The sequence below is a fragment of the Bradyrhizobium sp. MI1.10 genome (genome assembly GCF_055811035.1).
The window spans coordinates 131,243-179,055 of the sequence record NZ_JBVVPN010000016.1; the positions used below are offsets into that span (position 1 = coordinate 131,243).

Sequence of the window (47,813 nt, forward strand, 5' to 3'; positions counted from 1 at the left end):
CGAGGCGGCTCAGGAGCCGAACTGCTCGCGCAAAATGCGCTCTTCCAGGCTGTGACCGGGGTCGAACAGCATGCGCATCGAGATGGTCCTGTCGGACAGCACCTCGACGCGGCGAACGTCGCGGACCTCGTCGTGGTCGGCGACCGCCGCCACGGGGCGCTTGTCGCCCTCCAGCACCTCGATCACGACATAAGCCGTGTTCGGCAGCAGCGCGCCGCGCCAGCGTCGCGGGCGGAAGGCGCTGATCGGCGTCAGCGCCAGGAGCGCGGCGTTGATCGGCAGGATCGGTCCCTGGGCGGACAGATTGTAGGCGGTCGAGCCGGCCGGCGTTGCCACCATGATGCCGTCGGCGATCAGCTCGGACATGCGCTCGCGCTCGTCGATCAGGATCCGCAGGCGCGCGGCCTGGTAGGTCTGCCGGAACAGGGCGACCTCGTTGATGGCGTGATGCAGGTGGACGCGGTCGTTGGCGTCGGTCGCGCGCATCAGGAGGGGGTGGATTTCGGATTCCTGCGCCGCCTCGAGACGGGCTCGAAGATCGACGGTCGAGTACTCGTTCATCAGGAAGCCGACGGTGCCGCGGTGCATGCCGTAGATCGGCTTGCCCGTATGCATGTGCTGATGAAGCGTCTGGAGCATGAGCCCGTCGCCGCCGAGTGCGACCACGATGTCGGCGTCCTTCGGATCGCAATTGCCGAAGTCCCTGGTGAGCTGGCCGAAGGCGGCTTGCGCCTCGCTGCTCGGGCTGGCGACGAAGGCGATCCGGTCGTATCGCGCTGGCTTGGTCATGGCTTCCGGGCAGGGCCGCTGGCTGGAGAAAGTTCCGCCGGGCTCGTCTAACGATCTCGCCCCCGATTGTCGAGGATGACCGCCCTTCACAGCAGACCGGCAACTGCCGATTCCGATTTGAGCACGAAACCGGGTCGGTTTGTGCCCAACCGGGCTCTTCAGGCACCACCGGAGCCATGATCCCCCAAACCGTCGCAATTCCGCGCTACCCTTACGGTCCGCACCGGCGGTCGTCGCCGGACAGGGAGAACGATCATGGCCACGAATATGCCGGCGCTCCGCCGCGCGACCCTGGTGCTGGCGGTGTCGGCCTTCGCGCTCGCAGGATTGGCGCGCGCCGACGATCCGCCGCAGCCGCGCGCCGAGGCGGCGGCACCAGCCGGACAGAAGGGCGGACGCGGCGGTGCACAAGGCGCATCGCAAAATTCATCGTCATCCGCCGAGCCGCACCGTCTTCCGTCGGATTCGACCACGAAGCAGACGCTCGATCTTCCCGGCCGCACCCTCAATTTCGCAGCGACCGCCGGATCGATCCGCGTGTTCGACGGCAAGGGCGAGCCTGTGGCCGACATCGCCTATACGTCCTATGAGCTCGACGGCGCCGACCGTGCGACGCGCCCCGTGACGTTCCTGTTCAACGGCGGGCCCGGTGCGTCCTCGGCATGGCTCCAGTTCGGCGCGGCCGGGCCTTGGCGGCTGCCGCTCGATGGCGAAGCGCTGTCGCCGTCCGCCTCGCCCGAGGTGAAGCCGAACGCGGAGACCTGGCTCGACTTCACCGATCTCGTCTTCATCGATCCCGTCAGCACTGGCTATAGCCGGTTCGTCGCGACCGGCGATGACGCGCGCAAATCGTTCTACTCCGTTGATGGTGACGTCAATTCGATCGCGCTCGTGATCCGCCGCTGGCTCGAGAAGCACGACCGGCTGACCTCGCCGAAATACGTCGCCGGCGAAAGCTATGGCGGCATTCGCGGGCCGAAGGTGGTGCGCCAGTTGCAGCTCCAGCACGGCGTCGGGGTCAGGGGATTGATTCTGGTGTCGCCGCTCCTGGACTTCCGTGAGTTCACCGGCACCAGCCTCCTGCAATATGTCGCGACGCTGCCGAGCTATGTCGCGGTGGCGCGTGAGGCGAAAGGTCCGGTCAAACGCGCCGATCTCGCCGACGCAGAGGCTTACGCGCGCGGCGAATTCCTGGCCGACCTCGTCAAGGGTGAGGCGGACAAGGAAGCGACCAATCGTCTTGCCGACAAGGTCGCCGAGCTCACCGGCATCGACCAGTCGGTGAGCCGTCGGCTTGCGGGCCGCTTCGACGTCGGCGAATTCCGCCGCGAATTCGACCGCAAGAACGGCAAGGTGACGGGGCGCTACGACGCCTCGGTGCGCGGCTTCGATCCCTATCCGGATTCCAGCAGCTCGCGGTTCGGTGATCCCTCCGGCGATGCGCTGCAGGCGCCGCTAACGAGTGCTGCGGTTGACCTGTTGACGCACAAGCTCAACTGGCGGCCCGATGGCTCCTACGAGGTGTTGAACGGCGCCATCGAAGGCCACTGGGATTTCGGCCGCGGCATCAACCCGCCGCAGTCGGTCTCCGAGCTGCGCCAGATCCTCGCCACGGATGCGAAGCTGAACGTGCTGGTCGCGCACGGCCTGTTCGATCTCGCCACGCCCTATTTCGGATCGAAGCGGGTGCTCGACCAGTTGCCGGCCTTCGCAACGCAGCGGGTCAAGTTCGTGGTCTATCCCGGCGGCCACATGTTCTATTCGCGCGACGGCTCGCGGCAGGCCCTTCGGAGCGAGGTCGAGACTCTCATTCGGGAGTAGGCGGGCGCTTGCGCGGCTTGTATCTCCGCGCGATCTCGCGGGCGACGGCGGCCGCAGGCTTGATGTTGGCGCCAGCGATCCAGACGTCACTAACCTTGCCGCGCTTGTCGCGGACGCGGCGCACCGGCTCGCTGTGGCTGGAGTAGCCGGCGGCCCAGGCGAGCTTGCCGGTATCGCGGCCGGTGACCTCGATCTCGCCGGCATCCATGAACGGGTTGTTGAACTGAGGATTGGCGACCAGCACGCGGTTGCCCACGGGTACCAGATCGGTCGCGCCCCAGATCGTCCACCAGCGGCCGGTCCAGTCGCTCACGCGGCGGTCGGGTGCGCCACGGGTCTGGAAAACGCGCAGGATCTGCATCGCGCCGTCCATCCAGAACGGCGCTGCGCCGTCGATGGAGTTGCTGATGATGCTGATCGCGAGTTCGCAGGCGGGAATGGCGCAGGTCCGCGAGATATAGCCCTGGAAATGGCCGCCGTGGCCAAACCAGTCCCAGCCGTCGAGCCTGCCGGCGCCGATACCCAAGCCGTAATAGGCCTCGAAACTCTGCGGTATGCGCCAATGATGTCGCGTCATCTCGCGGCGGCTTGCGACCGACAGCAGGCTCTTTCTTGCGTTGGGCGCGAGCTGCGCGAAGAAGCGGGCGGTGTCGGCGGCGGTAGCGGCAAAGCCCGTGGCGGAAGCCATCGCGTGGGTGGGATTGTCGCCGGGGATCACGCATCGCTCTCCGTAGGGCACCCTTCGTGTGTGGCCGCGCGCGAACGGCGCCCCCTTGGGAAGCGGCGCGTCCGGCTCGGTCTCGCGCAGGCCCGCAGGTTCGATGATCTCGCGCTTCATCCAAACCCGGTAGGGCTCCTTCGTCACGGCCTCGATGATGAGACCAATCAGCCCAAAGCCGTGATTGGAATATTTGAAGCGTGTGCCCGGCTCGATTACGGTCGGCAGCTTCAATTCCGCGAGCAGCTCGCTCGCGTCGAGATAGGGACGGCTGTCGATGAACTGACCGGAATCGGCGCCGTCGCGCGTCAGTCCCGCGCTGTGCGACAGCACTTGCGCAATCGTCGTTTCCGCGACGCGCGGATGCAGGCCTCCGACATATTGGCCAATGGGATCGTCGAGCCGGAGCTTGCGCTGCTCGCGCAGCTTCATGATGCCGGCCGAGGTAAAGCTCTTCGAGTGCGAGGCGATGCGGAAACGGTGGCGCGGGGTGAGCTTCTCGCCGGTGTCGAGATTGGCGAGGCCGAACGCGTGCTCGGCGACGATTTCGCCGCGATGGGCGAATGCGATGACGACGCCGGGCTGCTGGATTGTGGTGTGCTGGAATTCGATCCAGAAGCCGATGTAGTCGATCGCGGATCGCAGCCAATTGTCCATTGCGCACCGGTTTGCGAGGGGAGGTTTGGTGGGCAAGCTAGCCGAGAACGCAGAACGGGCACAACCCTGCGGTTGTGCCCGTTCGCCTCGTGCGAAGATGCGATGCGTTTAATAGACGAGGGTCGCCCCGGTCGGCTTGTCGAGCGCGGCGGCGAGCGAGCGATACTCGGAGCTGTCGGTGCCGGCGAGCGAGGCGAGCTTGTTCAGGTGATACTGCGCCTGCTCGCGATTGCCCTGTTCGAGCTGCCAGAGGCCGTAATACTGCCAGGTGCGGACGTGGTTCGGATCGTCCTTCAGCGCCAGCTCGTAATAGATCTTCGACGACTGGTAATCGCCGAGCTTACGATAGGAGTAGCCGATCAGATTGGCGACGTCGGCGACGTCGTCGCGCTTGAGCGACTTCAGCTGGCCGATCGCGCCGGTGTAGTCGTGATTGTCATAGATCGTGGTGTAGGCGGTGCGATAGGCAGCAAGGAATTTCGGATCGCTGATGGAGGAGCTCTTCTTCTTGCCCTTCTTGGTCGAGGTGTCCGACGATGGCGGCGACGAGGGGGTGTCGCCACCTGCGGCATAAGCGCTGGTCAGAGCCGGCCCGGCCGCCAATGTCATGGCGACAAGTCCCGGCACAAGAAGCGTTGAGAGTTTGCGCATCTAAGTTCTCCGGTATGGAACGTGGCGATCCTACACGATTGCCCAAAGACCGGAACACCCATCAGGCAAAAACATTCCCGGCATCCTGGCCTATTCGCCCTGCGGGCGGATGACAAACTTGTCATCCAGATGAACGGAAGCCTGCTGCGGGCTTCAGATTGGGTTCAGTGCGTGCCCCCTAGGCTCCAACCTACGATCAAAGGGTTGGCGAGAGGGCGCCCGCCTCAAGATCCTTCCAAGAGGAGACCAACCATGTTGAAGACCATTTCCGCAGCCTTGCTCGCAGCTTCCGTGATCGCAGCCCCGGCCTTCGCAGCCGAGGCCGGCAAGACCACCACGACCACGCCGGTGATCAAGGCAGACCAGAGCCAGACCAAGGTGTCGACCACCGCCGCGAAACCGGATGCCGGCCTCAAGGCCGGTGCCAAGGCTTCGGACGTCAAGACTTCAGACGTCAAGGCGGACGCCAAGGTGGACACCAAGTCGAAGGCGATGAACGCCAACGCCGCGGTCACTCCCGACGAGCACAAGACCGTGCGCACGCATCGCCACCACCACAAGCATCTCTCAGCGAAGAAGTCGCTGAAGACGCAGCCGGACGTGACCAAGCCGGCGACGATGGAGAAGCGCAGCTAACGACTGATCCTGCGCGGCGGCGTCCTAGAATTGCCCCAACCGCCGCGTGAGGAATTCAGGACCGGCCCGTTCGTCACGCCTTGGGCGAAAGCTCGAGGTGCTGGCGGCGGGCCGGTACGACCATGCTGAAGCCCGCAAGCAACGCCCCAGGTTTGGCGGCCGCAAACAAAACCTCGAAAAACAACCCCATGCACAGTAGCGGGTCGTAGATAAATCAATGGTTTGACGGGTGGCTCATCTGCGGATTTTACGAAGCCGTTTGACTCGTCGGGCAAAACACCTGTAGACATGCATCATTGCAACCTTGGGGCTGGAACGTCTTCGAGACTGATCGAGCGGAGAGCGTAAGCGGTGCGGCGACTAGCGGAACGCGCAGTGAGCTTGGCGTTGATGCTGGCACTGCCGCTGGCGCTCACGGGATGTTTCGGCAGCGATGGTGACCGTCCAACTCTGATGGACGGGACTCAGGCCGGAGGTCCACAACCGTTCCCGGATAATTTCCGTGGCGACACGCTGGCCTTGATGCGCAGCTATTTGAACAATCCTGTCGGCGTGCGTGACGCCAGCATGGCTGAGCCGGTGCAGCGCGAGGTCGGAGGCCGGCAGTTCTATGTCAGTTGCCTGCACTTCACCCCACGCGAGACCGACGGCACGTACAAGGCCATGAGGGAGCGCGCCGTGATCTTCGTCAACGGTCGGGCGGACCGCGTCGTTGATCGTGCCAGCGAGCTGTGCGCGGGCGCGGTTTACGTACCCTTTCCGGAACTTGAAAAGATGACGCGGTAGCGCAAAGCCCACCTTCATCGCTTGGTGATAGGACAGAGCCCGCCGGAGCTGCCGGATCACATTTCGGGGAGCTTTGAACGAAGTGGTTTTGCGTTGCGACTAATCGTTACGGCGGGTTCTGTTTCCGACGGAAAAAAAACCGTCGGCACGCGCCTGCGGGACGGAACAAAATCGCGTTGTTGCCGCTCCGTCACAGTCACGAACGATCAACGTTCCGGCATCGCCTCGAAGCAACCCAATTCACGCCACGTTGTTTCCTGAGTGTCGAATTTGAAAGAACGGGGATGATCATGAAAAGGATTTTGCTGGGTGCAGTTGCCCTGCTTGCGCTGGCCGCGCCGGCTGCAGCGGCCGACATGCAGGCGCGCACCTACACCAAGGCTCCGGCCTACACGCCGCCGCAGGTGATCTACAACTGGACCGGCTTCTACATCGGCGGCCATGTCGGCGGCGCCTTTGCCGGCGACAGCAGCTTCCAGTCGAGCGACGCGCGCTTCCTCGGCGGTGTTCAGGGCGGCTTCGACTACCAGTTCGCGCCCAATTGGGTCATGGGTGTCGAGGCCCAGTATTCCTGGCTGCCGACCAACAACGGCGGCGCTACGTTCCCGCTGGGCACGCAGGTGACCTCCAATACCGACCAGCTCGGCTCGGTGACCGGCCGCATCGGCTACACCTGGGGTCCGGCGCTGCTTTACGCCAAGGGCGGTTATGCCTGGCGCAATGGCGGCCTCGGCGTCAATATTGCCGGGGTGCCGCAGCCCTTCACCGCCACCGGCAACAGCAAGGATGGCTATACCGTTGGCGCTGGCCTCGAATACATGTTCGCGCCGAACTGGTCCGCCAAGGCCGAGTACCAGTATTACAACTTCGGCAGCACGACGATCACCTCCGGTCCGGTCGACGTTGTCGGCGTCCGCGGCCGGGAGGACGAGCATACCGTCAAGGTCGGCGTGAACTACCGCTTTGGCTGGGGCGGTCCGGCAGCCTCGCGCTACTGACGCGCCACCAACAACCACGATCTGACGAAAGGCCGGCTCCCGCCGGCCTTTCGTTTGCCGGGCTCCGGTTGCCACCTCCTGTCGTTTGCATTGCGTCAACCATCTGGCGCGTCATTTGCAAGCAAACGTTTTGGCGCGCGCTTTCTCACGCGCGTCATGGAGCTCGGGTAAAGCAAAAATAATTTTTGCAGCTTACGGAACTCGCGCGCCGGAACGCGTTATATGAGAATTACCGGGCTGGTGGGACGACGGACATGCGTATCTTGGTGTCGGCTGTGGTGCTCTCGTGCTTCGTCAGTTTGCCGTGCGCTGCCCAAACAATCCTCAAATCCGAGCCTCTGATGCTGGCACCCTATGAGGTGGCCTTCGTCAAGGACGCCTCGTGCTCCTCCGGCAAGGTGCTGAAGGTCACCGGCGCGATCCGCGGGCTGCATCGCCGGAAGGCCTGCGTGGCTCTGGCGGGCGAGCAGGCCTCGCTGGCCACCGCGACGCCCTGAGCTTTCCTGAGCTCCGGCTTCCCAGCTTCGATCCGTCTTTACGAATTCAGCTCGAGCTCCATCCTCGCCTGGCGATCGGCCTCCGCCTTGTTCCTCGCGGGGTCCTCGCCCTGTGCGGCCTGGCACGGCTTGATCTCGTAATCGTTGTCGAGCACCCGGCGTGGCCCGGGGCGGTCGTCATCCGCGGTTACGTCCACGACGAGGCCACTTCGCTGCGCGAGGCTCCAGACGTCGGACTCGTCAGGATAGGCCTTGCTGATCTGGGCGTCGTTGCAGAACAGGGCGTAGGGCATTCTTCCCGCTCCCGGAAAGCGCATTAACGACTTTGCGGGGGGGAGGGGTTCCGGTCGGACGGTCGATCACGCGGCCGTGATCGGGGTCGTCGGGTCCTGAGTCCTTAACGAGTCCTGAATCCCGAAAAAAAGAATCCCCGGGACTCGTTTGGCGGAATCAGCGGATGTTTTCGGCCATGACGACGGACCTGAAAACCTCTTGCGGGCGCATGCTGCTGCCCCTCACGCTGGCCCTGTTCGGCGCCTGCGCGGCCAATCTCTGGCTGGTGTGGTCCTGGCTTTAGGCCAGCGACGGGAGATCCGGCTTTACTTGTCAGCCGGTGGACGGGAGGAGGGGTCGCGGATGGCGGCGCGCAGTTTGGTCAAAGTGGCCGCGCAATATTCCTCGCGCTCGCGCTCGAACCGCTCCTGATGCTTGCGGAAATTGGCGATGCGGGCCTGCATCTCGGTGCGGACGTCGTGGCTCGCCACCCGCGGCGGCGGGAGAGGCAAGGGCTGCGGCGGAGCGGCCTGAAGTGGCTCGGTCTCGACGACGGTGTTGGCGGGGACGATCTGCACCGACGCGGCCACTGTCGCCATCGGGATCTCCGGTGGATGCAAGTCATCCTTTTTGCCGGTGACCGATTGGACGAAGGCCATTGTCTGCGCGATCAGCGCGTCGCGTTCCGTGATCCACTTCATGGTGCACCCCTGTCGGGGCTATTCCAGCAAAGCTGGCCGGCCGAATCAAGAAGCTGTTGCGTGGGGGATTGCATATTTTTCCCGGCCGCCCGACAGTGGGGAATGGATGCCAAAGCAGACCATTCAGCCGAAGCCGAGGGCTTGAGGCTCGTCCGCGCGTTCCTCTCGCTGCCGCCCGACAAACGGGCGGAGGTGATCGCGTTCGTTGAGGAGTTGGCCCGCGCCAAACGCCGTCCCGAGGAAGGCGCCGACGTCTCGCCGGGGTGAGGGCTAGCGCTCCCGCGGATTGAGGTTGGGCCGGAACGGAGCCCCGACCACCCGAACCGGCGTCGAAGCGGGCACGTCGATCGCCGCCGTTTCAGCCTGCCGCTTTGCCGGAGCCGGTTCGAACAGCGCAATTGCCGCGGCCAAGGCGCTACAGCACAGCGTCACGGTGGCCAGCAGAAACATGTTTCGGTTTTCTTCCCTGATCCGCATGGGCCGACAACGGAGGACACCGGCGACCGGTTCCGGCATTCCACGCCCGGCTCGCGCCCCGGAATAGGCCGAAGCTTACGCGAAGCTTACGGCGGAAGCCAAAATAGTTAGTTTTCCGTAAGACTACCCGGGACATTTGGCATCAAATCTTAACGTCAGCTGGTTCCAATGCACGGTGCTGGGAATATGCATCGGCAGAAAATCACTGGGGCGGCTGCAATGAGCGTTTTGAACAATCTGAAAATCGTGTGGAAGGTCGCGCTGATCGTCGCCGTGATGGGCTTTGCCATGGTCGCCGTCGCCGGCTTCGGCACGCGCGAACTCTCGGCAACTGTCGACGGCTTCGCCGAGCTTTCCGCCGCGCAATCCTCGGCGCTCAACCTGACGCGGGCCCAGCGCCGCGCCGAGACCTATCATGCCGCGCTCTATGCGGTCTTCACCGAGGCGACGGAGGCGGGCAACGCCAACCGCCTCAAGACCGCGACCCAGAACCGCGACGAGATCCGCCAATACCTCGAGGCAGCCGAACAGGACGATCCCGCGCGCGCGAGCCAGATCAAGAGTATCGGCGACCAATTGAAAGCCGTGTTCGCCGGCTGCGATCCGGTGCTGAAGGCAGGCTCGCTCGCGAGCAGCCCGGAAGAGAATGCCAAGGCGGCCGAGCGTGCGCACAAGGAGTGCGATCCGGTGATGGATGCGGCCTTGGGGCGCGTTGCCAAGTTCGTGGGCGAGACCGCAGAGGCGGTCGCCAAGAGCAAGGACGCCATCAACCGCGACGCCAGATCCGCGACCTGGACGGTGATCGGCGTCAGCGCCGGCGGCCTGATCATGGGTATCGCGATCGCGCTGTTCATCGGCCTCAATGCGATGTCACGGCCGATTGCCCGCCTCAAGCTCGCCATGGAGGGCCTTGCCCGCAACGATCTCAAGACCGAAGTGCCCGAGAAGGACCGCCGCGACGAGATCGGCGACATGGCCAGGACGGTCGAAATCTTCAAGACCAACGGGATCGAGGTCGAGCGCCTCAAGGCTTCGCAGGTTGAAGTGGAGAAGCAGGCCGCCGATCAGCGTAAGCGCGACATGGTCAACCTTGCCGACGGCTTTGAGCGCGCGGTCGGCGAGATCATCGAGACGGTGGGCTCGGCGTCCACCGAGCTCGAAGCGTCGTCCTCGACGTTGGCCACCACCGCGCAGCGTGCGCAGGAGCTCACTTCGGTCGTCGCGGTCGCGTCGGGTGAAGCGACCAGCAACGTGCAGTCGGTTGCGACGGCCACGGAGGAGCTGTCCTCCTCGGTCAACGAGATCAGCCGCCAGGTGCAGGAATCGGCGCGGATGGCGGGCGAGGCCGTCACCCAGGCTCGCACCACGACGGTGCGCGTCAGCGAGCTCTCGGTTGCGGCGACGCGCATCGGCGACGTCGTCGAGCTGATCAACACCATTGCCGGCCAGACCAACCTCCTGGCGCTCAACGCCACGATCGAGGCGGCACGTGCCGGCGAGGCCGGCCGCGGCTTCGCCGTCGTCGCCGCCGAGGTGAAGACGCTGGCCGAGCAGACCGCGAAAGCGACCGGCGAGATCAGCCAGCAGATTTCCGGTATCCAGACCGCGACCCAGGAATCCGTCAACGCGATCCGCGACATCTCCGCGACGATCGAGCGGCTCTCGGAAGTGTCGTCGACCATTGCCGCGGCCGTCGAGGAGCAGGGCGCCGCGACCCAGGAGATCTCGCGCAACGTGCAGCAGGCCGCCCACGGCACCCAGCAGGTCTCCACCAACATCGCCGACGTGCAGCGCGGTGCAGCCGAGACCGGCTCGGCCTCCTCGCAGGTGCTTTCCACCGCCAAGATGCTGGCGACCGACAGCAACCGGCTGAAGGATGAGGTCGGGAAATTCCTCCACACGGTGCGCGCCGCCTGAGTCCGGCGCGGCGGCTTCGTCCGCCGCGCTGCGCACTCATCGCGCCAGCAGAAATCCCATTGCGAATGCGAACAGCACGGCCGTCATGACGACGGCGGCGATCCTGGCCTTCTCTTTGACGGTGGGGCGCATCGGTCCTGCAATCTACCTCATGTTGAACTCTGATCCAATCTATGGTCAGTAGCCGCGCCCGCGACACGCGCGGCCAACATGCATTCCGGAAGGTCGATCCATGAACGAGGATGTCAGCGACGGCTGGGCCGCGTCCGCGGTCGCCTGGATCGTCGAGCAGGGCGAGGACGGCGACTATGGCCGACGCTTCGTGCTGGACGCGCCGATGCGGGCGCGGATCGAAGGGCGAGGCTTCCGCAATGCGCTCGACGTCGGCTGCGGCGAGGGGCGCTTCTGTCGCATCATGCAGCGCGCCGGTATCCGCACCACTGGCGTCGATCCAACCGAAGCGCTGCTCGCGCGTGCCATGGAGTTAGACCCGCAGGGCGACTATCGGCTCGGCCGAGCCGAGACGATGGATTTCGGCGCGGAGTTCGATCTGGTCGTCAGCTATCTCAGTTTGATAGACATGCCCGATCTCGCTGGATCTGTCGCGAGGATGGTGGCGGCGCTGCGGCCGGGCGGTACGCTCTTGTTCGCCAACCTGACCAGCTTCAACACCGCCGGTCCGTCCGAGGGCTGGACACGTGACGGCGAGGGCGTCTTGCGCTTCGTCATCGATCATTACATGGACGAGCGGCCGACCTGGGTGACATGGCGCGGCATTCGCGTCCAGAACTGGCATCGTCCGCTCTCCACCTACATGACGCTGCTGCTCGATCACGGACTCCAGTTGCGCCTGTTCGTTGAGCCGCAGCCTACGGGCGGTGATCCCGACAGAATTGCCCGTCATCGCCGGGTGCCCTTTTTCCACATCATGGAGTGGCAGAAGCCGGCTTGAGGGACGAGGCCTGCGATTTCGGACGCGCAGTTGAACTGCTAGTGTGTTCGCGACGGAATCTTGATTTGAGGTCCGCCCGACGACCGCCAATCGTCCACCCGTGCTCGCCCATGAGCGGTTCGCCGCCGACCGCGACAATTTCGCGGGCCTCGGCCTCGCCGCGCGGTTCGAGCGGATCGAGCAGACCAACCTGTGGGGCGCGGCTAGTTCGGTGTCGGGCCTCGGCTCGGAGGACCCCGCGACCGCAGCGGTCCGCGAGGTGCTTCCTCCACTGCTGCAACGGCTCGGCGCGCGCTCGCTGCTCGATGCGCCCTGCGGGGACGCGGGCTGGATCGGCCGCGTGAGGCTGGATCTCGACTACACCGGCATCGACATCGTTCCGTCGCTGATCGCGGCCAATCGCCAGCGCGTGGCGGGCGGCGAGTTGTCCGGCCGGTTTCTCGTTGCCGACATCACGCGCGATGCACTGCCGCGCGCGGATGTCGTTCTGTGCCGGGACTGCCTGGTGCATTTGAGTTTCGGCAATATCGCCCGCGCCGTCGCGAACTTTCGCGCCAGCGGCGCGCATTTCCTGCTGGTCACGACGTTTCCCGAATGGGACGACAATCGCGATTGCGAGGACGGCGACTGGCGCGCGCTGAACATGGAGAAGGCGCCGTTCGACTGGCCGGCACCGCGCGAGCTGATCAAGGAGCATTGCGAGGAGGGCGGTGGCGGCTGGCGCGACAAGAGCCTCGGGCTGTGGGCGCTGGATCAATTGTAGCCCGGCTCGCGCTGCGCTCCATCCGAACCACAGGACCAACGAGAGTGGAGTGAATTCCGATGATCGATGCCCAATGCAGGTGCGGCGCGCTCACGCTGTCGCTTCCGGGACCGTCCAGCCTCGTCGTCGCCTGCCACTGCATTGACTGCCAGCGTCGAACCGGCGCGCCGTTCGGGGTCGGTGCGTTCTATCCGGCGGAGGGCGTCACGATCTCGGGGACGTCGAACGAATACGTCCGGACAGCCGCAAGCGGCGGCAAGGTCCGCAGCTATTTTTGCCCCGAGTGCGGTTCGACGGTCTATTGGAAGGCGGACAATCTGCCTGCGATGGTCGGCGTTGCCGTCGGCGCTACCGCGGATCCGAACTACCCGGCGCCCATCCGCTCGGTTTTCGAACAGTCGAAACATGCCTGGGTGGAAATATCAGGCGCTGAGCACTTCCAGCAAAGCAGCGCACCGAAGCATTCGAAGTGAGCGTTGCGCTCAAAGGCTGGTGCCGGCTGAGGGGATTGAACCCCCGACCTTCGGTTTACAAAACCGCTGCTCTACCGCTGAGCTAAGCCGGCGACGCCTGGAGAAGCGGGCAGGGACCAGCATACGCCGGAGCCGTCCACCCGTGCGCGCCGCAATACCAGACTTGACCGGAAAGTGCCAGAACCCGCGATGCCCGATGCAGACACGAATCAGGCGGCCCGAAGGCCGCCTGATCTGTCGCGTTCGGTTGAATCGCCTTATTGGCAGATGTGCCGGCGGCCGTCTTCGCCCTTGAACCAGGTGCCGGGCGTGCAGACGAAGCCGTTGCGCTGGGCGTAGGTGCGGGTGTCCCAACCGCGATTGTCCCAGCCGCGGTTATCCCAGCCATTGTCGTAGGCGTAGGCGTCGTTCGTGGCACGGAACGGGGCGGTTGCGATTGCGCCTGCAGTCCCGATGGCTGCGCCGGCCACGCCAGCGGCTGTTCCGACCGCGCCGGCGGCGACGTCGGTCGGCCAGAAGCCGGTGCGGCTCCTGTTCCAGTCGTTATTCCAGTCGCCGTTGTTGGTCTGGCGATAGGACACGCGACGATGCCGATAGCCGCTGTCGGTGTACGGATTTCCCGGTCCGACGTTCTGGCAGTTGGCGTTGGGGAATTGCGCCGCGCAGCGGCCGGGATTGGTGATCACGGCCTGCGCCATGGCAGAGCCCGTCACGAGGGTCGCCGCAATCGCCGTGGCTCCGAGAAGTTTGACGTTCATGATTGTTTGGCTCCCGTTTTGTTGACGGGGGCTAAACGCCGAAGACGCCGGACGTTCCGCTGAAACCGGCGGATTTTCGTGAGCGGCAGTCAAACGGAAGTGAGCACGCGCGATGGTTCCGGACTGCAGGGTCCGGTGGCGTTAATGCTTCACTAGTTCGCTTTGCAGCATTTGAGCGGCGCGCAATCCTTACACATTAGGCTTACCGGCAATTGGAGAGAGGGCCTTAACCCTCTCTGCGTCGCCATCGGGTAGGTTGTCGCCGGATAAATGGGATCCTCTCATGCGCGCATCTGCGCTCGCCGCCTTTCTGATCGGACTGCCCGCGTCGGCGTTTGCCGGCGGCGGCTTCGATATCGTCGTTCCCGGTCGCCCCGGCGTGCCCATCATCATCAACAACATCGACGCGTCCTATGCCGTGGTCGAGGGGACCTGGGGCCTGGGGAAGAACGTGCAGGTGCAGCCCACGATCTATGGCGGCCGCTATATCGCCGAGCGCCAGCCTGAGGACGTCGGCCATTATTACCCGACGCTGGGCCTGCGGCCCGGCTATGGCCGGCTCGAGGTCGAGCCGCCCGCGAACCGCAAAATGCCCAAGCCGGCCGAGAGCTATCACCAGAGCTGGGGCGCGCAATCGGCGCCGCTGCCGCCGCAGATGGACGTGCCCGTCAATCCGCCGCCGGTGATCCTCGCGCCTGAGATCAACGACTATCCGCGGCGTCCTCGGCCGCGGCCGCGTACAGAGATGCCCGGCAGACCGCCGGGTTAAGAAACGACAAAATCCAAAAAACGGAAATCAACAGGAGAGAGTAATGCGTCAGATGATTTCGGGACTGGTCGCGGCGGCTGCCGTGATGTTCGCCGCCACCGCGCCCGCCGCGGCCTGCGGCTTCGATCCGTGCCAGCCGGTCGCGCCGGTCTATTCCGGCTGCAACACCGGCTGCGGCGGTTATGGGGCCGGCTACGGCTACGGCTACGGCGCCTATGAGCGTCTCGCCGAGCCCACCACGCAATATTATCACGTCAACCAGGGCCCGACCTACACCGGTCCGGGCACCTTCGCGCCGTATCCGACCTACCGTGAGGACGCGGTGGTTGCGCCCGCCAATTACGGCTACGGCCGTGGCTATGGCTATGGGCACGGCTATGGCTATCGCGCCGCCGCGGTCGAAGCCCCGGCCGCCTATCCCTACCGCCGCCCGTATTACCGTCCGTATCGCTACGGCTACGGCCCGCGCGCCGGCTATCTGCCGCGCACGCATTACGGCTACGGTCCGCGCTACGGCTACGCCCCGCGCCATGTGCCGTACTACGGCGGCCACCGCGTGCTGCGTCGCTATTACTGATCGCTTGATCGGTTAAACCAACGAGACGCCCGTCCGCGATGCGGACGGGCGTTTTGTTTTGTCACCGCTTCATCAGCCCGAGCCGGCTGGCGCCGACATAGAGCGAGAGCACGGCGGCATTCGAGACGTTGAGGCTCTTGATCTCGCCGGGCATGTCGAGCCGCGCCACGACGCTGCAGGTCTCGCGCGTCAATTGCCGCAGGCCCTTGCCTTCGGCACCCAGCACCAGGGCGAGCGGCTCGCGCAGGGTGACCTCGGAGAGATCCGCGCTGCCTTCACTGTCCAGCCCGACGGTCTGGAAGCCGAGCTCGTTCAGCGTGGTCAGTGCGCGGGCGAGGTTTTGCACCGTCACCATCGGCACCAGCTCCAGTGCGCCGGAGGCGGCCTTGGCCAGCACGCCGGTCGCTTCCGGACTGTGGCGCGCGGTGGTGACGATCGCCTTCACGGCGAAGGCCGCAGCCGAGCGCAGGATGGCGCCGACATTGTGCGGATCGGTGATCTGGTCGAGCACCAGCACGATGCCGTCCTGCTCTAAATCCTCGATGTCGGGCGAGGGCAGGGGATCGGCCTCGGCGAGCAGGCCCTGGTGCACCGCGTCGGGCGACAGCAGCCGGTCGATCTCCTGGGGCCGGACGATCTCGGGCGTGATGCGGGTTGCGATGTTCTCGTCCGCCAGACGCCTTGCGGCATTCTCGGTCAGCGTCAGCTTGCGGATCTGCCGCTGGGGGTTGGCGAGCGCCATGGTGACGGTGTGCCAGCCATAGAGGATGACGGGACCGTCGGTGTCCGAATCGCGATCGCGCCGGGCCGGGCGACCGGCCGATTTTCCGGGCCTGTTGAAGGGCTTAGACCCGCCGCGGGGGCCCCTCGGGTTGAATTTTCGATCCTTCATGGGCTCGCTTGTGTCACGGGTCCCGGAATATGGCAATTTGGGTGGTGTCGGGGGCGATTTTAGCTGTTCGCCTCGGTTGACTTTACCCCATCGCTTCGCCGATAACCGCGCCCGGTCGCGCCCCCATCCGGGCTGTCGCGGCCTTCACGTTCCATGGCCGTCTTCGGTCGCCGGCAAGGTCCGGCCCGATTGTGCTGCCGTCGAGCGGGGGAGTGTCCCGAGTGGCAAAGGGAGCTGACTGTAAATCAGCCGCCTTATGGCTTCGCAGGTTCGAGTCCTGCCTCCCCCACCACGCTTCGCCCTTCGGGCTTCGCGTGGCGCAGCCAACGTGATGCGCGAAGGACGGAGCGTGGTGTCCGGCGAAGCCCGTAGGGCGAAGACGGACTGAGCGGATCCGATCGCCTTACCCCATCATCTCGCGCACCATCGGCACCACCTTCCGGCCGTAGAGCTCAATGCTCTTCATCAGCTTCCCATGCGGCAGCGGGCCCGCTGAATACTTCAGCTGAAACCGCGAAATGCCGAGTGCCTTGGCGGTCTTGGCGATCTTGCGCGCGACCGTCTCCGGCGAGCCGACATAGAGCGAACCGTGCTCGGCCTCATTGACGAACTCGTCGCGGCCCATCGGTGGCCAGCCGCGTTCCTTGCCGATGCGGTCGCGCATCGCCTTGTAGTCGGGCCACAGCTCCTCGCGCGCCTGTTCGTCGGTCTCGGCGACATAGCCGGGCGAATGCACGCCGATCGGCTGGGCCGGGCGGCCGAACTCCCTGAACGCGCGGTGATAGAGATCGACGAAGGGCGCGAAGCGCGCGGGATCGCCGCCGATGATCGCGAGCATCAAGGGCAGGTCGTAATGCGCGGCGCGCACCACCGATTGCGGACTGCCGCCGACGCCGATCCAGGTCTTGAGCGTGCCGTTCGCGACCGGGGGATAGACCAGCTGTCCCTTGAGCGGCGGACGCAGCTTGCCTTCCCAGGTCACCGGCTTCTGCGACAGCAGCGCTGCGAACAGATCGAGCTTCTCTTCGAACAGCGCTTCGTAAGCCCGCAGGTCGAAACCGAACAGCGGAAAGGATTCGGTGAATGAGCCGCGGCCGAGGATCACCTCGGCGCGCCCGTTCGAGAGCGCGTCCAGCGTGGCAAAGCGCTGGAAGACGCGGATCGGATCATCCGAGCTCAGCACCGTCACGGCCGAACCGAGATGGATGCGCCTGGTCCGCGACGCGATGGCGGCCAGCACGGTCTCAGGGGAGGAGATCGCGAAGTCGGCGCGGTGATGTTCGCCGAGGCCGATGAAGTCGAGGCCGAGCTCGTCGGCCAGCACCGCTTCGTCGACGACGTTGCGGATCACCTGCGCGTGCGGAAGCATCGCGCCGGAGGTATCTGTGGTGACGTCGCCAAAGGTGTCCAGTCCGAATTCAAGCGGTGCGGTCATTGATGAGGTCTCTGCGGGCGCGGCTTGCGCGCCTGTCACTGGGGGAGGGGATTGGTTTGGTTGGAGCTAAGCAGCCGGGTCTGATGCGCAATGCTGCTTCGAGAAACCCATTGTTTCCCTTTCTTCTTGGTGTCGGGGGGGGGCCGCGGCTTCAGTCGGACCTGGCGAACATCTCGACCAGGGTCTCGCGCAGCCAGCGCTGCGCCGGCACGGTGTCGTTGCGCTGGTGCCAGAACAGGCTGACGATGCGCGGCGGCGCCTTGAGCGGAAGCGGCATGGCGTGCAGGAACGGCGCGTGCCGGGATTGCGAGCGCAAATCGCTCGGCAGCACCGCAATCAGGTCGGACTGGCGCACCACCTCGTAGGCGGCGCTGTAGTGATTGACGGTCGCGACCAGGTTGCGCGATAGCCCGCGCGAGGCGAGGAAGAGGTCGTAGGACGGCAAGGTCTTGCCGGCGAGGCTCACATCGACATGCCCCGCGTTGAGGAAGCTGCGCGTGCTCAGCCGCTTCATCGCCGCGACCGGATGGCCGCGCCGCATGAAACAGGCGTAGTCGACGGTCCACAGCGAGCGCGAGCGGATGGCGGCCGGTTGCTGCGCCTCGTTGACATAGACGCTGAGCACGCAATCAACGCGATTGTCCTCGAGCTGGTCGGCGATCTCCACGACGGTGTTGGGAACGGTGTGGATTCGCGCCTTGGGCGCGACCTTGCCGAAATGGTTCAGCAGGTTCGGCATCACCAGCGAGGCGACGTAATCCGACATCGACAGGCTGAACTCTGTCTGCGCACGGTGCGGGTCGAACACCTGCTCGTCGAGCGCGCCGCGGACGGTTTCGAGCGCTTCGCCGATCGGCTCCCACAGCACCACGGCGCGTTGGGTCGGACGGATGCCGGTGCCGGACCTGACGAACAGGGGATCGCCGAGCGCGTCCCGCAGGCGTGCGAGCGCGTTGCTGACCGCAGGCTGCGTCATCAGAAGCGCGTTGGCGGCGCGCGTGACGCTGCCCTCGGTCATCAGGGCCTCGAAGACTTTCAGCAGGTTGAGGTCGAGCTTTCGGAACGACAGAACATTCACCACAGTAATGTACTAGATCATGATTATAAATTATGACGATAATATCTCCTTGTCTATGGTTCCCCCAGGGATGAGCGGAGTGCCGGCCGCCAGACAGAGGGGGACTTTCATGTCGATGATTTCGGCGCGCATCGAGCGCCTTCCATTCGCGCGTTTCCATAAGCATCTGCTGCTGATGGGCGGGCTCGGCTATACATTCGACGCGATGGATGCAGCGGTGCTGGCGTTCATCCTGCCGGTGTTGCGCACGACCTGGAATCTGTCGAGCGTGCAGATCGGCGTGCTCGGCAGCAGCACCTATATCGGCTTCCTGTTCGGCGCGCTGCTGGCGGGCACGCTGGGTGACCTGATCGGCCGTCGTGCGGTGATGATGTCGGCGCTGGCGCTCTATTGCGTCGCATCCATCGTCAGCGCGGCGGTGAACGACTGGTCGTCCTTCTTCGCCGCCCGGGTCGTCGCGGGCATGGGCACCGGCGCGGAGAGCGCAATCATTGCGCCCTATCTGGCGGAATTCGTCGCACGGCGTTACCGCGGCAGCTTTACCGGCGCGCTGGCCGGATTCTTCTCCTTCGGTTTCGTGGCGTCGGCCTTGCTCGGCTATTTCATCGTGCCAGCCTATGAGAACGGCTGGCGCATCGTTCTGGTGATCACCGCGGTGCCGGTCGTCATGCTGCTGTGGTGGCGCAGGGCGCTGCCGGAATCGCCGCGCTGGCTGGAAAGCCGGGGCCGTGAGAAGGAAGCCGCAGCCGTGCTCGACAGGATTGAGGCCGGCTTTGCGAGCCAAGGCCATGTCCTGCCACAACCGGTCGTCGAAGCCGCGGCGCCTGCCGTGACTGGTGGGACGCTGCTTGCCAATTTCGCCGCGCTCCTCGCCGGCCGCCAGGCGCGCATCACCATCATGACCTGGATCATGTGGCTTGCGATCACGTTCAGCTACTATTCCTTCTTCGTCTGGATCCCCGGCCTTCTGGTCCAGAACGGCATGAGCATCACCAAGAGCTTCGCCTATTCGATCGCGATCTATTGCGCGCAGATTCCCGGCTATTTCAGTGCCGCGTATTTCAACGAGCGCATCGGCCGGCAGGCGACCATCGCCTCCTACATGGTGCTTGGCGGCGCAAGCGCGCTCGGCCTCGCCTTCGCGCAGAGCGACCAGCACATCATGGTGGCGGGAATTCTACTGTCCTTCTTCATGAACGGCACCTATGCGGGCGTCTATGCCTATACCGCCGAGGTATTTCCGACGGCGGTCAGAACCACCGGCGCCGGGCTCGCTTCCGCGATCGGCCGCATCGGTGCGATCGTCTCGCCGATCCTGGTCGGCTATCTCTATCCCAATTTCGGCTTCGCCGGCGTCTTCGGCCTCACCACAAGCGTGCTGCTGTTAGGCGCGCTCACCGTGGTGCTGATGGGGGTGCCGACGCGCGGCCGTTCGCTGGAAGAGATTGCGGCGGGTGAAGTCGCGTGAGGGAAACAAAACGCCGGTCCGATCCGCTGCTCTGCGCCGTGGCGGCCGCGCAGGGCAGGGCGGATCAGCCGGATGCCCTGTACTCGGCGCTGGACGACGCCTTGAAATCGGCGATCGGCCACAAGCTGTTCACGATCCTGACCTATGACGACGACACGAGGGAAGCAGCGCGGGTGTATTCCAATCTCCCCGGACCTTACCCGGCGGGCGGACGCAAACGCCTGGCGCCGGGGCCGTGGACCGAGGCTGTGCTGGACCGCGGCGAGGCCTATATCGGCCGCACCCGGGACGATCTGCGCGAGGTGTTTTCCGATCACGAGCTGATTGCTTCGCTCGGCTGCGCGAGCGTGCTCAACATGCCCGTGCGCTGGCGCGGGCGCACGCTCGGCTCGCTCAATCTGCTCCATGAAGCAAGCTGGTACGGCGAGGACGATGTCGCTGCGTGTCTTCCATTCGCCCAGCTCGCTCTGCCCGCGCTGCTCATCCAGTCCTGATCAGACAGGAAGTCGTCATGTCCCGTGTGCTCTTCAAGAACGCCGCTCTGCTCGATCCGCTCCAGCCGGACCTCCTGGAGGGACATCACGTGCTGGTCGAGGACAGTCTGATCAAGGAGGTCTCCGATCGGCCGCTCCAGGTGGAAGCCGACCGCACGATCGATCTGAAGGGCAAGACGCTGATGCCCGGCCTGATCGACCTGCATGTGCATGCGATCGCCGTCGAACTCAATCTGGCGCAGCAGGTGCACATGCCCAACGTGCTGGTGACGCTACGCTCGACGCTGCTGCTGCGCGGCATGCTGCGGCGGGGCTTCACCACCGTGCGCGACGCCGGCGGTGCCGGCCATGCGCTGAAGCAGGCGATCGAGACCGGGCTCACCGACGGACCGCGGCTGTTCGTCTCGGGACGTGCGCTCAGCCAGACCGGCGGCCACGGCGACATGCGGGCCCGCTCGGACTACCTCGCCAGCGACGCACCGTGCCCGTGCTGCGTGCGTGTCGGCGCGCTGGCGCGCGTTGCCGACGGTGTCGATGGCGTGCGAAGGGCGGCCCGCGAAGAGCTCCAGATGGGCGCCGACCAGATCAAGATCATGGCCTCCGGCGGCGTCGCCTCACCGACCGACCCGGTCGGCGCCTTCGGCTACTCCGAGGACGAGATCCGCGCCATCGTCGAGGAGGCGCGCGGGCGTCAGACCTATGTGCTCGCCCACGCCTACACCGCTGCTGCGATCGAACGCGCCATTCGCTGCGGCGTGCGCACCATCGAGCACGGCAATCTGGTCGATGCTCCGACCGCGCAACTGATGGCCGAGAAGGGCGCCTATGTGGTGCCGACGCTCGTCACCTACGAGGCGCTGGCCAACGAGGGCGCCCAATACGGCCTGCCGCCCGAAAGCGTGGCCAAGATCGCCGATGTCCGCGACGCCGGCCTGCGTTCGCTCACGATCTATCGCGATGCCGGCGTGAAGATGGGGTTCGGCAGCGACCTGCTCGGACCGTCGCAGCGTCTGCAGAGCGACGAATTCCGCATCCGCGCCGAGATTCTCGGTCCGCGCGCCGTCATCGCCAGCGCGACATTGGTCGGCGCCGAGGTGCTCGGCATGGAGGGCAAGCTCGGGCGCATCATGCCCGAAGCCATTGCGGACCTGCTGGTGGTCGACGGCAATCCGCTGCGCGATGTTGCCTGCCTGCTCGGCCAGGGCGAGCACATCCCGATGGTGATGAAGGCAGGCAAGGTCCAGTTCGACCGGCTGGGCGCGTAGCCGGCGTTACCGCCACATTCCGCGCATTCGAGCGCCGATGTCGACCTTCGGGCCTTGCGCGGCGGTGCGCGCTGCGCTTGCCCCGGCCTTCGGCCAGGCAGTGCGCTCGAACAGATAGACCAGCTGCTCCGGGATGAAGCGGGTGCGCGAGGCGTAGACGTGGCGGTCGCCCTTGGCTGCCTGGCCGTGGGTGAAGAAGCGCTGCGGCACCACGAGGTGCAGGTCGTCCTTGGCGCGCGTCATCGCGACATAGAGCAGGCGGCGTTCCTCCTCGAGCTCGGCGCTGGTGCCGGCGCCGAGATCCGACGGCATGCAGCCGTCGACGACGTTGAGCACGAACACCGATTTCCACTCCTGGCCCTTGGCGGAGTGGATGGTGGAGAGGATCAGATAATCCTCGTCGCGCAAGGGTGGCCCGGATTTGTCGCTGGTCGCATCCGGTGGATCGAGCGTGAGCTCGGTCAGGAATTTCTCGCGCGAGGCATAGCCGCTCGCGATCTGCTCGAGCTGCATCAGATCGGCGCGGCGCGTCTCGGAATCCTCGTGCAGGCGATCGAGATGCGGTTCGTACCAGAGCCGCACGCGTTCGAGGTCAGCCGGCCATTCCGAATAGCGCAAATTTTCGATGGTGCGGACGAAGCCGGTCCAGTCCGCGCCGGTGCGCGGCGGCACCGGGAGCTGGCCGAGCGCGGCGAGCGGATCGGAGCTCTCCGCCATCTGGTCGAGCACACGCTGCGCCGTCGCAGGTCCGATGCCCGGCAACAGATGCAGGATGCGAAAGCCGGCGACGCGGTCGCGCGGATTCTCAGCGAAGCGCAGCAGTGCCAGCACGTCCTTGACATGCGCGGCATCGAGAAACTTGAGCCCTCCGAACTTGACGAAGGGAATGTTGCGGCGGGTGAGCTCGATCTCCAGCGGGCCCGAATGCGAGGACGTTCGGAACAGCACCGCCTGGTGCTTCAACAGCGCGCCTTGCTCGCGAGTGGCCAGCACTTGCTCGACGATGTAGCGGGCCTGGTCGGCCTCGTCGTGCACGGTGACGAGCTGTGGTTTTTGCGTGCCGGCGCGGTCGGTCCAGAGGTTCTTTGTAAAGCGCTCGCGCGCCAGGCCAATGACGCCGTTGGCCGCTGCCAGCACGGGTTGCGTCGAGCGGTAATTGCGGTCGAGCGTGATCATCTCGGCGCGCGGCGAGAAGCTCTGCGGAAAATCCAGGATGTTGCGGACAGTGGCGGCGCGGAACGAATAGATCGACTGCGCGTCGTCGCCGACGACGGTGAGGCCGCGCCCGTCCGGCTTCAGCGCCAGCAGGATCGAGGATTGCAGGCGGTTGGTGTCCTGATATTCGTCGACCAAGACGTGATCGAAGCGGCCGCCGATTTCTTCCGCGATCGTCGCATCGCTCATCATCTGCGACCAGTAGAGCAGGAGGTCGTCGTAATCGAGCACGTGCTGGGCCTGCTTGGCCTCGACATAGGCCGCGAACAGGCCCTTCAGCTCGGGCGCCCAGCCTGCGCACCAGGGATAATGCGCCCCCAAAACCTTCTCGATCTCCATCTCGGCATTGACGCAGCGGGAGTAGATCGACAGGCAGGTGCCTTTGGCGGGAAAGCGGCTCTCTGTCTTCGACAATCCGCGCTCGTGCCGGACCAGATTCATCAGATCGGCGGAATCCTCGCGGTCGTGGATGGTGAAGGCAGGATCGACGCCGATCCGCTCGGCATATTCGCGCAGCAACCGTGCGCCGATGCCGTGGAACGTGCCGGCCCAGCTGAGCGCGTCGCGCATGATCGCGGCGTTGTTCTCGCCAAGCACTTTTCGGGCGATGCGCTCGACCCGGCCGGCCATCTCGGCCGCGGCGCGCCGCGAGAACGTCATCAGGAGGATGCGGCGCGGATCGCTGCCCGCGACGATCAGGTGCGCGACGCGATGGGCCAGCGTGTTGGTTTTGCCGGAGCCTGCACCGGCGATGACGAGCAGGGGCGCGCCCACGGTCGCACCATCGGCCACACCATGCTCCACGGCGCGGCGCTGCTCCGCATTGAGCGTGTCCAGATATGTCGCCACGAATCGCCCCGGTGAAACAGCCAGACTCGGCGATCCCGCTGCGAATCGCAATGCGTCTGGACGGGACCGATGTTAAGACCTAGGGACAAGACGGCCCAAGGTTCCATTCCGAAAAGCGCCACCCGGCATGACCGAGCTCAAATCCGACCAGTTCGAGATGCGACGGCTGGAATCGCTCAGCAACACCATTTTTGGCGTTGCCATGACGCTGCTCGCCTACGATCTGCCCAGGGCCGCGGTCTTCACAAGCGCGCCCGACTGGAACGATCTGGCCCGGGTCTATTCCGGCAAGCTCGCGGGTCTTGCGCTCAGCTTCATCATCGCCGGCGTGTTCTGGATCAGCCATCACCGCCGGCTGGCGCGCCAGCCCGTCGGCAGCCGCGGCGCGGTGATCCTCAATCTGTTTTTCCTGCTGTCGATCGTGCTGCTGCCGGTGACCAACGGCCTCTACACCAACTACCCCACGAGCAGTGCGGTCGCCGTGCTCTACGGCCTGCACCTGACCACCATCGCCGGCCTCAATGCCTGGCTGTGGTGGAGGATCCTGGGCGGCTGGCGCCACGAGATCATGGCCTCGCTGTTTCCGCTGCTGGTGTTTATTCCGGGCACGGTCGTTGCGGCGTTCGCGCCGCAGGTCGCGCCGTTCGTGTGGTTCATCGCCTTCGGCGGCCTGCTGATCCAGCGCTTCTATGTCGGGCCGACCGGGACGGACGCGTAGGGCCGCGGCTCAGCCTTGCGTCGTGCCGAACCCGTCGGCCGGCACGTAAAGCTTGACCGGGCGAATTTCGTAGACCGCTGACGGATTGACCTGACGCAGCGTCCGCGCGGCCGCGATCGCCTCCTCGTCCGTGTCGTATTCGACGAGGTGGAAGCCCAGAAGCTGCTCCTTGGTCTCGGCAAACGGGCCGTCCAGCACGACGCCCGCGCCGGGGCCACGCAAGGTGCGGGCCTTTCGGGTCTCATCCAGGCGGGCGGCCGGGCCAAAATGCCCGCTTGCCCGCAGCGGTGCCTGAACCTCGATGACTTTGGCCACGACCGCGGCGTCCTTCTCGGGCGTCCAGGACAAGATCTCGTCTTCCACGTGATAGGCCAGGATGGCGTAAAGCATCGTCACCTCGTTGATTTTCGCTGCGCGCGTCCGAAGGACGTATCACCACCGTCGCAGCCGACAATGGGCTTGAGGAAAATATTGCGTCGCGGGGTGCGGCGACGAAACCTTCCCGAAACCCGATTGCGGCCGAAAGGTGTGAACGCCGCTCGAAATCGGCGCGACTGATGGCCACTAAGAACACTTCGGAGGCGGCCATGTCGACCATCAAGATCATCTGCAAGATCATCTGCGACGCGCGTCGGGCGGGAAAGTCGGACGCCGCGGATCTGCACGACCAGAGCGGCCACCACCGCTATTACGGCAGCTCGGCCGAGAGCGGCGGCGAGCGCATCCTCGAAAGCCGGCGCGGCAAGCGCCCGCGCGCAATGAGCGTTTGCGGCTTCTAGACCCGACGCGGTTGCGGTGCGGGAGCAGACTCGCACGAACTGACCGCGTCTCACATCCCGCTCAGCACCTGCTTGATCAGGGTTTCCCGCAACCGGGCGAGTTCGCCGCTCGTCTCCATCTGCTCGATCATCCTTCCGACCTTCGGCACGAGATCGCGATGCCGTTCATGCAGATGGTGGTAGATGCTGATGCGCTCGAGTGGCGGCGAGAGCGGATGGATCCTGGCCTGGAGATTGAGTTTCTTCACCGCAGCCAACCCGCTGAAGAGGTCGGTGACCATCACGTCGAAGCGGTCGGCATCGAGCATCTTGACCATGTTGTCGAGGCTTGTCGTCGCCGTGACCCGGGTCATGCCGCGCGTACCGGCTTCCGACGAGCCGACGCCGCGTACGATGCCGATGCTGTAGTCCCTGATTGAATTCCAGCCGGCGACGTCGAACTGCAGTTTCGTGGTGAAGACAGCGGGCTCGATGTAATTGATCGCAGGTGTCACCTGGATCAGCGTCGGGTAGTCGCGAGAGAGCGTTCCGATCCGCTGGACCTCGCCGTCGACCTGGCCGGTGCTCGACAGCGCGAGCGCGCGCTTGCCGGGGACATCCTCGAATTTGAGCTTGATGTTCAGCCTGGCATAAACCGCGCGGAGCATCTCGCCGCCGACATATTGGTCGGGAATATCGGCGATGCGTGCGAGCCGGATGACTTCTTGCGCCTGCGACGGGCCTGCCGCGAGCAGCAACAGGCAGACCACGACTATCCGCCTCATGACGCATCTCCCTGGCCATGCCTTTTGGGCGTGCCCTGCTAACATCGGATTCCGGGGCCGCGCGATCTACCGGAGATGGCAGCTGCGCCAGTCCGCAACGTTGACAGCACGTTCCCGCTGTGCGGGCGAGCTCCGGACTTTCACCGATGTCATTCTAGCACGCGAGGTGGTACTTTGCCCGGGAATCCTGCTGCTGGGCGCAAGATATGACCCCGTCGAACTCAGGCCGCCCAAGGGCCGACAGGATCAAGGGCCGATAGGATCATCGGCCGACAGGATCGCCACGCGCACCGCGTGCTGAGGCAGGGCCTCAACCGTTCACTTTGCTCGCGGTTGCGGTCGGCCGGCTGAGCAGGTGCCGCCATTTTCGGGGACGTGGTGCATGGGCAACGCAGGTGACGATGATACCAAGCGCCGCCGCGCCATTGCGCCGGTGGCTGCGAAGCAGGATTTGACCGGCATCGGCGCCGCGCTCGCGCCTCCGATGTTCGCGGCGCTCCTGTCGCGGATCTTCAACTGGTCGCGCAGCGGCGTCGGGCCCCGGCTGCTTGCCGCCGTGCTGCTGTTCTCATCGGTCGTGACGCTGACCCTGACTGCGCTCCAGCTCTATCTGGATTACAATCGTGAGGTCGGACTGATCGAGACGCGGCTAGACGAGATCGGCCGCAGCACCACGGGCAGCCTCGGAGAGAGCCTATGGAATCTCGACCAGAACCAGCTCAAGCTCCAGCTCGATGGCATTCTGCGGCTGCCTGACATCCGTGCGGCGGAGGTCCGCGAGATCGTCGATCGGCCCAATCCGATCCGTGTCGAAGTCGGCGAGCGAAACACCCGTTCGATCATGACCCGGGAATTTCCGCTGAGCACCATGGTGCAGGGGACCTCGCGCGCCATCGGCACGCTGCGGGTCGAGGCGACGCTGACCGACGTCTATCAGCAATTGCTGAACAGGGCCCTCGTCATTCTGGCAAGCCAGGCGGCAAAGACGTTCCTCGTCTCGTTGTTCATCATCTACATGTTTCATCTGCTGGTGACCCGGCATCTCGTCGCGATCGCCGAGTACGTCGGCAAATACAGCCTCGGACGGCCGCCGCCGCCCCTGCGCCTGGAGCGCCGGTCGCCTTACGAGGCCGACGAGCTGGACAAGGTGGTCGTTGCTTTCAACGCCATGTGCGCCAACCTCGAACATGCCTATGGCGAGCTGCGCGAGGCCAATGGGAATCTCGAGCGTGACCTGAAGATCCGGCAGCGCGCCGAGGAGAACGCCCGCGCGAGCGAGCAGCGCTTCCGTGATTATGCCGAGACCGCATCCGACTGGTTCTGGGAGACCGGCCCGGATCACGTGTTCACCTACATTTCAGATCGGGCCGATGCTTTCGGCATGGACCACAAGGCGCTGATCGGGAGGCGCCGTTCAGACGCCGCCTTCGACCGCGATGCCGAGCCCCAGAAATGGCGCGCTCACTTGGCGACGCTGGATCGCCACGAGCCGTTCCGCAAGTTCGAATATCGCGGCCGCGATGCGGCTGGCCGCGCGCGCCATTTCAGCGTCAACGGCCGGCCGGTGTTCAGCGCCGACGGACGCTTCATGGGGTATCGTGGTTCGGCCACCGATCTGACCGAGCAGCACGAGACCGAGGAGCGGCTTCGCCAGTCGCAGAAGATGGATGCGATCGGCCAGCTCACCGGCGGCGTCGCGCATGACTTCAACAACGTGCTCACTGTCATCACCGGCACCATCGAGATCATCCGTGAGGGGCTGGCGGACAAGCCCGACCTCGCCGCGATCGCCCAGCTCATCGACGATGCGGCGGCGCGAGGCGCGGAGATCACCTCACAGCTCCTGACCTTTGCGCGTCGCCAGCCGCTGGAGCCGCGCGAGCTTGACGTCAACGGCCTCGTGCTCGAGACGGCGAAGCTGTTGAAGCCGATCCTGGGCGGAAACGTCGAAATCGTCACCCGCCTCGCGGACGACGCCTGGGCGGCGATGGCCGATCCGTCGCAGCTGTCGTCGGCGATCATCAATCTCGCCGTCAATGCGCGCGATGCGATGGCTGGCGGCGGCACGCTGACGCTCGAGACGGCAAACCGCGAATTGGATGGTGCTGGTGACGGCGACGCTACGTGCGGCGCCTTCATCATGGTCGCGGTGGCCGACACCGGTCATGGCATCCCCGCCGACCTCCGCGACCGCGTGTTCGAGCCGTTCTTTACCACCAAAGGGGTCGGTCGCGGCACCGGGCTCGGCCTCAGCATGGTCTACGGCTTCGCCAAGCAGAGCGGCGGCAGCGTTGCGATCGAGAGTGAGGAAGGCCGCGGCACCGTGATTCGGCTGTTTCTGCCGCGATCTGCGGGCGGAGCGCAGACGAGGACCGGGCCACTGCAGGCGCCCGCGGCGGCACGCGGGCACGAGACGATTCTCGTCGTCGAGGACGATCCGCTGGTGCAGGGCTATGTCATCGCCCAGCTTGGCAGCCTCGGCTATCGCACCCTCGCGGCCGGCGACGGCGCAACCGCGCTTGCGCTGGTGCAGCAGGGCGCCCAATTCGATCTGCTGTTCACCGACATCATCATGCCCGGCGGCATGAACGGGCAGGAATTGGCCGAGGCCGTGCGGCGCCTCCGCCCGGGGATGAGAGTGCTCTATACGTCCGGCTATACCGACAACGCCCTCGACCACGAGGGTCATCTCGGTTCCGGCGTTGCGTTGCTGAGGAAGCCGTACCGGAAGGCGGACCTGTCACTGAGGATCCGCGAGGTGCTCGCCGGCGAGGCGCTCCCCTGAACAGCAGGCGCGATGCCAACGAAAAAGGCGCGGCGGAGAGGCCCCCGTCGCGCCCGATTTGTTGCTCGCTGGTCCAGGGCTGAGAGCGCCCCGATGCCAAGCCTTTATTCAAAGCTTAGCGGGCGATCCCAGCGAGGTGACAGCGCTTGGTAAAAGACACTGGATCACCTCCTTTCGTTGGTTGCGGAAGATTTCAATATAGGCAGCAATTCCGGTGTTGTTAAGGGGAGGCGGGTCGGGAGGAACCAGCGGCTGTTCGCAGGGCCGGGAAGGCGCTGGAAAGCCGACTCTTGGGCAGTTGATCTTGTGTTGGGCCGTTGATCTTGGGCAGTTGAGACCGCCGCCCGGCCGTGTTAGGGAGCCCCTGTCGCGGGTGTAGCTCAATGGTAGAGCAGCAGCCTTCCAAGCTGAATACGAGGGTTCGATTCCCTTCACCCGCTCCATCCCAACAATTGTTGCATCTCGATGGACCGACCCTCTCCGGGGGCAGGTCAGTCCCAATGTCGGCTGGAGCTTGGCATTTCGACAGGACGGCCGGTGACGGTGTGGGCGGCATTGCGATAACCGGTATCGGCGTTGCGGGGATCGGGGATCACTGAGTTCAAATTGCGTTGCGTTTTTCGAGGGCACGAGCTCGCGACGACATGGCGGATGCCTGCGTGCATCTGATGCAAATCGTCGGTTAGCCCGGGGAAGCGGGCGTCCGCGGCGTATCAGGCGGCACGCCGGTGACTGCGCAAGCGTAGGAACCTTCACCGCCAGCATGAGTTGGCCGTCGGGCGGGGCGAAAGTCACACGAGGTCAATCGTGCAAGACAATTTGCGTGTGCGCTCGACCGCGCAAATCGCAGGCCATCCGATTCATCCGATGCTGGTGCCGATCCCAATCGCGTGCTTCATCGGGGCGCTGCTGACCGACATCGCCTATGTCGTCAGTGCCGAGATCATGTGGGCGGATTTTTCGGCCTGGCTTCTGGTCGTCGGCGTCATCTTCGGCGTGCTGGCCGCCATCGCCGGCCTGACCGATTTCCTCGGCAACCGCCTGGTGCGGGCACAGGCGCCAGCCTGGCCGCATCTGATCGGCAACGCGCTGGCGCTGATCCTGGCAACCATCAATGCGTTGATCCACACGCGCGATGCCTGGACCTCGGTGTGGCCGACCGGGCTCATTCTTTCAGCCATCACCGTATTGATCCTGCCGGTCACCGGCTGGCTCGGCTGGGCCATGGTGTATCGCCACGGTGTAGGAGTTGCGCGATGAACTCCGCAATCGCTAGGGCGCTGTTGTGCGCCTCGCTGCTGTGTCTCGCCGGCTGCAATGACGGCAGTGGCGATCCCAAGGCGCAAACCGGCGCCAACCCGACGCTGCCCGACATCCAGCAATATTGGCTGCCCCCGATGCACATCGCCCGCATCGTCGGCTGGAAAAAGGACGAGACCCCGGCCGTTGCGCAGGGCTTGCAGGCCAAGGCCTTCGCGACCGGCTTGCAGCACCCCCGATTTCTCTACGTGCTTCCCAACGGCGACGTGCTGGTGGTGGAATCCAAGGCGCCGAAGGGTGCTCCGATCAAGCGGCCCAAGGAAATCGTGATGGGATATGTCGAGTCCTGGGCGACATCCGGCGGCGACACCGGCGAGAGCAACCGCATCACGCTGCTGCGCGACAGCAACGGCGACGGCGTCCCGGATACGCAAAGCGTCTTCCTCGACCATCTCAACTCGCCGTTCGGCGTCGCGCTGGTCGGCAACGATCTCTATGTCGCCAACACCGATGCGATCGTCAGATATCCCTACACCGAAGGCGATACCAAGATCACCGCGCCGGGCACGGTACTGACGCCGCTGCCGGGCGGACCGATTGACCATCACTGGACCAAGAGCCTGGTCGCGAGCCCCGACGGTTCAAAGTTGTATGCCGGCGTCGGCTCCAACAGCAACATCACCGAGAACGGCATGGAGGCCGAGCACAATCGCGCCGCGATCCTCGAGGTCGACCGTGCCAGCGGCCGCTGGCGCATCTTCGCGAGCGGCTTGCGCAATCCCAACGGTCTCAGCTTCGAGCCGCAGACCGGGTCGCTATGGACGGTGGTGAACGAGCGCGACGAGCTCGGTCCCGATCTCGTGCCGGACTACATGACATCGGTGAAGGACGGCGGCTTCTATGGCTGGCCCTACAGCTATTACGGCCAGCACGTCGATCCTCGCGTCAAGCCGGAGCGACCCGACCTCGTTGCCAAAGCGATCGTGCCTGACTACGCGCTGAGCTCGCATGTCGCGCCGCTTGGAATGGCTTTCAACACGAGCGCGAGTTTGCCGCCCGCCTATCGCGGCGGCGCCTTCGTCGGCGAGCACGGCAGTTGGAACAGGCAGGTCTTGAACGGCTACAAGGTCGTGTTCGTGCCGTTCACGGACGGCAAGCCGAGCGGCCCGCCGCAGGATGTCGTCACCGGCTTCCTCAACAGCGACAACCACGCGCGCGGGCGGCCCGTCGGTGTCGCCATCGACAAGACCGGCGCGCTGCTGGTCGCCGACGACAGCGGCAACACGGTTTGGCGCGTGACCGCCGCGCACCCGCAGCTCACGCAGCGATAGATCTCGAGGAGTTACACCATGGGCCTCGCGCAATACACGATCGTGCCGGTGCAGGACGAATGGGGCGTGCTGCACGACGGCGACGTCAAGAACAGATACAGCACCAAGGAGGCGGCTTTCGAGTCGGCGGTTGCCGCAGCATCGCTGGCGCTTCGCGAGGGACACGAAGTCCATGTCAGCGTGCCCGGCCGCGAAGCCGGCGAGAACGCGCTGGGAATTTGACCGGACACTCCGAGCAGAACACTTCAGGAGGCTGCGATGACCAAGCCCCGTGAGCCGAACGGCATTGAACCCTCCCGCTCCGAAGACGACATTCAGCGCGACCAGCTCGGGCCGCGTGGCGTGCCGGATGCGCCGGATCCGGCCAAGATGACGCCCCAACGCGACAAGAAAACGCCGAAGCACGTCGATCCCGGCCATACAGCCTGACGGGTGCCCCGCGGCTTTTCTGTTCGGCCGGTAAGTCGCCGCCGCGGCAGTCGTCGACTTACGCCGCCGCAACGATATCCGTCTTGGCAAAGTCGTCGCCGACGTAAAGAAGTGCGCAGCCATGCTCCTTGGCGACATCGTAGGCGAAGCAGTCACCAAAGTTGAGACCGGCAGGACGAATGCCTTTGCCCCAACGCGAGTAGATCTGCGCCACGCGTTCGGCCGATGCTTGGGTCACCGAGATCACGTTCAAACCGAGATCGTTGATCAGCTTGTTCATTTCTTCGTCGACGCCCCGCCGTGCCGCGACGATCAGGCTTTCTGCAATGGAGGCCGCCGAGATCAGGATTTCGTCGGCGGTTTCCAACGCGGTGATGCAAGCATCGGCCTGCGGTTCGTCGAGCACGATCGCCATCAGCGCGGAGGTATCGAGCGCGATCATTCCGGCAGTCCGTCATCGCCGAAAAGAAAGTCCTGACTGCGCGCGGCGCTCGGTCCGGGGATAGCTTTGGCCCCGCCGGTCCTTCGCGCCGCCTCGAGCACGGTCCGGCGGGCGGCGCGGTCCGGCGGAAGCCTGACCGGGACGAGCCGCACCGCGGGATGTCCATGCCGCGTCAGGATCACCTCGTCGCCGGCCTCTGCGCGGCGGACAAGATCGGTCAATTGTCCTTTTGCGTCGGTGACGGAGACCCGCATCTCATTGTCCTTCCTCAAGTTTCATAAAATGGACCATGCAATGGTCCAATGTCAACCGCCTCACCCCGCTGTTCTGCGAAGAGCGCTCCACACCATTCGGAACCGACATTCCTCTATTCTGCGATTTGCAGCTAAGAGGACCTTAGAGGCGTGATCTGCGCCTGGCGCGCAAATAACATCATGTTAGGTTTGTCGCATAACTGGGTAATTGTGTTAGCCCGGCGAAAGCCTATCGTCGCCACCAAGCAGACACCCATCGGCAATGACAAGCGCTCGCGAAACTCCGCAGAGCGGCCGGAGAGTGCTGCCCAATTTTGAGCGAAGCCCGTCAACGGGACGTCAGCAAAACCCAAGGGAGGAATCTTGAGATGACCGCGATCCATCAGATGAGTCAGTCCAGGAAAGCCGCTGCCAGCGGCTGGATCGGGTCGGCTCTCGAATATTATGACTTCTTCATCTACGCGACCGCCGCGTCGCTGATCTTCCCGCAAATCTTCTTCCCGTCGGAGAATCCCACCGTCGCGATCGTTGCGTCGCTGGCGACCTATGGCGTCGGCTATGTGGCTCGTCCCATCGGTGCCTTCGTGCTCGGACATTGGGGCGACACCCATGGCCGCAAGACGGTTCTCATCATCTGCATGTTCCTGATGGGCATCTCGACGATGGCCGTGGGTATCCTGCCGACCTACCAGCAGGTTGGCATCCTGGCGCCAATTCTGCTCGTCATTCTGCGCCTCGTGCAGGGATTTGCCGTTGCCGGCGAAATCTCAGGCGCAAGCTCGATGATCTTGGAGCACGCGCCGTTCGGTCGGCGGGGCTTCTATGCCAGCTTCGCCCTTCAGGGGGTGCAGGCCGGACAGATCCTCGCCGCAGCAATCTTCCTGCCGTTGGCGGCCTATATGCCGACCGAGGCCTTCAACAGCTGGGGCTGGCGGATTCCCTTCCTCCTCAGCTTCTTCGTCATCGTCGCGGGCTACATCATTCGTCGCGAAGTCGACGAGACCCCTGCTTTTGCCCGCGAGGGCGAGCGGGGAGAAGCTCCGCGCGCGCCCATCGTTCAGGCTATCAAGCTGAGCTGGCGCGACATGCTCAGGGTCATCTGCATGGCGCTGATGAATGTCATTCCTGTCGTTGCAACCATCTTCGGCGCGGCCTATGCGGTGCAGCCGGCCTACGGGATCGGTTTTGCCAAGGACGTCTATCTGTGGATCCCGGTCCTCGGAAACATGCTGGCCGTGTTCGTCATTCCCTTCGTCGGCAATCTCTCCGACAAGGTCGGCCGCAAGCCTCCGATCATCGTCGGCGCGCTTCTCTCCGGTTTGCTCGCCTTTTGTTATCTCTATGCCATCAGCATCAGGAATGTGCCGCTCGCAATATTGGTGTCGCTGCTGATGTGGGGCGTCGTCTATCAGGGCTACAACGCGATTTTCCCGAGCTTCTACCCCGAACTGTTTCCGACCCGCACCCGCGTGTCGGCCATGGCGATCTCGCAGAACATCGGCACGACAATCACTGCATTGCTTCCCGCCCTGTTTGCGACCGTCGCGCCTCCCGGCTCGACCAACATTCCGTTGACGGTGGGGGCGATTGCCTTCGCTATCACGATCATCGCCGCGCTGGCGGCCCTGACCGCGCGGGAAACCTATCGGATCAGGATCGACGATCTCGGCAATCCCAATGCTGTTCCGATGCCGCGGGCAGATTATGACCGTCAGCGCGCCGGCGATGCGGTGAGCGGGGCTGCCACGGTTCGGACCTGACGCGTATGATAGAGGCAACTGCCGCCGCGATCGATGATGTTCGCGGCGGCAGGGCCTCACTGCATAGTCAGGCTGCCGATCCGAATTTGTGCGCGTGAGCGCAATCAATATGAGGTTGCAAGATGAACCCTGCTGTCATTGCCGTCGCAATCACCGGCTCCGTTCCGCGCAAGAAGGACAATCCCGCCGTCCCGATCCTGCCGTCCGAGCAGATCGAGTCGACGCACCAGGCGTTCGAAGCCGGTGCCACGCTCGCCCATATCCATGTGCGCAACGATGACGAGACGCCGTCCTCCGATCCCGAACGTTTCGCCCTGGTGCAGGCGGGGATCAAGAAGCACTGTCCTGACATGATCGTTCAGTTCTCGACCGGCGGGCGGGGCCGCGATCCCTCGGCGCGCGGATCGTCGCTCTACCTGAAGCCGGACATGGCCTCGCTGTCCACGGGATCGGTGAACTTTCCGACCATCGTCTACGAGAACAGTGCCGCGCTGGTCGAGACGCTCGCCACCGGGATGAAGGCGAATGGCATCCGGCCGGAAATCGAGATCTTCGATCTGTCGCATCTGCATGGCGCTCGCCGTCTGATCGAGGCGGGGCTGATCGACCAGCATCCGCACGTGCAGTTCGTCATGGGCGTCAAGAACGCCATGCCTGCGGACGAGCATGTCCTCGACATCCTGCTGGGAGAGCTCAGGCGCCTGATCCCGAAGGCGACGTGGACGGCAGCCGGGATCGGACGCCACCAGGCCGAGGTCATGGGCTGGGCGCTGGCGCGGGGCGCCGATGCGGTCCGCACCGGACTCGAGGACAATATCAGGATCGACAAGGCACGCCTTGCGGCCAGCAACGCGGAGCTCGTGGCCATCGCCGGTGAGGCTGTCGCGCGCCACGGCCGGCGCGTGGCGACTGCGGCCGAGGCGCGATCCCTGCTCGGGCTCGCGGGGCAGGGAGCTCCTGCCGCCTCCTGACATGCTCCCGGCCGCCTGCTGCCATTCGTCGGCCGGCGTTTCCGTGCGCTGAGTCTCCGGGTAAGACTGCCGTCACAGGCGTGATCTGCGCCTGCCGGGCAGGCGACAGTTGGAATGCGGTTTCTGAAATCTGACAGCAGGCTCATCGGGGTCCTGCTGGTGCTCGCGGTCTCCCAGCTTGTCGGGTGGGGGACGATCGGCCTTCCCGCCATTGTCGGACGCGATCTCGCGGCCGATCTCGGCATGAGCCTGCCGGCGGTGTTCGCCGGGACGTCCGTTCTCTATGGGTCGATGGGGCTGTGCGCGCCCTGGCTCGCCAAGTCGTTTGCGCGGCACGGCGCACGAAAGGTGATGATCTCAGGTACGGTCCTCACCGTGCCGGGCTTCATCCTGCTGTCCCTCGCGCGCGAGCCGTTGCTGTATTTCGCGGCGTGGATCGTCCTCGGCATCGCCGGCAGCGCCACGCTTTCGACCGGCGCCTATATCATGCTGAACGAGGTCGCCGGGCGGCAGGCCAAGAATGCCATCGGCGCGCTGATGCTGGTGACGGGCCTGTCGAGCAGCATCTTCTGGCCGACGACGTCGTTCCTCAGCGGTCTGCTCGGCTGGCGCGGGACGTGCCTCGTCTACGCGGCGATGATGATCGTCATCAACCTTCCGCTCTACGCATTCCTCGCACCGCGCCGGAAAATCGCCGGTGATCATGGCGGTGAGCCGGTGAAATCCTCGCCGCCGCCTGCGATTCCCAGGAGCACCTTCAGCCTCGTCGCCGCCGCGATCACACTGAACGCCTTCGTCAATTTCGGCATCGGCGCCATCATGATCGAGTTGCTCCGGGCGGAGGGGCTTCCCCCGGCGCAGGCGCTTGCGTTCGGTTCAATGCTGGGCGTGATCCAGGTCAGCGCCCGCGGGCTCGATTTTCTCGGCGGAGGGCGGTGGGACGGAATCACGACCGGGCTCGTCGCCGGCACGGCGCTCCCGGTCGCCATGCTGCTGCTGATGACGAGCGAGGGCGCGACCTGGGCGGTTGCGGCCTTCATCCTGCTCTATGGCGCCGGCAGCGGCGCGATGGCGGTGGCGCGGGCGACGATCCCGCTCGTGTTCTACGATCAGACCGAGTTCGCCAAGGCCATGTCGATGATCGCACTGCCGCTCAATCTCGCCTCCGCGCTCTCGCCGCCGCTCCTTGTCGGCCTGCTCACCCAGTTCGGCAGCCGCGGCGCGCTCGGTCTCACCTTGGTCTGCTCCTGCGCCACTGTGCTGATCCTGGTCCTGCTCGGCCGCCGACGGCCGCAGGTGGCCGCAGCGGCCGTAACCTGAGAATATTCGCGCGGCGGAAATTCACCGGGCGGATGACCTGCGCCGGGCGGGCGGGCGGATGGCCGTATGCCCACAGTGCAGTGCTCGGGCCGCCAAAATGGTGTATCCGCAGGGAGCGCGGCCCGCGATCTCGCGGCCGCGCCAAGATCCAGTTCCCGGAGGAATTCGACATGTCGGCCCTGCCGCTCTCAGGCATCAAGATCCTTGACCTCACCCGCGTGCTTGCCGGGCCTTTGTCGGCCCAGATGCTGGGCGATTTGGGCGCGGAGGTGATCAAGATCGAGCGGCCGGGCACCGGCGACGACGCGCGGGCCTTCGGCCCGCCCTATCTGACCGACCCTGATGGCGGAACCAACAACAACAACTCGTTTTACCTCTGCGCCAACCGCAACAAGAAGTCGGTCACGGTCAACATCGCCAAGCCCGAGGGGCAGGCGATCATCCGTGAGCTCGCCAAGGACGTCGACGTCTTCATGGAGAACTACAAGGTCGGCGATCTCAAGCGCTACGGCCTCGACTACGAGACCATCAAGGCGATCAATCCCGGCATTATCTATTGCTCGGTGACCGGCTTCGGCCAGACCGGCCCCTATGCGCCGCGCGCCGGCTACGACGCCATCCTGCAGGCGATGGGCGGCCTGATGAGCGTCACCGGCCATATCGACGGCGAGCCCGGCGAGGGCCCGATGAAGGTCGGCCCCTCGATCGTCGACTACATGACCGGCATGAACACCTCGATCGGGATTCTCTCGGCGCTCTACCATCGCGACGCCAATGACGGCGTGGGACAGCATATCGACGTTTGCCTGTTCGACACCGTCATCGCATCGTTGTCGCACTGGCTGCAGATCTACCTCGTCAACGGCAAGACGCCGCCGCGCCGCGGCACCTGGGGCAATGGCGGCATGCCGGCCGGCGTGTTCCGCTGCACCGACGGCGAGCTGATGCTGGTGGTCGGCAATGACGGCCAGTTCCAGCGCACCTGCGCCGTGCTCGGCGAGCCCGAGCTCGCCAATGACAAGCGCTTCCTCAAGAACAACGACCGTGTCGTACACGGCAAGGAGATCATGGCGATCTTCGCCGGCCTGTTCCTGAAGCAGCCGGTCGCCTACTGGCTGGACAGGCTGGAGGAGGCCGGCGTTCCCTCGGGCCCGATCAACAATTTCGAGCAGGTGTTTTCGGATCCGCACGTCCAGTCGCGCGGCATGCGGGTGAAGGTCGACCATCCCTTCCAGCCCGATCTCTCGCTGATCCGCAACGCCCTGACGCTCTCGGAAACCCCGATCAAGGATTACCGCGCCCCGCCGCTGCTGGGTGAGCACACCCAGGAGGTGCTCGCCGGCAAGCTCGGCTACGATGCCGGCAAGATCGAGGCACTGAAGCAGCAGGGCATTATCTAGCTTCGGCGAAGCGGCCCTCGCAGTTTGGCCTGATCGCCATTTGGATAAAAAAGTGACGTCAGCATGACGCGCCTGCGGCCTTGTGCGAGCCTTGCGCGCAATCCCCAGATAATCCCGGTCCGTACTCACACAGGCTTCCGCTTGGCGCGCGACTCAGATTCGATCGGTCCACTCAGTCCGGGAGGGAACGCATGTCCTACACGATCGGGTTTCAGGCCAAGAACCAGAAGGCAATTCTGGCGACCGAGGCGGCAACGGCCAACCAAGCCGTCGCGATCGTTGCCGCATTGCGGCAAAGCGCCGACGAAATAAAGTTCATCCGCTCGCCGCAGGAAGGCGACATGGGCATCGAGATGCTGCTGCTGCTCGCCAAGGAAGAGGCCGAGGAGATGCCGCAGCACGCCTAGGCGGCTCGGCGGGCAAACTTCGATCAGAAGCGAAGCATGACGGCTGCATGATGATGTAGCAAGCCGTCATCTCGCTTGCACCGAAGGTGACCGCCCATGAATCTCGAAATTAAACGCGAAGCGCTCCACGTCGACCCGATCTCGACGTTCCTTGACCGCTGGAAAGCCCCGGTCTCGCCGGTCACGCGCGCCGGCAACATGATCTTCGTCGCCGGCCTGCCGCCATTCGACCCCGAGACGGGAGAGATCGCGGACGTGCCGATCGAGCGGCAGAGCGAACTGATCATGGAGCAGATGAAGCTGTGCCTTCAGACGGCGGGCGCGAGCCTCGACAATGTCATGAAGTGCAACGTCTACTGCACCTCGACCAAACACTTGGCCGCGTTCAACGCCGTCTATGCGCGCTATTTCCCGCGCGATCCGCCGGCGCGGATCTTCCTCTGCACGCCGGAATGGTTCGGCCCCTTCGACGTCGAGATCGACTGCATCGCGATGATGTGACCGCGCTTACTTACCTCGCCCCGCTCGCGGGGAGAGGTCGGATCGCGTCAGCGATCCGGGTGAGGGGGTGCAGGTCCCTCGACGATCTCATGCGCGGAGAGAGGCCCCTCACCCAACCCTCTCCCCGTAAGAACGGGGCGAGGGAGCGCACCGTTAGTGCGGCAACGAGTTGCGCTAACGCGCAGCCAGCCGTGACGGTGCCTTCGCCTCCGTCCGTCCCGCCGTCAGCGCCATCGTCGCCACGCTGACGACGCGCGCGACCACGTCCTCGACATCGTCGAGATCGCATTTGCCTTCCGACAGTTTCGTCAGCCGCTCGCTCTCGCGTATAGTGTGGTGCGCCATGGCGAGCGCGAAATTCAGACCCCAGTAGATATCGATGTCGCTGCGGTCGGGTAGGGACCTTCGCATCGCGCCGGCGAACTTGCGCAAATGGTCGATCTCGCGATTCTTGATGCGGCGGATCGGCGGCACGGATTCGATCGAGGCGCGGATCATGAAGCGCGCCGCGGTCGAGCGCTGGTTCTCGGGGCCAAGGCAGCCGCGCAGCGTCGGGCCGACCAGGGCATGCAGGATCACCTCGATCGGCGCGCGGCCGCCGCCTTGTTCTTCCGCCGCCTTCAATTCGCGCAGGCGCTCGCGGTTGGTGGCGATCGAGCGTGTCACGAACAGCTCCGCGATCAACTCGTCCTTCGAGCCGAAATGATAATTCACCGCCGCGAGGTTGACGTTGGCCTCCGCGACGATGTCGCGCAGCGTCACGTCGCCGAACCCGCGGTCGGCATAGAGCCGTTCGGCGGCGGCGAGGATGGCAGTCCGGGTATGATCGCTGGCCATGGGAGCCCCTCGGGGAGGGAGTTGCAATTCAAACAGTTGTATGAAACTATCGTTTGAAGGTCGGCAAAGTCAATCCGCAATCGGGACTCGTTCGCAAATGCGCGAGTGGGTTCCGGAGCATCCGCAAGCCGCGCATTCGCACTTGCGGGTCGCACAATGCGGGTGGACAGTCCGGCGCAAAACAAGTTCGCCAAAACAAGTTGGCAAAGACGAGGAGCGTCCCATGGATTTCGATCTGTCGCCGAAGCAGAAGGAATGGCTCGACCGCGTGCGGTCTTTCATGACCAAGCACGTGCGCCCGGCGGTGCCGGTCTATGATGAGCAGGATCGCACGGGCGAACGCTGGAAGGTGATCCCGGTTCTCGAGGATCTCAAGAAGAAGGCGAAGGCCGAAGGCCTCTGGAACATGTTCATGCCGCCGAACGAGCATGAGGACGACGAATTCCGCGGCGCGGGACTGACCAATCTTGAATACGCGCTGCTCTCGGAGCAGATGGGCCACATCTCCTGGGCTTCGGAAGTCTTCAACTGTTCCGCGCCCGACACCGGCAACATGGAAGTGTTCATGCGCTACGGCTCCAAGGAGCAGAAGCGCAAATGGCTGCGTCCGCTGATGGACGGCGAAATCCGCTCCGCCTTTCTGATGACGGAGCCGGCGGTGGCCTCGTCTGACGCCACCAACATCGAGACCAGCATCGTAAAGGACGGCGACCATTACGTCATCAACGGCCGCAAATGGTGGTCGTCCGGCGTCGGCGATCCCCGCTGCAAGATCGCGATCCTGATGGGCAAGACCGATTTCAAGGCGGCCAAGCACCAGCAGCAGTCGCAAATTCTGGTTCCGCTCGACACCCCCGGCATCAAGGTCGAGAAGATGCTGCCCGTGTTCGGCTTCGACGACGCGCCGCATGGCCACGCCCAGGTGCTGCTCGAGAACGTGCGGGTGCCGAAGGAGAACATCCTGCTCGGCGAGGGCCGCGGCTTCGAGATCGCACAGGGCCGCCTCGGTCCCGGCCGCATCCATCACTGCATGCGCACCATCGGCAAGGCCGAGGAGGCGCTGGAGAAGATGGTGAAGCGGCTCACCTCGCGCACCGCTTTCGGCAAGCGGATCGTCGAGCATTCGGTGTGGGAGCAGCGCATCGGCGAGGCCCGCACCAATATCGAGATGACGCGGCTGTTGTGCCTCAAGGCCGCCGACATGATGGACAAGGTCGGCAACAAGACCGCGCAGGCCGAGATCGCCATGATCAAGGTCGCAGCCCCCAACATGGCGCTGAAGATCATCGACGAGGCGATCCAGGCCTTTGGCGGTGCAGGCGTCTCGGACGAAGCCGGCCTTGCCAAGGACTACGCCCACATCCGCACGCTCCGTCTCGCCGACGGCCCGGACGAGGTGCACAATCGCGCCATTGCCAGGCTCGAGGTTCGGAAGTATGCAAACTCTTCCAGTCATTAAGCGGGAGAGCATGCTGGCGCTCCCGATTTGAAGAAACGACAGGGCATGATCCGTGATCGGATGACCGCTTGACGCAAGTGCGCTGGGGGTTACCGATTAGGATCATGTCCGGACTGAAGAGGGAGCGTCATCGTGGCTGACGGCGTCAGGAAAGACGAAGAATTCTCGGGTACCAAGCCCGTCGAGGAGCGTCATCGTATCGACGAGATGCGGCTCGAAGCCTGGATGCGCGACAACGTCGAAGGCTATGAGGGACCGCTGGTCGTCCTCCAGTTTAGGGGTGGCCAGTCCAACCCGACCTATCGGCTGGACACGCCGAACCGCTCCTATGTGATGCGCAGAAAACCGTTCGGCAAATTGTTGCCGTCGGCGCATGCGGTCGATCGCGAATATCGGGTGATCGCGGCGCTGGGAAAGCAGGGCTTTCCGGTCGCGAAGGCCTATGCGCTGTGCCAGGACGACAGCATCATCGGCTCGGCCTTCTACATCATGTCGATGGAAGACGGCCGGGTGTTCTGGGATCCGACACTGCCGAGCCAGACGCCGGAAGATCGTCGAAAAATCTTCGCCAGCAAGATCGAGACGCTGGCCAAGCTCCATATGTTCGATCCCGTCGCAATCGGTCTTGGCGACTTCGGCAAGCCCGGCAATTATTTCGCGCGCCAGATCGATCGTTGGACGAAGCAGTATCGCGCGTCCGAGACCCAGACCATCCCGGAGTTCGAGAAGGTCGCCGAATGGTTGCCGAAGACCGTGCCGGAGCAGGCCCGCGTCTCGATCGTCCACGGCGACTATCGCCTCGACAACATGATTTTCCATGCGACGGAACCGCGCGTGCAGGCCGTGCTCGATTGGGAATTGTCGACCCTCGGCGATCCCATGGCCGACTTCACCTATCTGCTGATGCAGTGGGTCATGCCCGGCCTGGACGGCGCCGACCTCAAGGCGCTCAACATTCCGAGCGTGGATGAGGCCGCGCAGATCTATTGCAACGTCACCAAGATGACGGTGCCTAATCTCAACTGGTATTTTGCTTACAACCTGTTCCGCCTCGCCGGCATCACGCAAGGAATCGCCGGCCGGGTCCGCGACGGCACCGCCGCGAACGCCAAGGCGCTGGAGTCAGCCAAGCGCACCGTGCCGCTGTCGAAGTCGTCATGGGAATACGCGCAGAAGGCGGGCGCAGTTTAAGGAATCCGAAGGGGCGCGGCTGATGGCCGCGCCTTTGCTTGCGTTCCTCTCGTGTCCGGGACACGGGACAGAATGACGAGAGAGCTGGCCGCATGATTGATCACGCCACCCTCATCACCTACATCCTCATCGTCCTCGGCTTCGTCTTCATTCCCGGACCGGCGACACTCCTCACCATGGCGCGTGCCGCGAGCTCGGGCACCAGGGTCGGCATCGCGACGGGCGCGGGAATTGCGGCCGGTGACGTGGTCCACACCACCATGGCAATCGTCGGCCTCTCTGCGATCATCGCAACGTCAGCGCTGCTGTTCAGCGTCGTCAAATACGCGGGCGCAGGCTTTCTGATCTACCTCGGCATTCGCGCCATGCTCGACAAGACGCCGCTCGAGGTGAATGGCGGCGCGCCCGCGATTAGCGCGGCGCGGGCATTCCGGCAGGCCGTGCTGACCGAGGTGCTCAATCCGAAGACCGCGTTGTTCTTCCTTGCGTTCCTGCCACAGTTCGTTCGTCCCGAACATGGTTCGACGACGCTGCAGCTCGCGCTGCTCGGCGCTGTGTTCGTGTTGCTTGGCCTCGTCAGCACGGTGGTGTTCGCCGTCGGCGCCGGCCGCCTCGGCAATTTGCTACGCCGCCATCCAGCCGTGGTTAAGTGGCAGGGCAAGGTGGTCGGGACCATCTACTGCGCGATTGGCGTGCGGCTGGCGTTGCAGGAGCGATGAGGCGCACCGCTCACGTGGGATACGCGCTGCCCCACATACTCCCGTCATTGCGAGGAGCTCTTGCAACGAAGCAAATCCAGACTGCCCCCGCGGAACCATTCTGGATTGCTTCGCTTCGCTCGCAATGACGAGGAGAAGCTTTACCCCTTCGCGCAATGCGCGATCAGCTTCTCCACGAAGCCTGCGCATTTCTCCAGCTCCGCGATTTCCACGAACTCGTCCGGTGTATGAGCCTGTGCGATCGAACCGGGGCCGATCACGACGGACGGGATATCGGCCATGCTGGCGAACAGGCTTGCCTCCGTGCCGAATGCGACCTTGGCGTGGTCGTTGCGCCCCGCAAGGCTCTTGGCCAGCGTGACGATGGTCGCATCGGCCGCCGTGTCGAGCGCGGGGTAGTCGAGGATCTCCTCGAAATCGATGCCGCACTCCGGATTCTGCTTTTTCATCGCCGGCTCAATCTCCGCCTTGGCCCAGGCGACGATCGCATCCGTGACCTCCCGCGACTCGGCGATGCCGATGCCGCGGCATTCGAAATCCACCGTGCAGCTATCCGGCACGATGTTCAGCGCGGCGCCGCCATGGACGATGCTGGTGAGCAGCGTCGAGTGCGGAACGTCGTAGAGGCTGTTCGTTGCTTTCGTGCTTGCGAGTTGCAGCGCGCGGCGGCGGATTTCGACGATCAGCTCGGCCGCATATTCGATCGCATTCACGCCCTCAGGCGCGATCGAGGAGTGGCGGGCGAGGCCCTTGAAGGTCGCGCGCACGCCGTGCTTGCCCTTGTGGCCGATGATGACCTTCATCTCGGTCGGCTCGCCGATGAAGGCGCCGAGCGGTTTGATCCGTTTTTTTGCGACCTCGCGCAGCATCGGCCGCACGCCGACGCAGCCGATCTCCTCGTCATAGGAAATGGCGAGATGAATCGGCGTCGCAAGCTTTGCCTCCAGCATCTCGGGCACCATGGCAAGGCACACCGCGACGAATCCCTTCATGTCGGTGGTGCCGCGGCCATAGAGCCTGCCGTCACGCTCGACCAGCTTGAACGGATCGTGGCTCCAGTCCTGGCCGACCACGGGCACCACGTCGGTATGGCCCGACAGCACCAGGCCGGGGCGGTCCTCGGGTCCAATGGTGACCCATAGCGAGGCTTTCTGTCCGGTCTCGTCGACGATGCGCTCACCCTTGACGCCATGCGCGGCGAGATAGCTTTCAATATGCGCGATCAGGGGCAGGTTGGAGCGATCGCTGATCGTGTCGAAGCCGACGAGGTCGGCGAGCAGCTTGCGAATACGGTCGGGTCTTGAGCTCGGCATTTTCACGTTCTTGTCAGGGGGATGGAAGCTGAGATGCTTGCACGAACCATACCAACGTCGTGCTCCTGTGAGCAAATCAACATGTCGGTCCCGTAGCCCGGGTGAGCGAAGCGATACCCGGGACAGCTCGTAGTCGGAATCCCGGATGTCGCTTCGCTCATCCGGGCTACGAGACGTTGTATTGCCCGTCGGGCAAAACTCCCTAATTGTCGGTCAACGCTGGGCGGCCGCGGAAAGACTCTGGATTGCTTCGCTGCGCCGCTGCGCTCGCAATGACGGTGCTGAAGCAGTTGCGCGACAAAACTCCTGTCTCGTGCCGCGGACGCTGCGCAACGCCAAGAACGTTGCGGCGCGTCCGCGACGCGAGAGCGCGTGAACTAAACCGGCTTTCCCGTATAGGGCATCGACGCCGTCAGTCCGCCGTCCACCGGGAAGGCCTGGCCATTGACATACGACGCCTCGTCGCTGGCCAGAAACAATCCCATCGCGGCGAGCTCGTGCGGCTGGCCGGGGCGCTTGAGCGGATTGAGCTGGCCGATCTTGTCGGCGGTGCCGCGCTCCTTGGCGCGGTCGAAGATCGGCTTGGTCATGCCGGTCTCGATCAGACCGGGGCACACCGCGTTGATGCGCACACCGGTGCCGGTGAGCGAATACGCCGTGGTCTGCACCAGGGAGATGACGCCGGCCTTGCTCGCGGCATAGGGATGACCGCTGGCGCCAGCCTTGAGGCCCGCCACGGACGCGGTCAGCACGATCGCGCCGGACTGCTGCTTCACCATGTGCGGCATCGCATGCTTCACCGCGAGAAACGGCCCGATCAGATTGATGCGCAAGACCTCCTGCCATTGCTCGACGGTCTGCTCGCCGAGCGGGACGAGTCCGCCGGAGACGCCGGCATTGGCCCAGATCACGTCGAGCCGGCCGTGCGTCTTCACCGCCTTGTCGATCACGGCCATGACGTCCTGTTCGAAACCTGCATCCGCGATCATCGCTTCCGCGACACCGCCGGCCTTCTTCACCTCGTCGACGGTCTCCTTCACCGCCTCGGTGCGATCGACCGCGATCAGCTTGGCGCCTTCTCTGGTGAACAGCAGCGCGGCCGCGCGGCCGATGCCGCTGCCGGCACCGGTGATGATGACGGATTTGCCTTGCAGACGGCCCATGCGGTTTCTCCCTTTGGTTCGCACGCGACGCTTGCCGCGCGACGGAATTTCAAACAAGATTTCAAACGGTAAAGTGTCTTGAGACACGTTCGCTACTGACGTACAGCGACATCAAACGGGATGGAAGGGTTTCGATGGCAGGTGCAGACAAGCCCAAAGTGGTGACGACACGCTGGTGGTGGGTCCGTCACGCGCCCGTGCGCAATGACGGCGGCAACATCTACGGTCAGTCTGATCTCGCCTGCGACACCAGCGATACCTACGTCTTCAATGCTGTTGCCAAGGTGCTGCCACGCAAGGCGGTCTGGTATTCGAGCAATCTGATGCGCACGCATCAGACCGCCGAAGCCATCTGGGCGGCCGGCTTCCCGAGGCCTGCGGCGATGACATGGGAAGCGGACCTCGCCGAACAAAATCTCGGGCGATGGCAGGGCATGAATCGCGCCGAGTTCATCGCCAGCCGTCCCGTTGGATCGAGCTGGTTTGCCGACATCAACGAGCCCGCGCCCGGCGGTGAGAGCTTCATGGATCTCTACAACCGGGCCCGCCGCGTCATCGATCGGATCAATCTCGAGGCAGCCGGGCAGGACGTGATCGCCGTCGCACATGGCGGCACCATCAAGGCGGCGCTGGGGCTGGCGCTCGACAATCAGCCGGAGCGGGGGCTCGCGTTCGATATCGACAATTGCTCGGTGACGCGGCTCGACTATTTCGTAAGCCCCGAGCGCAATGTCTGGCGGCTGCCGATGGTGAACCAGCAGCCGTGGATCGCGGACGATGCGCACGCGGCGATGCATCAACCCGCGGGACCGGAAGTCAAGAAGCTCGCCTGACTGAGCAGTCATTCCGGGTTCGGCCTCGCCGCCCGGAATGACAATGAACACGAAGATCAATCTGGGAGAGAAACATGACCTTGTTCGACATGAAGGGGAAAGTCGCCGTCATCACCGGCTCGACGCGCGGCATCGGGCTTGCGATCGCCGAGCGCATGGCCGAGCACGGCGCCAAGGTGGTGATCTCCTCGCGCAAGGCCGACGTCTGCGACCAGGTCGCGAAGGGCATCAACGACAAGTTCGGCAAGGGCACGGCGGTCGCGATTGCCGCCAACATCTCGTCGAAGGAAAACCTGCAAAACCTCATCGACGAGAGCAACCGCGCCTTCGGCAAGATCGACGTGCTGGTCTGCAACGCCGCGTCGAACCCGTATTACGGACCGCTCGCCGGCATCTCCGACGATCAGTTCAGGAAGATTCTGGACAACAACATCGTCGCCAACAACTGGCTGATCTCGATGGTGGTGCCGCAGATGATCGAGCGCAAGGACGGCTCGATCATCATCGTCTCCTCGATCGGCGGCCTGAAAGGCTCGACCATCCTCGGCGCCTACGCGATCTCGAAAGCCGCCGACATGCAGCTCGCGCGCAATTTGGCCTGCGAATACGGCCCGCACAACATCCGCGTGAACTGCATCGCGCCCGGTCTGATCAAGACCGATTTCGCGAAAGCGTTGTGGGACAATCCGGAGAATCTGAAAGCCTCGACCGCGCGTTCGCCGCTGCTGCGCATCGGCATCCCCGACGAGATCGCGGGCGCTGCGGTGTTCCTGGGCTCGAAGGCCGGCGACTTCATGACCGGCCAGACCATGGTGATCGACGGCGGCGCGACGATCAGTTGAGGCCCCAGTAGCTGTCATCGCCCGCGAAGGCGGGCGATCCAGTACTCCGCGGCCTGCGTTGGAGAGCTCGCTCTCACCACATCCGACACGGAGTACCGGATGCCCCGCCTTCGCGGGGCATGACAGAGAGTGTGGAGGTGCGACGCTGCGATCAGGCGAAGCCCTCAATCCACCGCCGCGTACACCAGATACCGCACCAGCGTCCGCGTAAAATCGCGCTGTCCCGGGCCTTGGCTCATGAACACGACGAACAGATCCTCCTTCGGATCGATCCAGAAGAACGTCCCCGCAATTCCGCTCCAGAAAAACTGGCCGACGCTGCCGGGGAAGGGCGCGATGCCGGCTTCGCGGCGCCCCGCGCAGCCCCGGCCGCCCCCGTGGGCGGGCGCCAGCCCCCTGCCCGTGGGGGCGCCGTGGGGCCCGCGG

51 protein-coding genes, 3 tRNA genes and 1 pseudogene are annotated in these 47,813 nt (G+C 64.6%); 35 read left to right on the forward strand and 20 right to left on the reverse strand.

Going from position 1 to position 47,813, the window contains the following annotated elements; genetic code table 11:
- Positions 1-9: 9 nt before the first annotated feature.
- Complete coding sequence (locus tag AC0L3K_RS18675; protein WP_007602648.1) at positions 10-789, reverse strand: NAD kinase; 780 nt, start codon at positions 787-789, stop codon at positions 10-12.
- Between the two features lie 255 nt (positions 790-1,044).
- Here AC0L3K_RS18675 and AC0L3K_RS18680 point away from each other — a divergent pair, with 255 nt between their 5' ends.
- Positions 1,045-2,610, forward strand: a complete 1,566-nt coding sequence (locus tag AC0L3K_RS18680; RefSeq protein WP_219683810.1) for a S10 family peptidase — start codon at positions 1,045-1,047, stop codon at positions 2,608-2,610.
- Here AC0L3K_RS18680 and AC0L3K_RS18685 read toward each other — a convergent pair.
- Together AC0L3K_RS18685 and AC0L3K_RS18690 are read right to left on the reverse strand one after the other, a co-directional pair.
- Complete coding sequence (locus AC0L3K_RS18685; RefSeq protein ID WP_219683808.1) at positions 2,597-3,985, reverse strand: serine hydrolase domain-containing protein; 1,389 nt, start codon at positions 3,983-3,985, stop codon at positions 2,597-2,599. The genes AC0L3K_RS18680 and AC0L3K_RS18685 overlap by 14 nt on opposite strands.
- A 108-nt stretch (positions 3,986-4,093) precedes the next feature.
- Positions 4,094-4,636 carry a tetratricopeptide repeat protein gene (locus AC0L3K_RS18690; protein WP_219683806.1) on the reverse strand — a complete coding sequence of 181 codons (543 nt, stop codon included), beginning with the start codon at positions 4,634-4,636 and terminating at the stop codon, positions 4,094-4,096.
- Positions 4,637-4,888: 252 nt separating this feature from the next.
- On the opposite strand from AC0L3K_RS18690, the gene AC0L3K_RS18695 reads away from it, so the two are divergent.
- From AC0L3K_RS18695 to AC0L3K_RS18710, 4 genes are all read left to right on the forward strand, one after another.
- Positions 4,889-5,272: a His-rich protein BRANT gene (locus AC0L3K_RS18695; RefSeq protein ID WP_473366567.1), complete on the forward strand. Its 384-nt coding sequence runs from the start codon at positions 4,889-4,891 to the stop codon at positions 5,270-5,272.
- A gap of 390 nt (positions 5,273-5,662) precedes the next feature.
- A complete protein-coding gene (locus tag AC0L3K_RS18700) occupies positions 5,663-6,058 on the forward strand; it encodes a hypothetical protein (RefSeq protein ID WP_035961651.1) in 396 nt (131 codons plus the stop codon).
- 290 nt (positions 6,059-6,348) lie between these two features.
- The gene (locus AC0L3K_RS18705; protein ID WP_219683804.1) at positions 6,349-7,056 is read left to right on the forward strand and encodes an outer membrane protein; all 708 of its coding nucleotides are present in this window, start codon (positions 6,349-6,351) and stop codon (positions 7,054-7,056) included.
- A 254-nt stretch (positions 7,057-7,310) separates the two neighbouring features.
- The gene (locus AC0L3K_RS18710; protein WP_018455389.1) at positions 7,311-7,553 is read left to right on the forward strand and encodes a hypothetical protein; all 243 of its coding nucleotides are present in this window, start codon (positions 7,311-7,313) and stop codon (positions 7,551-7,553) included.
- Positions 7,554-7,591: 38 nt separating this feature from the next.
- On the opposite strand, the gene AC0L3K_RS18715 is transcribed toward AC0L3K_RS18710, so the two are convergent.
- Both AC0L3K_RS18715 and AC0L3K_RS18720 read right to left on the reverse strand, forming a co-directional pair.
- Entirely contained in the window at positions 7,592-7,846 is a 255-nt protein-coding gene (locus AC0L3K_RS18715) for a hypothetical protein (RefSeq protein WP_219683802.1), read from the reverse strand.
- A 306-nt stretch (positions 7,847-8,152) separates the two neighbouring features.
- Positions 8,153-8,527 (reverse strand): hypothetical protein, encoded by a 375-nt coding sequence (locus AC0L3K_RS18720; RefSeq protein ID WP_219683801.1) that lies wholly within the window; start codon positions 8,525-8,527, stop codon positions 8,153-8,155.
- 102 nt (positions 8,528-8,629) lie between these two features.
- Here AC0L3K_RS18720 and AC0L3K_RS18725 point away from each other — a divergent pair, with 102 nt between their 5' ends.
- Positions 8,630-8,794: a hypothetical protein gene (locus AC0L3K_RS18725; RefSeq protein ID WP_007602663.1), complete on the forward strand. Its 165-nt coding sequence runs from the start codon at positions 8,630-8,632 to the stop codon at positions 8,792-8,794.
- A 3-nt stretch (positions 8,795-8,797) separates the two neighbouring features.
- On the opposite strand, the gene AC0L3K_RS18730 is transcribed toward AC0L3K_RS18725, so the two are convergent.
- Entirely contained in the window at positions 8,798-8,977 is a 180-nt protein-coding gene (locus AC0L3K_RS18730; RefSeq protein ID WP_198288282.1) for a hypothetical protein, read from the reverse strand.
- 246 nt (positions 8,978-9,223) lie between these two features.
- Here AC0L3K_RS18730 and AC0L3K_RS18735 point away from each other — a divergent pair, with 246 nt between their 5' ends.
- The 4 genes from AC0L3K_RS18735 to AC0L3K_RS18750 all read left to right on the forward strand — a co-directional run bounded on the left by AC0L3K_RS18735 (position 9,224) and on the right by AC0L3K_RS18750 (position 13,109).
- The gene (locus AC0L3K_RS18735) at positions 9,224-10,921 is read left to right on the forward strand and encodes a methyl-accepting chemotaxis protein (RefSeq protein WP_219683799.1); all 1,698 of its coding nucleotides are present in this window, start codon (positions 9,224-9,226) and stop codon (positions 10,919-10,921) included.
- Positions 10,922-11,153: 232 nt separating this feature from the next.
- A complete protein-coding gene (locus tag AC0L3K_RS18740; RefSeq protein WP_219683797.1) occupies positions 11,154-11,873 on the forward strand; it encodes a class I SAM-dependent methyltransferase in 720 nt (239 codons plus the stop codon).
- 100 nt (positions 11,874-11,973) lie between these two features.
- Positions 11,974-12,636: a class I SAM-dependent methyltransferase gene (locus tag AC0L3K_RS18745; protein WP_219683796.1), complete on the forward strand. Its 663-nt coding sequence runs from the start codon at positions 11,974-11,976 to the stop codon at positions 12,634-12,636.
- 59 nt (positions 12,637-12,695) lie between these two features.
- The gene (locus AC0L3K_RS18750; RefSeq protein ID WP_219683794.1) at positions 12,696-13,109 is read left to right on the forward strand and encodes a GFA family protein; all 414 of its coding nucleotides are present in this window, start codon (positions 12,696-12,698) and stop codon (positions 13,107-13,109) included.
- Positions 13,110-13,126: 17 nt separating this feature from the next.
- On the opposite strand, the gene AC0L3K_RS18755 is transcribed toward AC0L3K_RS18750, so the two are convergent.
- Together AC0L3K_RS18755 and AC0L3K_RS18760 are read right to left on the reverse strand one after the other, a co-directional pair.
- Positions 13,127-13,201, reverse strand: a tRNA-Thr gene (locus tag AC0L3K_RS18755).
- Between the two features lie 165 nt (positions 13,202-13,366).
- The gene (locus AC0L3K_RS18760) at positions 13,367-13,867 is read right to left on the reverse strand and encodes a hypothetical protein (RefSeq protein WP_007602678.1); all 501 of its coding nucleotides are present in this window, start codon (positions 13,865-13,867) and stop codon (positions 13,367-13,369) included.
- Positions 13,868-14,150: 283 nt separating this feature from the next.
- Between AC0L3K_RS18760 and AC0L3K_RS18765 the strand changes: the two genes are divergently transcribed.
- Complete coding sequence (locus tag AC0L3K_RS18765; protein ID WP_219683793.1) at positions 14,151-14,636, forward strand: hypothetical protein; 486 nt, start codon at positions 14,151-14,153, stop codon at positions 14,634-14,636.
- Between the two features lie 43 nt (positions 14,637-14,679).
- The gene (locus AC0L3K_RS18770; RefSeq protein ID WP_219683791.1) at positions 14,680-15,213 is read left to right on the forward strand and encodes a hypothetical protein; all 534 of its coding nucleotides are present in this window, start codon (positions 14,680-14,682) and stop codon (positions 15,211-15,213) included.
- A 61-nt stretch (positions 15,214-15,274) separates the two neighbouring features.
- On the opposite strand, the gene rlmB is transcribed toward AC0L3K_RS18770, so the two are convergent.
- Positions 15,275-16,105 carry a 23S rRNA (guanosine(2251)-2'-O)-methyltransferase RlmB gene (gene rlmB / locus AC0L3K_RS18775; RefSeq protein ID WP_219683789.1) on the reverse strand — a complete coding sequence of 277 codons (831 nt, stop codon included), beginning with the start codon at positions 16,103-16,105 and terminating at the stop codon, positions 15,275-15,277.
- 206 nt (positions 16,106-16,311) lie between these two features.
- On the opposite strand from rlmB, the gene AC0L3K_RS18780 reads away from it, so the two are divergent.
- Positions 16,312-16,397: transfer RNA gene (locus AC0L3K_RS18780), tRNA-Tyr, on the forward strand.
- A gap of 111 nt (positions 16,398-16,508) precedes the next feature.
- Here the strand turns inward: AC0L3K_RS18780 and AC0L3K_RS18785 are convergent.
- Both AC0L3K_RS18785 and AC0L3K_RS18790 read right to left on the reverse strand, forming a co-directional pair.
- Positions 16,509-17,540, reverse strand: a complete 1,032-nt coding sequence (locus AC0L3K_RS18785; RefSeq protein WP_354128757.1) for an LLM class flavin-dependent oxidoreductase — start codon at positions 17,538-17,540, stop codon at positions 16,509-16,511.
- A gap of 151 nt (positions 17,541-17,691) precedes the next feature.
- Positions 17,692-18,621, reverse strand: coding sequence for a LysR family transcriptional regulator (locus AC0L3K_RS18790; RefSeq protein ID WP_354128758.1), 930 nt, complete (start codon positions 18,619-18,621; stop codon positions 17,692-17,694).
- Between the two features lie 106 nt (positions 18,622-18,727).
- Between AC0L3K_RS18790 and AC0L3K_RS18795 the strand changes: the two genes are divergently transcribed.
- From AC0L3K_RS18795 to AC0L3K_RS18805, 3 genes are read left to right on the forward strand one after another with little or no spacing between them, the layout of a single operon-like run.
- Positions 18,728-20,086: an MFS transporter gene (locus AC0L3K_RS18795; protein ID WP_219683784.1), complete on the forward strand. Its 1,359-nt coding sequence runs from the start codon at positions 18,728-18,730 to the stop codon at positions 20,084-20,086.
- Positions 20,083-20,580 (forward strand): GAF domain-containing protein, encoded by a 498-nt coding sequence (locus AC0L3K_RS18800; protein WP_473366568.1) that lies wholly within the window; start codon positions 20,083-20,085, stop codon positions 20,578-20,580. The genes AC0L3K_RS18795 and AC0L3K_RS18800 overlap by 4 nt, the downstream gene beginning before the upstream one ends.
- A 17-nt stretch (positions 20,581-20,597) precedes the next feature.
- Positions 20,598-21,845 carry a metal-dependent hydrolase family protein gene (locus AC0L3K_RS18805; protein WP_219683781.1) on the forward strand — a complete coding sequence of 416 codons (1,248 nt, stop codon included), beginning with the start codon at positions 20,598-20,600 and terminating at the stop codon, positions 21,843-21,845.
- A 6-nt stretch (positions 21,846-21,851) separates the two neighbouring features.
- Here the strand turns inward: AC0L3K_RS18805 and AC0L3K_RS18810 are convergent, their stop codons facing one another.
- Positions 21,852-23,909, reverse strand: a complete 2,058-nt coding sequence (locus AC0L3K_RS18810; protein WP_219683779.1) for an ATP-dependent helicase — start codon at positions 23,907-23,909, stop codon at positions 21,852-21,854.
- A gap of 127 nt (positions 23,910-24,036) precedes the next feature.
- On the opposite strand from AC0L3K_RS18810, the gene AC0L3K_RS18815 reads away from it, so the two are divergent.
- A complete protein-coding gene (locus AC0L3K_RS18815) occupies positions 24,037-24,627 on the forward strand; it encodes a TMEM175 family protein (RefSeq protein ID WP_007602905.1) in 591 nt (196 codons plus the stop codon).
- Positions 24,628-24,636: 9 nt separating this feature from the next.
- Here AC0L3K_RS18815 and AC0L3K_RS18820 read toward each other — a convergent pair whose 3' ends face one another.
- Positions 24,637-25,017: a YciI family protein gene (locus AC0L3K_RS18820; RefSeq protein WP_007602906.1), complete on the reverse strand. Its 381-nt coding sequence runs from the start codon at positions 25,015-25,017 to the stop codon at positions 24,637-24,639.
- Positions 25,018-25,214: 197 nt separating this feature from the next.
- On the opposite strand from AC0L3K_RS18820, the gene AC0L3K_RS18825 reads away from it, so the two are divergent.
- The gene (locus tag AC0L3K_RS18825) at positions 25,215-25,406 is read left to right on the forward strand and encodes a hypothetical protein (protein WP_219683778.1); all 192 of its coding nucleotides are present in this window, start codon (positions 25,215-25,217) and stop codon (positions 25,404-25,406) included.
- Between the two features lie 50 nt (positions 25,407-25,456).
- Here the strand turns inward: AC0L3K_RS18825 and AC0L3K_RS18830 are convergent, their stop codons facing one another.
- On the reverse strand, positions 25,457-26,170 hold the full coding sequence (locus AC0L3K_RS18830) for a substrate-binding periplasmic protein (RefSeq protein WP_219683776.1): 714 nt from the start codon (positions 26,168-26,170) through the stop codon (positions 25,457-25,459).
- 382 nt (positions 26,171-26,552) lie between these two features.
- Between AC0L3K_RS18830 and AC0L3K_RS18835 the strand changes: the two genes are divergently transcribed.
- The 6 genes from AC0L3K_RS18835 to AC0L3K_RS18860 all read left to right on the forward strand — a co-directional run bounded on the left by AC0L3K_RS18835 (position 26,553) and on the right by AC0L3K_RS18860 (position 31,975).
- Positions 26,553-28,955, forward strand: a complete 2,403-nt coding sequence (locus AC0L3K_RS18835) for an ATP-binding protein (protein ID WP_219683775.1) — start codon at positions 26,553-26,555, stop codon at positions 28,953-28,955.
- 369 nt (positions 28,956-29,324) lie between these two features.
- Positions 29,325-29,398 (forward strand) — tRNA-Gly (locus AC0L3K_RS18840).
- Between the two features lie 364 nt (positions 29,399-29,762).
- Positions 29,763-30,215: a DUF2231 domain-containing protein gene (locus tag AC0L3K_RS18845; RefSeq protein ID WP_219683774.1), complete on the forward strand. Its 453-nt coding sequence runs from the start codon at positions 29,763-29,765 to the stop codon at positions 30,213-30,215.
- Positions 30,212-31,546, forward strand: coding sequence for a PQQ-dependent sugar dehydrogenase (locus tag AC0L3K_RS18850; RefSeq protein WP_219683772.1), 1,335 nt, complete (start codon positions 30,212-30,214; stop codon positions 31,544-31,546). Before AC0L3K_RS18845 ends, AC0L3K_RS18850 begins: the two co-directional genes overlap by 4 nt.
- 18 nt (positions 31,547-31,564) lie before the next feature.
- Complete coding sequence (locus tag AC0L3K_RS18855) at positions 31,565-31,768, forward strand: hypothetical protein (RefSeq protein WP_007611681.1); 204 nt, start codon at positions 31,565-31,567, stop codon at positions 31,766-31,768.
- Positions 31,769-31,804: 36 nt separating this feature from the next.
- Positions 31,805-31,975, forward strand: coding sequence for a hypothetical protein (locus AC0L3K_RS18860; RefSeq protein ID WP_219683770.1), 171 nt, complete (start codon positions 31,805-31,807; stop codon positions 31,973-31,975).
- A 58-nt stretch (positions 31,976-32,033) separates the two neighbouring features.
- Here AC0L3K_RS18860 and AC0L3K_RS18865 read toward each other — a convergent pair whose 3' ends face one another.
- Together AC0L3K_RS18865 and AC0L3K_RS18870 are read right to left on the reverse strand one after the other, a co-directional pair.
- On the reverse strand, positions 32,034-32,417 hold the full coding sequence (locus AC0L3K_RS18865) for a type II toxin-antitoxin system VapC family toxin (protein WP_007602914.1): 384 nt from the start codon (positions 32,415-32,417) through the stop codon (positions 32,034-32,036).
- Positions 32,414-32,671: a type II toxin-antitoxin system Phd/YefM family antitoxin gene (locus AC0L3K_RS18870; RefSeq protein WP_007602915.1), complete on the reverse strand. Its 258-nt coding sequence runs from the start codon at positions 32,669-32,671 to the stop codon at positions 32,414-32,416. Before AC0L3K_RS18870 ends, AC0L3K_RS18865 begins: the two co-directional genes overlap by 4 nt.
- Positions 32,672-33,039: 368 nt before the next feature.
- On the opposite strand from AC0L3K_RS18870, the gene AC0L3K_RS18875 reads away from it, so the two are divergent.
- The 6 genes from AC0L3K_RS18875 to AC0L3K_RS18900 all read left to right on the forward strand — a co-directional run bounded on the left by AC0L3K_RS18875 (position 33,040) and on the right by AC0L3K_RS18900 (position 39,030).
- Positions 33,040-34,431 (forward strand): MFS transporter, encoded by a 1,392-nt coding sequence (locus AC0L3K_RS18875; RefSeq protein WP_219683769.1) that lies wholly within the window; start codon positions 33,040-33,042, stop codon positions 34,429-34,431.
- A gap of 122 nt (positions 34,432-34,553) precedes the next feature.
- Positions 34,554-35,402: a 3-oxoadipate:acetyl-CoA acetyltransferase gene (locus tag AC0L3K_RS18880; protein ID WP_354128762.1), complete on the forward strand. Its 849-nt coding sequence runs from the start codon at positions 34,554-34,556 to the stop codon at positions 35,400-35,402.
- A gap of 114 nt (positions 35,403-35,516) precedes the next feature.
- Positions 35,517-36,722, forward strand: coding sequence for an MFS transporter (locus AC0L3K_RS18885; RefSeq protein ID WP_219683766.1), 1,206 nt, complete (start codon positions 35,517-35,519; stop codon positions 36,720-36,722).
- 170 nt (positions 36,723-36,892) lie between these two features.
- Positions 36,893-38,122: a CaiB/BaiF CoA transferase family protein gene (locus tag AC0L3K_RS18890; protein WP_219683765.1), complete on the forward strand. Its 1,230-nt coding sequence runs from the start codon at positions 36,893-36,895 to the stop codon at positions 38,120-38,122.
- A 191-nt stretch (positions 38,123-38,313) separates the two neighbouring features.
- A complete protein-coding gene (locus AC0L3K_RS18895; RefSeq protein ID WP_007602925.1) occupies positions 38,314-38,529 on the forward strand; it encodes a hypothetical protein in 216 nt (71 codons plus the stop codon).
- A gap of 96 nt (positions 38,530-38,625) precedes the next feature.
- A complete protein-coding gene (locus AC0L3K_RS18900) occupies positions 38,626-39,030 on the forward strand; it encodes a RidA family protein (RefSeq protein WP_219683764.1) in 405 nt (134 codons plus the stop codon).
- Positions 39,031-39,204: 174 nt separating this feature from the next.
- On the opposite strand, the gene AC0L3K_RS18905 is transcribed toward AC0L3K_RS18900, so the two are convergent.
- Positions 39,205-39,867, reverse strand: coding sequence for a TetR/AcrR family transcriptional regulator (locus AC0L3K_RS18905; protein ID WP_219683762.1), 663 nt, complete (start codon positions 39,865-39,867; stop codon positions 39,205-39,207).
- 223 nt (positions 39,868-40,090) lie between these two features.
- Between AC0L3K_RS18905 and AC0L3K_RS18910 the strand changes: the two genes are divergently transcribed.
- The 3 genes from AC0L3K_RS18910 to AC0L3K_RS18920 all read left to right on the forward strand — a co-directional run bounded on the left by AC0L3K_RS18910 (position 40,091) and on the right by AC0L3K_RS18920 (position 43,236).
- Positions 40,091-41,326 carry an acyl-CoA dehydrogenase family protein gene (locus AC0L3K_RS18910; protein WP_219683761.1) on the forward strand — a complete coding sequence of 412 codons (1,236 nt, stop codon included), beginning with the start codon at positions 40,091-40,093 and terminating at the stop codon, positions 41,324-41,326.
- 132 nt (positions 41,327-41,458) lie between these two features.
- Positions 41,459-42,517 (forward strand): phosphotransferase family protein, encoded by a 1,059-nt coding sequence (locus AC0L3K_RS18915; RefSeq protein WP_473254075.1) that lies wholly within the window; start codon positions 41,459-41,461, stop codon positions 42,515-42,517.
- Positions 42,518-42,609: 92 nt separating this feature from the next.
- Entirely contained in the window at positions 42,610-43,236 is a 627-nt protein-coding gene (locus tag AC0L3K_RS18920) for a LysE family translocator (protein WP_219683760.1), read from the forward strand.
- Positions 43,237-43,376: 140 nt separating this feature from the next.
- Here AC0L3K_RS18920 and argE read toward each other — a convergent pair whose 3' ends face one another.
- The gene (argE, locus tag AC0L3K_RS18925) at positions 43,377-44,549 is read right to left on the reverse strand and encodes an acetylornithine deacetylase (RefSeq protein ID WP_354128764.1); all 1,173 of its coding nucleotides are present in this window, start codon (positions 44,547-44,549) and stop codon (positions 43,377-43,379) included.
- A gap of 377 nt (positions 44,550-44,926) precedes the next feature.
- Positions 44,927-45,712 carry an SDR family NAD(P)-dependent oxidoreductase gene (locus AC0L3K_RS18930; RefSeq protein WP_473254072.1) on the reverse strand — a complete coding sequence of 262 codons (786 nt, stop codon included), beginning with the start codon at positions 45,710-45,712 and terminating at the stop codon, positions 44,927-44,929.
- 134 nt (positions 45,713-45,846) lie between these two features.
- Between AC0L3K_RS18930 and AC0L3K_RS18935 the strand changes: the two genes are divergently transcribed.
- Together AC0L3K_RS18935 and AC0L3K_RS18940 are read left to right on the forward strand one after the other, a co-directional pair.
- A complete protein-coding gene (locus AC0L3K_RS18935; RefSeq protein WP_219683753.1) occupies positions 45,847-46,545 on the forward strand; it encodes a histidine phosphatase family protein in 699 nt (232 codons plus the stop codon).
- A 74-nt stretch (positions 46,546-46,619) separates the two neighbouring features.
- Positions 46,620-47,387, forward strand: coding sequence for an SDR family NAD(P)-dependent oxidoreductase (locus AC0L3K_RS18940; protein WP_219683752.1), 768 nt, complete (start codon positions 46,620-46,622; stop codon positions 47,385-47,387).
- A 164-nt stretch (positions 47,388-47,551) separates the two neighbouring features.
- Here the strand turns inward: AC0L3K_RS18940 and AC0L3K_RS18945 are convergent.
- Positions 47,552-47,813 (reverse strand): annotated as a pseudogene (locus AC0L3K_RS18945) (serine hydrolase); the annotation flags it as partial.

Coding starts and splice junctions, on each gene's coding strand:
- AC0L3K_RS18830 (WP_219683776.1), bottom strand. CDS start 26,170: ATGAGGCGGATAGTCGTGGTCTGCCTGTTGCTGCTCGCGGCAGGCCCG.
- AC0L3K_RS18680 (WP_219683810.1), top strand. CDS start 1,045: ATGGCCACGAATATGCCGGCGCTCCGCCGCGCGACCCTGGTGCTGGCG.
- AC0L3K_RS18685 (WP_219683808.1), bottom strand. CDS start 3,985: ATGGACAATTGGCTGCGATCCGCGATCGACTACATCGGCTTCTGGATC.
- AC0L3K_RS18825 (WP_219683778.1), top strand. CDS start 25,215: ATGTCGACCATCAAGATCATCTGCAAGATCATCTGCGACGCGCGTCGG.
- AC0L3K_RS18765 (WP_219683793.1), top strand. CDS start 14,151: ATGCGCGCATCTGCGCTCGCCGCCTTTCTGATCGGACTGCCCGCGTCG.
- AC0L3K_RS18750 (WP_219683794.1), top strand. CDS start 12,696: ATGATCGATGCCCAATGCAGGTGCGGCGCGCTCACGCTGTCGCTTCCG.
- AC0L3K_RS18785 (WP_354128757.1), bottom strand. CDS start 17,540: ATGACCGCACCGCTTGAATTCGGACTGGACACCTTTGGCGACGTCACC.
- AC0L3K_RS18730 (WP_198288282.1), bottom strand. CDS start 8,977: ATGTTTCTGCTGGCCACCGTGACGCTGTGCTGTAGCGCCTTGGCCGCG.
- argE (WP_354128764.1), bottom strand. CDS start 44,549: ATGCCGAGCTCAAGACCCGACCGTATTCGCAAGCTGCTCGCCGACCTC.
- AC0L3K_RS18930 (WP_473254072.1), bottom strand. CDS start 45,712: ATGGGCCGTCTGCAAGGCAAATCCGTCATCATCACCGGTGCCGGCAGC.
- AC0L3K_RS18675 (WP_007602648.1), bottom strand. CDS start 789: ATGACCAAGCCAGCGCGATACGACCGGATCGCCTTCGTCGCCAGCCCG.
- AC0L3K_RS18705 (WP_219683804.1), top strand. CDS start 6,349: ATGAAAAGGATTTTGCTGGGTGCAGTTGCCCTGCTTGCGCTGGCCGCG.
- AC0L3K_RS18815 (WP_007602905.1), top strand. CDS start 24,037: ATGACCGAGCTCAAATCCGACCAGTTCGAGATGCGACGGCTGGAATCG.
- AC0L3K_RS18880 (WP_354128762.1), top strand. CDS start 34,554: ATGAACCCTGCTGTCATTGCCGTCGCAATCACCGGCTCCGTTCCGCGC.
- AC0L3K_RS18910 (WP_219683761.1), top strand. CDS start 40,091: ATGGATTTCGATCTGTCGCCGAAGCAGAAGGAATGGCTCGACCGCGTG.
- AC0L3K_RS18865 (WP_007602914.1), bottom strand. CDS start 32,417: ATGATCGCGCTCGATACCTCCGCGCTGATGGCGATCGTGCTCGACGAA.
- AC0L3K_RS18735 (WP_219683799.1), top strand. CDS start 9,224: ATGAGCGTTTTGAACAATCTGAAAATCGTGTGGAAGGTCGCGCTGATC.
- AC0L3K_RS18740 (WP_219683797.1), top strand. CDS start 11,154: ATGAACGAGGATGTCAGCGACGGCTGGGCCGCGTCCGCGGTCGCCTGG.
- AC0L3K_RS18710 (WP_018455389.1), top strand. CDS start 7,311: ATGCGTATCTTGGTGTCGGCTGTGGTGCTCTCGTGCTTCGTCAGTTTG.
- AC0L3K_RS18900 (WP_219683764.1), top strand. CDS start 38,626: ATGAATCTCGAAATTAAACGCGAAGCGCTCCACGTCGACCCGATCTCG.
- AC0L3K_RS18875 (WP_219683769.1), top strand. CDS start 33,040: ATGACCGCGATCCATCAGATGAGTCAGTCCAGGAAAGCCGCTGCCAGC.
- AC0L3K_RS18835 (WP_219683775.1), top strand. CDS start 26,553: ATGGGCAACGCAGGTGACGATGATACCAAGCGCCGCCGCGCCATTGCG.
- AC0L3K_RS18850 (WP_219683772.1), top strand. CDS start 30,212: ATGAACTCCGCAATCGCTAGGGCGCTGTTGTGCGCCTCGCTGCTGTGT.
- AC0L3K_RS18890 (WP_219683765.1), top strand. CDS start 36,893: ATGTCGGCCCTGCCGCTCTCAGGCATCAAGATCCTTGACCTCACCCGC.
- AC0L3K_RS18795 (WP_219683784.1), top strand. CDS start 18,728: ATGTCGATGATTTCGGCGCGCATCGAGCGCCTTCCATTCGCGCGTTTC.
- AC0L3K_RS18935 (WP_219683753.1), top strand. CDS start 45,847: ATGGCAGGTGCAGACAAGCCCAAAGTGGTGACGACACGCTGGTGGTGG.
- AC0L3K_RS18860 (WP_219683770.1), top strand. CDS start 31,805: ATGACCAAGCCCCGTGAGCCGAACGGCATTGAACCCTCCCGCTCCGAA.
- rlmB (WP_219683789.1), bottom strand. CDS start 16,105: ATGAAGGATCGAAAATTCAACCCGAGGGGCCCCCGCGGCGGGTCTAAG.
- AC0L3K_RS18805 (WP_219683781.1), top strand. CDS start 20,598: ATGTCCCGTGTGCTCTTCAAGAACGCCGCTCTGCTCGATCCGCTCCAG.
- AC0L3K_RS18715 (WP_219683802.1), bottom strand. CDS start 7,846: ATGCCCTACGCCCTGTTCTGCAACGACGCCCAGATCAGCAAGGCCTAT.
- AC0L3K_RS18905 (WP_219683762.1), bottom strand. CDS start 39,867: ATGGCCAGCGATCATACCCGGACTGCCATCCTCGCCGCCGCCGAACGG.
- AC0L3K_RS18895 (WP_007602925.1), top strand. CDS start 38,314: ATGTCCTACACGATCGGGTTTCAGGCCAAGAACCAGAAGGCAATTCTG.
- AC0L3K_RS18760 (WP_007602678.1), bottom strand. CDS start 13,867: ATGAACGTCAAACTTCTCGGAGCCACGGCGATTGCGGCGACCCTCGTG.
- AC0L3K_RS18700 (WP_035961651.1), top strand. CDS start 5,663: ATGCTGGCACTGCCGCTGGCGCTCACGGGATGTTTCGGCAGCGATGGT.
- AC0L3K_RS18870 (WP_007602915.1), bottom strand. CDS start 32,671: ATGCGGGTCTCCGTCACCGACGCAAAAGGACAATTGACCGATCTTGTC.
- AC0L3K_RS18855 (WP_007611681.1), top strand. CDS start 31,565: ATGGGCCTCGCGCAATACACGATCGTGCCGGTGCAGGACGAATGGGGC.
- AC0L3K_RS18820 (WP_007602906.1), bottom strand. CDS start 25,017: ATGCTTTACGCCATCCTGGCCTATCACGTGGAAGACGAGATCTTGTCC.
- AC0L3K_RS18720 (WP_219683801.1), bottom strand. CDS start 8,527: ATGAAGTGGATCACGGAACGCGACGCGCTGATCGCGCAGACAATGGCC.
- AC0L3K_RS18725 (WP_007602663.1), top strand. CDS start 8,630: ATGGATGCCAAAGCAGACCATTCAGCCGAAGCCGAGGGCTTGAGGCTC.
- AC0L3K_RS18770 (WP_219683791.1), top strand. CDS start 14,680: ATGCGTCAGATGATTTCGGGACTGGTCGCGGCGGCTGCCGTGATGTTC.
- AC0L3K_RS18920 (WP_219683760.1), top strand. CDS start 42,610: ATGATTGATCACGCCACCCTCATCACCTACATCCTCATCGTCCTCGGC.
- AC0L3K_RS18695 (WP_473366567.1), top strand. CDS start 4,889: ATGTTGAAGACCATTTCCGCAGCCTTGCTCGCAGCTTCCGTGATCGCA.
- AC0L3K_RS18690 (WP_219683806.1), bottom strand. CDS start 4,636: ATGCGCAAACTCTCAACGCTTCTTGTGCCGGGACTTGTCGCCATGACA.
- AC0L3K_RS18940 (WP_219683752.1), top strand. CDS start 46,620: ATGACCTTGTTCGACATGAAGGGGAAAGTCGCCGTCATCACCGGCTCG.
- AC0L3K_RS18885 (WP_219683766.1), top strand. CDS start 35,517: ATGCGGTTTCTGAAATCTGACAGCAGGCTCATCGGGGTCCTGCTGGTG.